The 57007-nt window shown below is 61.7% G+C and carries 51 protein-coding genes, 1 tRNA gene and 1 riboswitch; of the genes, 29 read left to right on the top strand and 23 right to left on the bottom strand.

Annotated features, from left to right (window positions below):
- Positions 1-113 precede the first annotated feature (113 nt).
- Positions 114-851, top strand: a complete 738-nt coding sequence (locus AC1RTB_RS04445) for a hypothetical protein (protein WP_492875099.1) — start codon at positions 114-116, stop codon at positions 849-851.
- 442 nt (positions 852-1293) lie between these two features.
- Entirely contained in the window at positions 1294-3372 is a 2079-nt protein-coding gene (locus AC1RTB_RS04450) for a putative bifunctional diguanylate cyclase/phosphodiesterase (RefSeq protein ID WP_492875101.1), read from the top strand.
- Positions 3373-3627: 255 nt separating this feature from the next.
- On the opposite strand, the gene AC1RTB_RS04455 is transcribed toward AC1RTB_RS04450, so the two are convergent.
- Both AC1RTB_RS04455 and AC1RTB_RS04460 read right to left on the bottom strand, forming a co-directional pair.
- Positions 3628-4371: a bestrophin-like domain gene (locus AC1RTB_RS04455; protein ID WP_492875103.1), complete on the bottom strand. Its 744-nt coding sequence runs from the start codon at positions 4369-4371 to the stop codon at positions 3628-3630.
- Positions 4372-4491: 120 nt separating this feature from the next.
- On the bottom strand, positions 4492-6855 hold the full coding sequence (locus AC1RTB_RS04460; RefSeq protein WP_492875105.1) for a trimethylamine N-oxide demethylase: 2364 nt from the start codon (positions 6853-6855) through the stop codon (positions 4492-4494).
- Between the two features lie 251 nt (positions 6856-7106).
- Here AC1RTB_RS04460 and AC1RTB_RS04465 point away from each other — a divergent pair, with 251 nt between their 5' ends.
- Positions 7107-8462 (top strand): trimethylamine monooxygenase, encoded by a 1356-nt coding sequence (locus tag AC1RTB_RS04465; protein ID WP_492875107.1) that lies wholly within the window; start codon positions 7107-7109, stop codon positions 8460-8462.
- A gap of 119 nt (positions 8463-8581) precedes the next feature.
- Here AC1RTB_RS04465 and AC1RTB_RS04470 read toward each other — a convergent pair whose 3' ends face one another.
- Positions 8582-9283: a LuxR C-terminal-related transcriptional regulator gene (locus AC1RTB_RS04470; protein WP_492876312.1), complete on the bottom strand. Its 702-nt coding sequence runs from the start codon at positions 9281-9283 to the stop codon at positions 8582-8584.
- Between the two features lie 440 nt (positions 9284-9723).
- On the opposite strand from AC1RTB_RS04470, the gene AC1RTB_RS04475 reads away from it, so the two are divergent.
- From AC1RTB_RS04475 to AC1RTB_RS04510, 8 genes are all read left to right on the top strand, one after another.
- Positions 9724-11433, top strand: coding sequence for a trimethylamine N-oxide permease (locus tag AC1RTB_RS04475; protein ID WP_492875110.1), 1710 nt, complete (start codon positions 9724-9726; stop codon positions 11431-11433).
- Positions 11434-11511: 78 nt separating this feature from the next.
- Positions 11512-13221, top strand: coding sequence for a trimethylamine N-oxide permease (locus tag AC1RTB_RS04480; RefSeq protein ID WP_492875112.1), 1710 nt, complete (start codon positions 11512-11514; stop codon positions 13219-13221).
- A 281-nt stretch (positions 13222-13502) separates the two neighbouring features.
- The gene (gene folD, locus AC1RTB_RS04485; RefSeq protein ID WP_492875114.1) at positions 13503-14396 is read left to right on the top strand and encodes a bifunctional methylenetetrahydrofolate dehydrogenase/methenyltetrahydrofolate cyclohydrolase FolD; all 894 of its coding nucleotides are present in this window, start codon (positions 13503-13505) and stop codon (positions 14394-14396) included.
- Positions 14397-14451: 55 nt separating this feature from the next.
- Positions 14452-16131, top strand: coding sequence for a formate--tetrahydrofolate ligase (locus AC1RTB_RS04490; RefSeq protein ID WP_492875116.1), 1680 nt, complete (start codon positions 14452-14454; stop codon positions 16129-16131).
- A gap of 292 nt (positions 16132-16423) precedes the next feature.
- Positions 16424-17557 carry an aminomethyl transferase family protein gene (locus tag AC1RTB_RS04495; RefSeq protein WP_492875118.1) on the top strand — a complete coding sequence of 378 codons (1134 nt, stop codon included), beginning with the start codon at positions 16424-16426 and terminating at the stop codon, positions 17555-17557.
- A 19-nt stretch (positions 17558-17576) separates the two neighbouring features.
- Positions 17577-18170 (top strand): dimethylamine monooxygenase subunit DmmA family protein, encoded by a 594-nt coding sequence (locus AC1RTB_RS04500; RefSeq protein ID WP_492875120.1) that lies wholly within the window; start codon positions 17577-17579, stop codon positions 18168-18170.
- Positions 18167-19132, top strand: coding sequence for a PDR/VanB family oxidoreductase (locus AC1RTB_RS04505; RefSeq protein WP_492875122.1), 966 nt, complete (start codon positions 18167-18169; stop codon positions 19130-19132). Before AC1RTB_RS04500 ends, AC1RTB_RS04505 begins: the two co-directional genes overlap by 4 nt.
- A 41-nt stretch (positions 19133-19173) precedes the next feature.
- Entirely contained in the window at positions 19174-20214 is a 1041-nt protein-coding gene (locus AC1RTB_RS04510; protein WP_492875124.1) for a heme-dependent oxidative N-demethylase family protein, read from the top strand.
- Between the two features lie 63 nt (positions 20215-20277).
- On the opposite strand, the gene AC1RTB_RS04515 is transcribed toward AC1RTB_RS04510, so the two are convergent.
- From AC1RTB_RS04515 to AC1RTB_RS04535, 5 genes are all read right to left on the bottom strand, one after another.
- Complete coding sequence (locus AC1RTB_RS04515) at positions 20278-21033, bottom strand: nucleotidyltransferase domain-containing protein (protein ID WP_492875126.1); 756 nt, start codon at positions 21031-21033, stop codon at positions 20278-20280.
- A gap of 71 nt (positions 21034-21104) precedes the next feature.
- Positions 21105-21800 carry a helix-turn-helix domain-containing protein gene (locus tag AC1RTB_RS04520; RefSeq protein ID WP_492875128.1) on the bottom strand — a complete coding sequence of 232 codons (696 nt, stop codon included), beginning with the start codon at positions 21798-21800 and terminating at the stop codon, positions 21105-21107.
- 151 nt (positions 21801-21951) lie between these two features.
- Positions 21952-22875 carry a sugar kinase gene (locus AC1RTB_RS04525; protein ID WP_492875130.1) on the bottom strand — a complete coding sequence of 308 codons (924 nt, stop codon included), beginning with the start codon at positions 22873-22875 and terminating at the stop codon, positions 21952-21954.
- A gap of 34 nt (positions 22876-22909) precedes the next feature.
- On the bottom strand, positions 22910-23734 hold the full coding sequence (locus AC1RTB_RS04530) for an IclR family transcriptional regulator (RefSeq protein WP_492875132.1): 825 nt from the start codon (positions 23732-23734) through the stop codon (positions 22910-22912).
- Positions 23735-23777: 43 nt separating this feature from the next.
- A complete protein-coding gene (locus AC1RTB_RS04535) occupies positions 23778-24161 on the bottom strand; it encodes a RidA family protein (RefSeq protein ID WP_492875133.1) in 384 nt (127 codons plus the stop codon).
- Between the two features lie 195 nt (positions 24162-24356).
- On the opposite strand from AC1RTB_RS04535, the gene AC1RTB_RS04540 reads away from it, so the two are divergent.
- Positions 24357-25415 carry a D-TA family PLP-dependent enzyme gene (locus AC1RTB_RS04540; RefSeq protein ID WP_492875135.1) on the top strand — a complete coding sequence of 353 codons (1059 nt, stop codon included), beginning with the start codon at positions 24357-24359 and terminating at the stop codon, positions 25413-25415.
- Positions 25416-25422: 7 nt separating this feature from the next.
- On the opposite strand, the gene AC1RTB_RS04545 is transcribed toward AC1RTB_RS04540, so the two are convergent.
- Positions 25423-25872, bottom strand: a complete 450-nt coding sequence (locus AC1RTB_RS04545; RefSeq protein WP_492875137.1) for a universal stress protein — start codon at positions 25870-25872, stop codon at positions 25423-25425.
- A 199-nt stretch (positions 25873-26071) separates the two neighbouring features.
- On the opposite strand from AC1RTB_RS04545, the gene AC1RTB_RS04550 reads away from it, so the two are divergent.
- From AC1RTB_RS04550 to tsaA, 5 genes are read left to right on the top strand one after another with little or no spacing between them, the layout of a single operon-like run.
- The gene (locus AC1RTB_RS04550; RefSeq protein WP_492875139.1) at positions 26072-27124 is read left to right on the top strand and encodes an iron ABC transporter substrate-binding protein; all 1053 of its coding nucleotides are present in this window, start codon (positions 26072-26074) and stop codon (positions 27122-27124) included.
- Between the two features lie 22 nt (positions 27125-27146).
- The gene (locus AC1RTB_RS04555) at positions 27147-28178 is read left to right on the top strand and encodes a FecCD family ABC transporter permease (protein ID WP_492876314.1); all 1032 of its coding nucleotides are present in this window, start codon (positions 27147-27149) and stop codon (positions 28176-28178) included.
- Positions 28175-28963 carry an ABC transporter ATP-binding protein gene (locus AC1RTB_RS04560; protein WP_492875141.1) on the top strand — a complete coding sequence of 263 codons (789 nt, stop codon included), beginning with the start codon at positions 28175-28177 and terminating at the stop codon, positions 28961-28963. Before AC1RTB_RS04555 ends, AC1RTB_RS04560 begins: the two co-directional genes overlap by 4 nt.
- Positions 28960-29166 (top strand): TOBE domain-containing protein, encoded by a 207-nt coding sequence (locus tag AC1RTB_RS04565; protein WP_492875143.1) that lies wholly within the window; start codon positions 28960-28962, stop codon positions 29164-29166. The genes AC1RTB_RS04560 and AC1RTB_RS04565 overlap by 4 nt, the downstream gene beginning before the upstream one ends.
- Before the next feature lie 2 nt (positions 29167-29168).
- Positions 29169-29660 (top strand): tRNA (N6-threonylcarbamoyladenosine(37)-N6)-methyltransferase TrmO, encoded by a 492-nt coding sequence (gene tsaA, locus AC1RTB_RS04570; RefSeq protein ID WP_492875145.1) that lies wholly within the window; start codon positions 29169-29171, stop codon positions 29658-29660.
- Here the strand turns inward: tsaA and AC1RTB_RS04575 are convergent, their stop codons facing one another.
- Positions 29661-30575 (bottom strand): ABC transporter substrate-binding protein, encoded by a 915-nt coding sequence (locus tag AC1RTB_RS04575; protein WP_492875147.1) that lies wholly within the window; start codon positions 30573-30575, stop codon positions 29661-29663.
- Positions 30576-30729: 154 nt separating this feature from the next.
- On the opposite strand from AC1RTB_RS04575, the gene AC1RTB_RS04580 reads away from it, so the two are divergent.
- The 3 genes from AC1RTB_RS04580 to AC1RTB_RS04590 are packed head-to-tail and all read left to right on the top strand — an operon-like array spanning position 30730 to position 32855.
- The gene (locus AC1RTB_RS04580) at positions 30730-31533 is read left to right on the top strand and encodes a substrate-binding periplasmic protein (protein ID WP_492875149.1); all 804 of its coding nucleotides are present in this window, start codon (positions 30730-30732) and stop codon (positions 31531-31533) included.
- A gap of 27 nt (positions 31534-31560) precedes the next feature.
- On the top strand, positions 31561-32205 hold the full coding sequence (locus AC1RTB_RS04585; RefSeq protein ID WP_492875151.1) for an ABC transporter permease subunit: 645 nt from the start codon (positions 31561-31563) through the stop codon (positions 32203-32205).
- Positions 32202-32855 carry an amino acid ABC transporter permease gene (locus AC1RTB_RS04590; RefSeq protein WP_492875153.1) on the top strand — a complete coding sequence of 218 codons (654 nt, stop codon included), beginning with the start codon at positions 32202-32204 and terminating at the stop codon, positions 32853-32855. Before AC1RTB_RS04585 ends, AC1RTB_RS04590 begins: the two co-directional genes overlap by 4 nt.
- A gap of 1 nt (position 32856) precedes the next feature.
- Here the strand turns inward: AC1RTB_RS04590 and AC1RTB_RS04595 are convergent, their stop codons facing one another.
- Both AC1RTB_RS04595 and galE read right to left on the bottom strand, forming a co-directional pair.
- Positions 32857-34107: a D-amino acid dehydrogenase gene (locus tag AC1RTB_RS04595; protein ID WP_492875155.1), complete on the bottom strand. Its 1251-nt coding sequence runs from the start codon at positions 34105-34107 to the stop codon at positions 32857-32859.
- Between the two features lie 131 nt (positions 34108-34238).
- Positions 34239-35234: a UDP-glucose 4-epimerase GalE gene (gene galE, locus AC1RTB_RS04600; RefSeq protein ID WP_492875157.1), complete on the bottom strand. Its 996-nt coding sequence runs from the start codon at positions 35232-35234 to the stop codon at positions 34239-34241.
- A gap of 249 nt (positions 35235-35483) precedes the next feature.
- Between galE and hemA the strand changes: the two genes are divergently transcribed.
- Entirely contained in the window at positions 35484-36761 is a 1278-nt protein-coding gene (gene hemA, locus AC1RTB_RS04605; RefSeq protein WP_492875159.1) for a 5-aminolevulinate synthase, read from the top strand.
- A 235-nt stretch (positions 36762-36996) separates the two neighbouring features.
- Here hemA and AC1RTB_RS04610 read toward each other — a convergent pair whose 3' ends face one another.
- Complete coding sequence (locus AC1RTB_RS04610; protein WP_492875161.1) at positions 36997-38163, bottom strand: pyridoxal phosphate-dependent aminotransferase; 1167 nt, start codon at positions 38161-38163, stop codon at positions 36997-36999.
- Between the two features lie 123 nt (positions 38164-38286).
- Positions 38287-38709: a large conductance mechanosensitive channel protein MscL gene (gene mscL / locus AC1RTB_RS04615; RefSeq protein ID WP_492875163.1), complete on the bottom strand. Its 423-nt coding sequence runs from the start codon at positions 38707-38709 to the stop codon at positions 38287-38289.
- A gap of 236 nt (positions 38710-38945) precedes the next feature.
- Between mscL and AC1RTB_RS04620 the strand changes: the two genes are divergently transcribed.
- Positions 38946-42440 carry a PAS domain-containing hybrid sensor histidine kinase/response regulator gene (locus AC1RTB_RS04620; protein ID WP_492875165.1) on the top strand — a complete coding sequence of 1165 codons (3495 nt, stop codon included), beginning with the start codon at positions 38946-38948 and terminating at the stop codon, positions 42438-42440.
- A gap of 8 nt (positions 42441-42448) precedes the next feature.
- Here the strand turns inward: AC1RTB_RS04620 and AC1RTB_RS04625 are convergent, their stop codons facing one another.
- Both AC1RTB_RS04625 and AC1RTB_RS04630 read right to left on the bottom strand, forming a co-directional pair.
- On the bottom strand, positions 42449-43105 hold the full coding sequence (locus tag AC1RTB_RS04625; RefSeq protein ID WP_492875167.1) for a response regulator transcription factor: 657 nt from the start codon (positions 43103-43105) through the stop codon (positions 42449-42451).
- A gap of 154 nt (positions 43106-43259) precedes the next feature.
- The gene (locus AC1RTB_RS04630; protein WP_492875169.1) at positions 43260-43697 is read right to left on the bottom strand and encodes a hypothetical protein; all 438 of its coding nucleotides are present in this window, start codon (positions 43695-43697) and stop codon (positions 43260-43262) included.
- Positions 43698-43810: 113 nt separating this feature from the next.
- Here AC1RTB_RS04630 and AC1RTB_RS04635 point away from each other — a divergent pair, with 113 nt between their 5' ends.
- Both AC1RTB_RS04635 and AC1RTB_RS04640 read left to right on the top strand, forming a co-directional pair.
- Positions 43811-44158 (top strand): DUF952 domain-containing protein, encoded by a 348-nt coding sequence (locus AC1RTB_RS04635; protein ID WP_492875171.1) that lies wholly within the window; start codon positions 43811-43813, stop codon positions 44156-44158.
- Positions 44155-45231, top strand: coding sequence for a quinone-dependent dihydroorotate dehydrogenase (locus AC1RTB_RS04640; protein ID WP_492875173.1), 1077 nt, complete (start codon positions 44155-44157; stop codon positions 45229-45231). Before AC1RTB_RS04635 ends, AC1RTB_RS04640 begins: the two co-directional genes overlap by 4 nt.
- Here the strand turns inward: AC1RTB_RS04640 and AC1RTB_RS04645 are convergent.
- From AC1RTB_RS04645 to AC1RTB_RS04655, 3 genes are all read right to left on the bottom strand, one after another.
- A complete protein-coding gene (locus tag AC1RTB_RS04645; RefSeq protein ID WP_492875175.1) occupies positions 45207-46565 on the bottom strand; it encodes an MATE family efflux transporter in 1359 nt (452 codons plus the stop codon). The two genes, AC1RTB_RS04640 and AC1RTB_RS04645, sit on opposite strands and share 25 nt — an antisense overlap.
- 128 nt (positions 46566-46693) lie before the next feature.
- Positions 46694-46957: a DUF6460 domain-containing protein gene (locus tag AC1RTB_RS04650; RefSeq protein ID WP_492875177.1), complete on the bottom strand. Its 264-nt coding sequence runs from the start codon at positions 46955-46957 to the stop codon at positions 46694-46696.
- A gap of 55 nt (positions 46958-47012) precedes the next feature.
- Positions 47013-47780, bottom strand: a complete 768-nt coding sequence (locus AC1RTB_RS04655; protein WP_492875179.1) for a glycosyltransferase family 25 protein — start codon at positions 47778-47780, stop codon at positions 47013-47015.
- 271 nt (positions 47781-48051) lie between these two features.
- Between AC1RTB_RS04655 and AC1RTB_RS04660 the strand changes: the two genes are divergently transcribed.
- From AC1RTB_RS04660 to AC1RTB_RS04670, 3 genes are all read left to right on the top strand, one after another.
- Positions 48052-48125, top strand: a tRNA-Gly gene (locus AC1RTB_RS04660).
- Positions 48126-48676: 551 nt separating this feature from the next.
- A complete protein-coding gene (locus AC1RTB_RS04665; protein ID WP_492875181.1) occupies positions 48677-49411 on the top strand; it encodes a GntR family transcriptional regulator in 735 nt (244 codons plus the stop codon).
- 766 nt (positions 49412-50177) lie between these two features.
- The gene (locus tag AC1RTB_RS04670; protein WP_492875183.1) at positions 50178-51275 is read left to right on the top strand and encodes a porin; all 1098 of its coding nucleotides are present in this window, start codon (positions 50178-50180) and stop codon (positions 51273-51275) included.
- Positions 51276-51592: 317 nt separating this feature from the next.
- On the opposite strand, the gene AC1RTB_RS04675 is transcribed toward AC1RTB_RS04670, so the two are convergent.
- The 3 genes from AC1RTB_RS04675 to AC1RTB_RS04685 form a co-directional block, all read right to left on the bottom strand.
- Positions 51593-51790 (bottom strand): hypothetical protein, encoded by a 198-nt coding sequence (locus tag AC1RTB_RS04675; RefSeq protein ID WP_492875185.1) that lies wholly within the window; start codon positions 51788-51790, stop codon positions 51593-51595.
- Positions 51791-51983: 193 nt separating this feature from the next.
- Entirely contained in the window at positions 51984-52760 is a 777-nt protein-coding gene (locus AC1RTB_RS04680; protein WP_492875187.1) for an ABC transporter substrate-binding protein, read from the bottom strand.
- A 103-nt stretch (positions 52761-52863) separates the two neighbouring features.
- Positions 52864-53952 (bottom strand): 2'-deoxycytidine 5'-triphosphate deaminase, encoded by a 1089-nt coding sequence (locus AC1RTB_RS04685; protein ID WP_492875189.1) that lies wholly within the window; start codon positions 53950-53952, stop codon positions 52864-52866.
- A gap of 72 nt (positions 53953-54024) precedes the next feature.
- A riboswitch (SAM riboswitch) is annotated at positions 54025-54103 on the top strand.
- A gap of 41 nt (positions 54104-54144) precedes the next feature.
- Here AC1RTB_RS04685 and AC1RTB_RS04690 point away from each other — a divergent pair.
- Entirely contained in the window at positions 54145-55338 is a 1194-nt protein-coding gene (locus AC1RTB_RS04690; RefSeq protein WP_492875191.1) for an O-succinylhomoserine sulfhydrylase, read from the top strand.
- A gap of 78 nt (positions 55339-55416) precedes the next feature.
- Here the strand turns inward: AC1RTB_RS04690 and AC1RTB_RS04695 are convergent, their stop codons facing one another.
- A complete protein-coding gene (locus AC1RTB_RS04695) occupies positions 55417-56169 on the bottom strand; it encodes a CPBP family intramembrane glutamic endopeptidase (RefSeq protein ID WP_492875193.1) in 753 nt (250 codons plus the stop codon).
- A gap of 98 nt (positions 56170-56267) precedes the next feature.
- Between AC1RTB_RS04695 and AC1RTB_RS04700 the strand changes: the two genes are divergently transcribed.
- On the top strand, positions 56268-56861 hold the full coding sequence (locus AC1RTB_RS04700) for a TetR/AcrR family transcriptional regulator (RefSeq protein ID WP_492875195.1): 594 nt from the start codon (positions 56268-56270) through the stop codon (positions 56859-56861).
- Positions 56862-57007: the final 146 nt, after the last annotated feature.

Raw genomic sequence — 57007 nt, forward strand, 5'->3', positions numbered from 1 at the left:
CTCCGAGACTCACTGAAGCTTTGACAACCTCAGCTTTCCCGGCCGGGACCGAATGGACAACCTCCTGAAAGCTCACAGCTAGTGCATTGAACGGCAGGGCGAGGGATAAATTGATGCGCTATCGTTTGTTTATTCGCCGCGCTTGGGCAGACACCGAATCAATCTTCGGAACACCACTCGCGTTAATTATCGCTACGGCACTGCCAGCGCTGATCGGGTTGATAGTCCATCGCCAACTCTATGGTTGGCCGTCAGCGAGAGATGAGCTTCTATCGATGATTTCCTTTGGAGCAATCGGAGGTTCGAGCGCCATAGCATTGGTTTTCTTATTCAACCTTCTATTGTCGCCCTTCAGGATCGAGAGAGACCGGGCGAATGCCCTAGAAGATAGCCTGATGGAGCTAAAGTCCGGCCTCGGCCCAAAGGAAGAAATACCTTGGTTCTTCCGGCAAATTCTTACTGATCAGCAGTGCCATGTTTTCCCATCTGGCACCGATCGTATTCATATATTATTTCCTTGGCCACTCCGTTGCATGCCAACCATCACATTCGGCGCAAATCCATCAATAACATTCGATGATCTTTCAGTGATTAATATCACCGACAAACACTTGATACTAAAGGCGTCCGCAGAGTATCTGATAAAACGAACGATCGATGACGCGTACAGGGAGGTAAAAGCAAACGGTATATTTATTGATTCTGACGACGGAGAGGGAATTAAAGTAGCAGCTCGCCGACTTGGTTTCAAAGAAGACAACGGGAGAATTACTTCAAGTTTTATTTTTCAAGCGCTTCGGAACCCTGAGAAGGGCTATCCTTACCTTGTAAAATCAGTCGCTAACGATTAACAGGGCTCTCAGGGCGCCCGAACCGGCCTTCCTGCTTGATATTCTTCCGTCGATTGCACAGGCCATTGAATGCTGCCAGTTCGATCGATTCCAGAACAGACGCATATCGCCTTTCAAGGCTCGGATGTGATCGACATGTTGGCAGGCCGGCCACATCCGCATGCACAGAGTGGATTACCTAGCGCAGCTGTTGGCCAACACGTCGTCAGTGGTCAAACTGCTCTGCCGGATTGCCCGTGCAGACAGCGGCGTTTCGGCAAGAATAGTGTACCCTCTTTACATGCCCCCTCCTGCTTACTTCCTGCCACAACGGTCCAGCGCGATATTTTTTTTAAATATCTACCAATCCACGCCGCGAACTCTTCACATTTACAACCAATTCATCATTCCATTGCATCTTGCTGCCCCGGGGGAACTTCTTTTGGGGAAGCGGGGGATCGACATGTCGGCGAGCGCTGAGGCCAGCTCGAAACACCAGATGCTTGCGCATGGGCTCATGCGCAATACCAAGGCATCTTATGCGGCAGCGCTGATGCTGATCGCGTCGCTTGCAACCGCCAGCTTCTTCCTCTTGAGTTCGGTCATATCGGCAAACGTACAGAAGACGGCGCTGATCGAACTCGGCGCCCGCCAGCAGATGCTGTCGCAGAGAATATTGTTGAGCGCGACGGAGGCCTATACGGCCGACGCGCAGTGGCTGCGCACCCAGGCCAGGCAGAACCTCAAAGCTGCGCTCGATGCTTTCCTCGCAAATGAGCAGCTTCTCCGCGACGGATCGACCGACACGAGGTCGCCGCTTTATCAGCTTGAGCTTTCCAAGGACGCGACCAAGCTCTTTGACGAAGCGCCCGGCCAGATCGAGGCGTCGACGCGGATACTGACGCACACCGTCAACTCGTTCCTCAACCTGCTGCCAACTTCGGTGTCCGCCGAGATGCCGGCCGATGCCACCGCGCACTTCGCCGCCCTCAGGCTCTATGTCGCCGAAAAAGCCCGGCGCGAATATGAGACGCTGACCCGGTTGTTTTCATCAGAAGCCGCCGAAAAAGGTGCGGCGGTGGAAAAGATCCACCTGACCGTCTTCGTGCTCACCTTGCTGCTGCTGCTGGCCGAGGCCGTGCTGATCTTCAGGCCGCTGGTGCGCAGGGTCGTGTCCTGCACCAGCGAGTTGCTCAGGGCGCGCGACCAGATGACCTTCGCTGCCAACCATGACGCGCTGACCGGCCTCTACAACAGGGCATTCCTCAACGACTACATGGACACCGCTCTTGCCGCGGCCCGGCGCAAGGGCGAGAAGATGGCGGTCATCCATCTCGACCTCGACCACTTCAAGTCCATCAACGACACGCTTGGCCATGCCGCAGGCGACGCGGTGCTGATCGAGACGGCGAAGCGCCTGTTGGCCAGTGTTCGCGATTCCGACGTCTGCGTGCGCCTTGGCGGCGACGAGTTCACCGTGATCCTGACCGATGTCGGCTCGGAAGCGGACGCCGTGGAGGTGGCGGCGCGCATCACCGCAGGCCTCAAGCAGCCGCTGGAATTCGGCGGGACCTCGCTGAAGCCCAGCGCAAGCGCTGGCGTGGCGCTGTTCCACGACGCCACCAGCACCATCGGCGACCTGATCGTCAACGCCGACCTTGCACTTTACCGCGCAAAGGCGGAGGGGCGTGGCGGCTACCAGCTGTTTGCGGCAACGCTGCGCGACAAATTCGAAGAAAAGGCAAATCTCGAGCGCGAACTGCGCGAGGCCATCGCCACCCAGGCATTCGCGGTTCATTTCCAGCCGCAGGTCTCACTCCAGAGCGGCAAGGTGATCGGAGTCGAGGCCCTGGTGCGCTGGGAGCTCGGCGGCAAGAACGTTGCGGCCGGCGAATTCCTCCCGGCGGCGGAAAAGGCGGGACTGATGCCGGCGATCGGCCGCGTCATCTTTGCCAAGGCGATCCACACAGGTGCCACATGGCATCGGGCCGGCCTGCATTTCGGCCGGCTGTCGCTTAACGTGTCGGCGCAGGAACTGCGGGAAGCGGATTTTGCCAACCATCTGCTCGACCTTCTCAAAAAAGAAGGGCTACCGACGCGCCTGGTCGCGCTGGAGATCGTCGAGTCGGTCATGCTCGACGACGGAAACAGCGGCATCGGGCTGACGTTGAAGCGCCTGCGCAAGGCCGGCATCCGCATGGAGCTGGACGATTTCGGCACCGGCTACGCGTCGCTGTCGCATATCAGCGCCAATGAGGTCGACCGGCTGAAGATCGACCGCCGTTTTGTCCGTGACATCGACAAGAACCCGGCCAATTCCAAGATCGTCAAGGCGATCATCGAGCTGGCGCGCGGCCTGGGCATTTCGATCGTCGCCGAGGGGGCCGAGACCGAAGTCGAGCTGTCGTGGCTGCACGAGCTCGGCTGCCCTGCCGTGCAGGGCTATGGCATCGCCTTTCCGATGCCGGGCAGCCAGGCCGAGGCGTGGCTTGCCACGCGCAATGGCGCGCCACAGCGGGGCTCCAAAAGCAATGTCGCCTGAGCGCAGCCGCGCATCGGCAGCCGGCGGCGACTATGCGACGAGGTCTTTTTTCCGCGGTTGATCCAGGTCAAGGCGCTGCATCCGTCTTGGGACCAGCATGGTTTTGCATTCCAGGATGGAGAAAAGACATGCCAACCGAGACCATTGTCACCGTAGTCGGCGTGCTCGCCGCGTTTGGTTTCTTCGCATTTGTGCTGGCCTATGCGAGCCTTACTTCCGAGCCCGCGCGCGCATCGAAGAAGAAGTAAGGGGTGCCTATATCCGGGCGTCGCCCAATGTGACCTGCGCCACCCCGACATACGGGTTGGCGTGCAGGGCAAGTATCCACAGGCTGACGCTCGCCGTCACGGCGAATATGAGGATCGACTTCCTGCCCGCATAGGGCCGGTCGGCATGGACAGCGCCGATGACGATCGCTGACAGCATCGTCAGGAACAGCACGAGATACCATTTGAGTTGATTGACCGAGCTCGCGCCGATGGCGAGGCGCGAATTGCGCGCATCCTGCAACTCGTCGAAATCCTGAACCATCTGGCCGATGATCGGGTCTGGAAGACCTGTCTTCGACAAGCCGATCAAGGCGAGCCGGATGTCCTGCAAGGCCTGCTCGACCGCCGGTTCAGGGGTTCGGTTGGCATCCGGCCATTCCGCCGAAACGACAGCCGCCTTGTAGGCCTGAAGGCCATTCATCAACTCGGTGGAAGCAAGGGCCTCCGGCTTCGCCATGCCGGCAAGCCGCATCATGGACGAGCGCTCCGCGCTGGCGACCTCGCTTGCGCGCGCATTGACCGACCAGACGTCCGCCGCGGTGAAGCCGAGCGACAGAGCCCAGGCCGTGGTGATCGTGCCGACGAAGGCAGAAACCGGCATGGACAAGGGATTTCGTTGCGCCTGGCGAGCAAAGACCGCCAGAAACGCCGTACCCAGGAAAAACGAAATGACGCCGACCACAATGAAGGGAAGCATCATCACGACGGGCGACCACGAAAATATTTCCACGATTGTACCTTGCGCCAGCGGTGTCTCTACTCGCCTTGAATAAGCCGATTTCGGCTATCCTCAAGCAAAAAGCCCCGCGCAAGGCGGGGCTCATGCAGATATGACGTCAGATCGCTGCCCTTACGACCTCGGCTTTTCCTTTTTCGGATCGTAGTGGGCGAAGGCAACGATTTTGGCCGGCAGGCGTTTTTGCTGGCCATCGAGCTTGCCGATCTCGACCTCGGTGCCGACATTAGCATGCGTCGCATCGATGCGGGCAAGGGCGATGTTCTTGCCCAGCACCGGCGAGCGCATCGACGAGGTGACGACGCCGATCTGGGCGCGGCCGATATGGACGCAGTCGCCATGGCCGACGGCGACGTTACCGTCGATGTCGAGCCCGACCAGCTTGTGGATCGGGTTGTCCTTGCGCCGGATCAGCGCTTCGCGGCCGATGAAATCGTCGGTCTTGGTCTTGAGCGGCACGGTGAAGCCGATGCCGGCCTCGAACGGGTCGGTCTGGTCGGAAAACTCGTAATTGGCAAAGATCAGCCCGGCCTCGATGCGCACCATGTCGAGTGCGGCAAAACCCATCGGCTTCAAGCCATGCGGCTGGCCGGCGGCCCAGACCGCGTCGAAGACCTTTTCGGCATCACGCGGATGGCACCAGACCTCGTAGCCGAGCTCGCCGGTGTAGCCCGTGCGCGAGACAACGATCGGCACGCCCTGCGCATCGCCGATGCGGCCGATGGTGAAGCGGAACCATTCCAGCTCCGACAGTGCCGGCTGGTGCGGCGGGGTCCAGATAATCTCCTTGAGGAGATCGCGGCTGTTGGGACCTTGCACCGCGATGTTGTGCATCTGGTCGGTCGACGAGCGCACCAGCACCTTGAGGCCGAGCTTTTCGGCAACCTCGCGCAACCAGACGCCGGAATAGTCGTCGCCGCAGATCCAGCGGAAATTGTCCTTGCCGAGGCGGAGAAGCGTGCCGTCGTCGATCATGCCGCCATGCTCGTAGCACATGGCGGTGTAGACGACCTGGCCGACACCGAGCTTCTTGACGTCGCGGGTCAGCGTGTACTGCAGCAGCGCTTCGGAATCCGGTCCCGTCACCTCGAACTTGCGCAGGGCCGACAGGTCCATCACCACCGCCTTTTGGCGGCAGGCCCAATATTCCTCGATCGGGCCCTCCTTGGCGAAGTCCTGGGGCAGCCAGAAGCCCTTGTATTCGATGAAGTTGCGGGTGTGCCTGGCAAAGCTTGAATGGAAGGCGGTCTCACGGGTCATTTTGGCTTCGGCCTCCGGGGTCGTGCGCCTGGCGATGGCGCGCGAGAATTTATGCTGGCCGGAATAGGTCCGGACGTGAATGTCGCTGAGGTTCCAGCCATTGGCCGGCGTGGTGTCGTCGGGACAGGCGGAGGAGACACAGACGATGTCGGTCAGCGCCCTGAGCAAGACATAGTCGCCGGGCCTGGACCAGGGTTCGTCGGAGAACATCACGCCATGGGCGTCGATGCCGGTGTTGAAGAAGAAATTGACCGCCATCCAGCCGGCGCGGGCGCTGACCCCATGGGGTGTCAGCGCGCCATTGAAGTTCTCCGAGCAGTTGATGTGGCCGGGATAACCGATGTCGTCGTAATATTTGGCATAGCAGGCGAGCGCGAAGGCGTCGTGGCGGCCGCAGGTGTCCTGGATCACCTCGACCAGCGGCTCGAAATCCTGGTCGTAATATTTCGCGTGCAGCCCGGGCATCGGATAGGCATGGCCCATCAGCGAACGCGTGGCTGTGACGTCGAGCGCGAGGTCGCGGCCCTTGTCGAGCTTGCGGGCCGAAAAGCACTGGAAATCGGTGCACTGGCGGCCATCGACATCGATGATCTGGATGTAGTCGCCGGCCTTGACGAAATAGGACTCCGCCGTCTTCGACTTGACCCGGAGATCGAGCACCGGATCGGCGAGCGGATCAGGCAGGTCGGAGCGGCCAGCGGGACGGATCGTGGCGCGCTTGACCATCACCACCAGAGGTGTCGCCGTGTCATGGCTGTCGATCGCCATCGGCGCTGCCGGGGCAGCAACCACCAGTGTGCCGTCGCGGGCGACGGTAAAACTCTCTTCCACCCCGGCCGGCGTCGCGCCATCGAAGACGCGCACGGCCTCCGCCTTGGCGAGATCGAGCTTGCGGCGTTCAAGGCCGACGCGGAAGGCCCGCAGGCTGTCGTCGCCATTGACCAGCAGCGCCTTCAGCCCCGCCGCATCGCTGTTGGTGCGCGTCCCCAAAATGCCGGGATCGGCACGGCCGGACTTGTCGAAGGCCACAAGCTCGCAAGCCTGGCCGCCCTCGGCATTGCGGATGGTGACCTTGTCGCCGGCCTCGACCTCAAACAAAATCGCGCCGCGACCCGGCACATGATAGCGCTCCATGCCCGGCACAAGCAGCCCGGGCTGCAGGATCAGGCTCGGCCGCGGCGGACCGGCCGCAATTTCGGGGTAGGCTGAAATCGTCATCACCACCTCGTCTAGAATTTGCCTGTGTGTAAAAATATTTCAGTGTGAAGAATACTCAATTTTGCCACCCCCGCAAGCCTTCCTTTTGGGCTGGCCGGCAAAATTTGAAGCGGCGCGAGCTTGGAAAGCATCTGCTTCGGGGTGCCCGGCAACGGTTCGACGACGAAGCTTGTTGACAGCGAGGGCGGACCATTATTATCATCACAGTGAAATTTTATTCGTCATGGAAAATAACTGGGAGGTTTTTCCGCATGAAAGCGCGTGTCGCCGTGATTGGAGCCGGGCCGTCAGGGCTCGCACAGCTGAGAGCATTTCAATCGGCAGCGGCGAAGGGCGCTGAAATCCCCGAAATTGTCTGCTTCGAAAAGCAGGCCAATTGGGGCGGCCTGTGGAACTACACCTGGCGCACCGGCCTCGACCAATATGGCGAGCCCGTCCACGGTTCGATGTACCGCTATCTGTGGTCGAACGGCCCCAAGGAGGGCCTGGAGTTCGCCGACTATTCCTTCGAGGAGCATTTCGGCAAGCAGATCGCCTCCTATCCGCCGCGCGCGGTGCTCTTCGACTATATCGAGGGCCGTGTGAACAAGGCCGGCGTCCGCAAGTGGATCCGCTTCGAAACGGCCGTGCGCATGGTGACCTGGAACGAACAGACCAAGAAGTTCACCGTCACCGTGCAGGACCTGCCCAAGGATCACTGCTATTCCGAGGAATTCGACAACGTCATCGTCGCCTCGGGCCATTTCTCGACCCCGAACGTGCCTGAGTTCCCCGGCTTCGACCGCTTCAACGGCCGCATTCTCCACGCCCACGACTTCCGCGACGCCCGCGAGTTCACCGGCAAGCACATCCTGCTCATCGGCACCAGCTATTCGGCGGAAGACATCGGCTCGCAGTGCTGGAAGTATGGCGCCAAGTCCGTCACCAACTGCTTCCGCACCAAGCCGATGGGCTTCAAATGGCCGGACAACTGGGAAGAGAAGCCGCTGCTGGAAAAGGTCGATGTCAACACCGCCACCTTCAAGGACGGCTCGACCAAACACATCGACGCGATCATCCTGTGCACCGGCTATAAGCACCACTTCCCGTTCCTGCCTGATGACCTGCGCCTCAGGACCGCCAACCGCCTAGCGACCGCCGACCTCTACAAAGGCGTCGCTTATGTCCACAATCCGGCGATGTTCTACCTCGGCATGCAGGACCAGTGGTTCACCTTCAACATGTTCGACGCGCAGGCCTGGTGGACGCGTGACGCGATCCTCGGCCGCATCAAGCTGCCTGCCACCAAGCAGGAGATGATCGCCGACGTCGAGAACCGTGTTGCCCGCGAAGATGCCGGCAAGGACGACCACGACGCGATCGAATACCAGGGCAACTACGTCAAGGAGCTGATCGAGGAAACCGACTATCCGAGCTTCGACGTGGACGGCGCCAACGAAGCCTTCTTCGAGTGGAAGACGCACAAGAAGAAGGGCATCATGGAGTTCCGCAACCACTCCTATCGGTCGGTCATAACAGGTACGATGGCGCCGGCGCATCATACGCCGTGGAAGGACGCGCTCGACGATTCCATGGAAGCCTATCTCAAGGTCACCGAACCGGCCTGACACCAGCGAGGAGCGCCCCAAGCGGGCGCGCCTCTTTCCTGACATGCAAACGGCCGCGCCACGTGAGTGGAGCGGCCGTTTTGTTTGGGCTCTATCAGAGCGACTGACCGCCCCTGCCCTCACTGCGAGTGCAGATGCGGGCCGCGGTGCTTTTCGCTGGCATAGAGCGCCACCGCCATTGCCCGGTTACGGACGTCAAGCTTGTCGTAGAGATTCTTGAGATGATACTTGACGGTGTTCTCGGAAATCCCGGTGCGCGCCGCGATCTGCAAATTCGTCCAGCCGTCGGCCAGCACCGAAAGCAGCTCGCGTTCGCGCGTCGTCAGCCGCGACAGCGGCGTCTCGTTGATCTTGGACACGTCCATGTAGGGGATGCAGATGCGGCCATGGGCGACAGCGACAAGCGTGTCGAACAGGATCACGGGATCGTCGAACTGGTAGCAGAAGCCCTGAACGCCGAGGCGCACGCATTGCTTGAGAATTGACAAGTCGTGGTCGTTGGAAAAGATCACCACGCGGGCATGCAGCCCGCGCCGCTGCATTTCGGCCAGCACCTCGCCAGAGTCCATATCGGACAGCCTCCAGCCCAGCACGGCAATGTCGAATGAGGGGGCGGCCACCGATGCCGCCTCAAGGAAGGCCTTGCCGGTCTGCACGCTTTCAGCCAGCTCAAAACGGCTGTCTCGCGTGAGCATGTCGCCCAAAGCAGCGACGACCAGCGGATTGCGCTCGGCAATCAGCACCCTGAATTTGTTTTCTTTCGCCACCGGCACCACCTCAATCCCGATGCCCTGGCGCTGACCCTTCCATTCGGCGTTCATGTTCCTCCCGCCTATGTTCTTGTAGGCACCTCTTGCCGACGTCTCCTGCGCTGATCGATCCTTCTCTAGGTTTCGATCGAGACCGAGCACTAGAGCGCAATTCATAGCATGAATGATTTTTTCATTCCAGTGGATGCGGCATTTTTGCTGCCGCACCGGTCGCCAAGCCGGCGAAAGACCTGAAATCCGCTCTCCCCACCCGTTCGGGTAGGCCGCACTCGCCCAGAGAGATGTGCTGAAACTGGCCGATCTTCCAACTGTGCCGCGCCGGGCGCTGTTTCCCCTTGCTGTGCGACAAAATGGCTTGACGCCGTATCGGATTCGGACAAACTTCACTTTGAGGAAAAAAAGAAGCCTAAGCGGAAACTGCAGCCGTACCATGAAACCGAGGAATTCGGGCATGGGCGACGTGCATTCACAATCAATGGGAAACTGAGCCTATGAGCGCTGTTACGGACGTCAGTCCGGCGGAAACCGCCGGCCAACTTCAAAGGACAATCGACTGGCGCGGCGCCTTCTGGGTGGCCAGCGGCGTGCCGCCACTTGTCCTTTTTTCCATCGGCGGCATCGCCGGCACCACCGGCAAGATAGCATTCCTGATCTGGACGCTGTCCATCATCATGGGTTTCATCCAGTCCTTCACCTATGCCGAGATCGCCGGCCTGTTCCCCAACAAGTCCGGCGGCGCGTCGGTCTATGGCGCGACCGCCTGGCTGCGTTACTCCAAGTTCATCGCGCCGCTGTCGGTATGGTGCAACTGGTTCGCCTGGACGCCAGTGCTGTCGCTCGGCTGCACCATCGCAGCTGCCTACATCCTCAACGCGCTGGCGCCGATCCCGGGCTTCACCGAAGCCTCGCCTGAAGTGCTGCAGTACCTGGCGGCCAATGTCGGCACCAGCGCAGCCGACGCCGTTGCCGCGGTGACTGCGGCCGCAACGCCCGGCATCCGCAGCTGGACGCTTTACAGCCACACGCTTGGACCGGTCGGTTTCTCGCTCAACGCAACATTCTGGATCGGCGCGATCCTCATGCTGATGACTTTCGCCATCCAGCATCGCGGCATCCTCGGCACCGCTAATGTGCAAAAAGTTGTCGGCATGCTGGTTATCGGCCCGCTGCTTGTCGTCGGCGTCGTGCCGATCCTGACGGGCCAGATCAACTGGGACAATTACTCGCCGCTGGTGCCGCTCGCCGCAGCCTATTCGCCTGAGCCGGGCTCGTGGAACGTCTCCGGCTGGACCCTCGCGCTTGGCGGCATGTTCATCGCGGCCTGGTCGACCTACGGCTTTGAAACAGCTGTCTGCTACACCCGCGAGTTCAAGAACCCGGCGACCGACACCTTCAAGGCCATCTTCTATTCCGGCCTGCTTTGCATGCTGCTCTACATCCTGGTGCCCTTCACCTTCCAGGGCGTGCTCGGCATCAATGGCATGCTGGCAACCCCGATCGTCGACGGCTCGGGCGTCGCCGATGCAATGGCCTCGATGGTCGGCGGTGGCGGGCTGGTGAAGACCCTGCTTGTCATGCTGATGATCCTGGCGCTGCTGCTGGCGATCATGACCGCCATGGCCGGCTCGTCGCGCACGCTTTACCAAGGCTCGGTCGACGGCTGGCTGCCCAAATATCTCAGCCACATCAACGAGCATGGCGCCCCGACCCGGGCGATGTGGACCGACCTGATCTTCAACCTCTGCCTGCTGGCCATCGCCTCCACCGACGCCACCAGCTTCTTCTTCATCCTGGCCGTGGCGAATTGCGGCTACATCATCTTCAACTTCCTCAACCTCAATGCCGGCTGGATCCATCGCATGGACAACGGCCACATCAAGCGGCCGTGGAGGGCCCCGACCTGGTTGCTGACCCTCGGCACGATCTTCGCCTTCGTCAACGCCGTCTTCATGGGCGCCGGCGCCAAGGTCTGGAACCCGATGGCGCTTTGGGCCGGCCTGTTCACGGTGGCGCTGATCATCCCGGTGTTCTGCTACCGCCACTACGTCCAGGACGGGGGCAAGTTCCCGGCGCACATGCTCGATGACCTCGGCATGCACGAAAGCGACCTGCGCAAGAAGAAGGCCGGCATCCTGCCCTATGTGACGCTCATCGGGGGCCTCGCCGTCGTGTTGATAGCCAACTGGTTCTTCGTGCTCTGACACCTGGAACCCAACAAAAACAACCGGTCCCGCGCTGAAAAGCGTGGGGCCTTTTTGACAAAGGTCGGGGAACGACAAATGAGCTCAACAACAATCACACACAGCGACGGCGGAGACGGCCAGCTTCAACGAACGATCGACTGGCGCGGCGCCTTCTGGGTTGCCAGTGGCGTGCCGGCGCTTGTTTTGTTCTCGATCGGCGGCATCGCCGGCACCACCGGCAACATCGCCTTTCTGATCTGGACCGCCTCGATCATTCTCGGCCTGATCCAGTCCTTCACCTATGCCGAGATCGCCGGCCTGTTCCCGTCCAAGTCGGGTGGCGCCTCGGTTTATGGCGCCACGGCATGGCTGCGCTATTCCAAGTTCATCGCGCCGCTGTCGGTGTGGTGCAATTGGCTCGCCTGGACGCCGGTGCTGTCGCTCGGCTGCTCGATCGCGGCGGCCTACATCCTCAACGCCCTGGCACCGATCCCCGGCTTCACCGAAGCCTCGCCCGAAGTGCTGCAATATATGGCGGCCAACGCCGGCAGCACTGCCGCTGACGCGATTGCAACCCTGACCACGGCAGCAACGCCTGCGATCCGCAGCTGGACGCTCTATCACGGCACGCTCGGCCCGGTCAGCTTCTCGCTCAACTCGGTGTTCTTCATCGGTGTCATCCTGATGCTGATCACCTTCGCCATCCAGCATCGCGGTATTCTCGGCACGGCCAATGTGCAGAAATACATCGGCTTGATCGTGATCGTGCCGATGCTGATCGTTGGCATCGTCCCGATCGTCACCGGCCAGATCAACTGGGACAATTATTCGCCGCTGGTGCCGCTCGCCGCCGCCTATTCGCCAGAGCCCGGCGCATGGAACGTCGCCGGCTGGACCTTGGCATTCGGCGGCATGTTCATCGCGGCATGGTCGGCCTACGCCTTCGAGACCGCCATCTGCTACACCTCGGAGTTCAAGAATCCCGGCCGCGACACCGTGCGGGCGATCTTCTATTCGGGCCTGCTGTGCCTGGCGCTCTACACGCTGGTGCCCTTCACCTTCCAGGGCGTGCTCGGTCTCAACGGCATGCTGGCGACCCCGATCGTCGACGGCTCCGGCGTCGCCGAGGCGATGGCCAGGATGGTCGGCGGCGCCGGCTTCGTCACCTCGATCATGGTCATGCTGATGATCCTGGCACTGATGCTGTCGATCATGACGGCGATGGCCGGTTCCTCGCGCACGCTCTATCAGGGCTCGGTCGACGGCTGGCTGCCGCGCTATCTAAGCCACGTCAACAGCCATGGCGCACCGACGCGCGCGATGTGGACCGATTTGATCTTCAACGTGTTCCTGCTCGCCGTCGCCTCTGCCGACGCCACCAGCTTCTTCTTCGTGCTGTCGGTGTCGAATTGCGGCTACATCATCTTCAACTTCCTCAACCTGAATTCGGGTTGGATCCACCGTATGGACAACGGCCATATCCACCGGCCGTGGAAGGCACCGACGATCCTGATTGCGGTCGGTGCCATGCTCTCCTATGTCAATGCCATGTTCATGGGTGCCGGCGCCAAGGTCTGGAACCCCTGGGCGCTGTGGGCCGGCTTCATCGCCGCAGCTCTCATCATCCCGGTGTTCTGCTACCGCCACTATGTCCAGGATGGTGGCAAGTTCCCTGTCCACATGCTCGACGATCTCGGCATCACCCAGGAAGATCTGAAGATCCGCAAGGCCGGCATCCTGCCCTACCTGACGCTGATCGCCGGCGTAGCGGTGGTGATCCTCGCCAACTGGTTCTTCGTCATCTGACGGACAATGATCGTCTCTATGGTCAAGGCCGGCGCAAGCCGGCCTTTTCCTTTTGGCCCCCCGAGAAGGGGCCACACCAGTTCACCGAGGAAAATGTGCTGGGCCAATATTTCTTTCCATGAAAGATTCTTGCATTACGGTTGACTTTCAGCCCCGTCCGCTGCTATAGATCCAGACGGGAAAATTCAGCGCAAAAGCTGTCCGGATGGTGTATCCGGGGCTGCGAACCAACGGTTTGCGCCGTGGGATCGGACGCGCTTGCCTGGGAGGAATGGCATAGCATGACGACCGTAATTGACGGCAAGGTAGCCGCAGCCGATGTGGTGGCGAAGGTCAGGGGGGCAGCCGACCAGCTGATCGCCGCAACTGGCGTCGTTCCAGGCATTGCCGTGGTCATTGTCGGCTACGATCCGGCAAGCCAGGTCTATGTCGCCTCCAAGGGCAAGAAGGCCAAGGAGTGCGGTTTCCATTCGATCGAGCACGCACTGCCCGGCGACACGTCCGAAGCCGATCTGGTCGCCCTGGTCGAAAAGCTCAACGCCGACTCCAAGATCCACGGCATCCTCGTTCAGCTGCCGCTGCCGGACCATATCGACGCCGGCAAGATCATCCAGACGATTTCGGCCGACAAGGATGTCGACGGCTTCCATTTCACCAATGTCGGCAAGCTCGGCACCGGCGAACTCGACACCGCCTTCGTGCCTTGCACCCCGGCCGGCTCGATGCTTTTGATCGAGCGCGCCCTGGGCCGCGACCTGTCGGGGCTCAACGCCGTTGTCGTCGGCCGCTCCAACATCGTCGGCAAGCCGATGGCCAATCTGCTGCTCAATGCCAACGCCACCGTCACCATCGCCCACAGCCGCACCAAGGACCTGCCGGCGCTGTGCCGCAGCGCCGACATTCTTGTGGCTGCCGTCGGCCGGCCGGAGATGATCAAGGGCGACTGGGTCAAGCCGGGTGCCACCGTCATCGACGTCGGCATCAACCGCCTCAGTGCAGACGCCAACGGCAAATCGAAGCTTGTCGGCGACGTCGACTATGCCAGTGCTGCCGAACATGCCGGCGCGATCACGCCCGTTCCGGGCGGCGTCGGGCCGATGACAATTGCGCTTTTGATGGCCAATACGGTCGTGTCGGCCTGCCGCGCGGCGGGCCAGGCAGCGCCTCGCTTTTAATCTGGGAGCCCGAAAGGCTCCGCGGAAATCGAACCAAACTCAAGGGAAGAGAGTCATGGCCGAATTCAAGACCGACATCGAGATCGCGCGTGGCGCGAAGAAGAAGCAGATCCAGGAGATCGGTGCCAAGATCGGCATTCCAACCGAGCATCTTTTGCCATACGGCCATGACAAGGCCAAGGTCTCGGCCGAGTTCATCGCCAATGCGCGCAAGAACAAGGACGGCAAGCTGATCCTGGTCACCGCGATCAACCCGACCCCCGCCGGCGAAGGCAAGACCACCACCACTGTCGGCCTCGGCGACGGCTTGAACCGCATCGGCAAAAAGGCCATCGTGTGCATCCGCGAGGCCTCGCTTGGACCCAATTTCGGCGTCAAGGGCGGTGCCGCCGGCGGCGGTTATGCCCAGGTCGTGCCGATGGAGGACATGAACCTCCACTTCACCGGCGACTTCCACGCCATCACCACCGCGCATAATCTGTTGTCGGCGCTGATCGACAACCACATCTACTGGGGCAACGAGCTGGGCATCGACACCCGCCGCGTCGTCTGGCGCCGGGTGATGGACATGAACGACCGCGCCCTGCGCGAGATCAACTGCTCGCTTGGCGGTGTCGCCAACGGTTTTCCACGCGAAGCCGGCTTCGATATCACCGTCGCTTCCGAAGTCATGGCGATCCTGTGCCTGGCGACTGACCTCAAGGACCTCGAAAAGCGCCTCGGCGACATCATCGTGGCCTATCGCCGCGACAAGTCAGCCGTTTATGCCCGCGACCTCAAGGCCGACGGCGCCATGGCGGTGCTGTTGAAAGACGCCATGCAGCCCAATCTGGTGCAGACGCTGGAAAACAACCCGGCCTTTGTCCATGGCGGCCCGTTCGCCAACATTGCGCATGGCTGCAACTCGGTGGTCGCCACCACCACCGCGCTGAAGCTCGCCGACTATGTCGTCACCGAAGCCGGCTTCGGTGCGGATCTCGGCGCCGAGAAGTTCTTCGACATCAAGTGCCGCAAGGCCGGCCTCAAGCCCGCCGCAGCGGTCATCGTCGCCACTGTGCGCGCGATGAAGATGAATGGCGGCGTCAAGAAGGAAGACCTCGGCCAGGAAAACGTCGAGGCGGTGAAGAAGGGCTGCGCCAACCTTGGCCGCCACATCGAGAATGTGAAGCAGTTCGGCGTGCCGGCGGTGGTGGCGATCAACCACTTCTATTCCGACACCGACGCCGAGATCGCCGCGATGAAGGCCTATGTCGCCTCGATGGGCGAAGAGGCGATCGTGTGCATGCATTGGGCCAAGGGTTCGGCCGGCATCGAGGAGCTCGCCAACAAGGTGGTCAAGCTTGCTGAATCGGATGCCTCGCAGTTCTCGCCGCTTTACCCCGACGAGATGAAGCTGTTCGACAAGATCGACACCATCGTCAAGCGCATCTATCGCGGCTCGGAGGCGATCGCCGACAAGTCGGTGCGCGACCAGCTGCATGCCTGGGAAGCGGCAGGCTACGGCCATCTGCCGGTGTGCATGGCCAAGACGCAATATTCGTTCTCGACCGACCCCAACCTGCGCGGCGCCCCCACCGGCCATGTCGTGTCGGTGCGCGAGGTCAGGCTGTCGGCCGGCGCCGGCTTCATCGTCGCCATCTGCGGTGAGATCATGACCATGCCCGGCTTGCCCAGGGCACCGTCGTCGGAAAAGATCTTCCTCAACGAGCAGGGCCAGATCGAAGGCCTGTTCTAGGCGAAAGCTCTCTCCCAAGGCGCTCCCAACCACCCCTCCTGTCCCCCAGGCCCGGAGCGCCCTTCAAGGCCTGGCACCTTGTGCCAGGCCTTTTTTCTGCCAAACGTCGAGCCATGCTTGAGCGCCACGGCTCACCCATCCGACGTGTCGATGAAAGGCAAAATGTTGCCTATCAGTAAAATTTCTTGCACTTGGATATTGCCCTAGCGGCAATTTTGGGTTCAAATGTTCCCAACAATGTCCGCCTCACGGCAAGGCCAAGGGCGGGGAACAATATGGAGGAGTACCAAAAATGACAGCTTCATGGCGTTTTTCGGCGTTGGGCGATCGCCACCGTGCCCTGGGTTCCAAATTGGAAGACTGGAGCGGCATGGGCACAGCCTGGAGCTATGACAAGGACGCGGACGAGGAATATATCGCGATCCGCACCAAGGCCGGACTGATGGATGTTTCGGGCCTCAAGAAGGTCCACATCACCGGCGCGCACGCCTCGCATCTGATCGACCTGTGCACCACCCGTAACCCCGAGAAGATCTATCCCGGCAAGTCGGTCTATGCCTGCATGCTCAACGATGCCGGCAAGTTCACCGACGACTGCGTCATCTACCGCATGGGCCCCAATTCGTGGATGGTCGTGCACGGCTCGGGTTCGGGTCATGAGGAACTGACGCGCGCCTCGATCGGCCGCGACGTCTCGGTGCGCTTCGACGACAATCTGCACGACCTGTCGCTGCAGGGCCCGCTCGCCGTCGACTACCTCGCCAAGCACGTGCCCGGCATTCGCGACCTCAACTACTTCCACCACATGCAGACCCAGCTGTTCGGCCTGCCGGTGATGATTTCGCGCACCGGCTACACCGGCGAGCGCGGCTACGAGATCTTCTGCCGCGGCCAGGACGCGGGCACGATCTGGGACACCATCGTTGCCGAAGGCAAGGAGATGGGCATCATCCCGACGCGCTTCACCACGCTCGACATGCTGCGCGTCGAGAGCTACCTTCTGTTCTACCCGTACGACAATTCGCAGAAATACCCGTTCGCGAACGAGGGCCCTGGCGATACGTTGTGGGAGCTCGGCCTCGACTTCACCGTCAGCCCAGGCAAGACCGGCTTCCGTGGTGCCGAAGAGCATTATCGCCTCAAGGGTAAGGAACGCTTCAAGATCTTCGGCGTGCTGCTCGACAGCGACAAGGCCGCTGACGAAGGTGCCGAGATCTGGCGCGATGGCAAGAAGGTCGGTGTCGTGACCTGTGCGATGTATTCGCCGCTGGTCAAGAAATCGATGGGCATCGCCCGTCTCGACGTCGATTGCGCCATCGTGGGAACGCCGCTCGAGATCCGCAACGCCAGCGGCACGGTCAAGGCGACCGCCCAGTCGCTGCCGTTCGACGATCCCAAGAAGCTCAAGCGGACGGCAAAGGGCTGAGACCTTGGACAGTGCACCGGTGAAGACGATCCTCAGTCGCCCGGTCTACGGAACATTGTCACCGCAGGCCGGTAAGAGCCACCTTCTCATAGCGGACGCCGAAGGGGCGTCCGCGATCCTGGACCTGGCGAAGACGGCGCCTGACGGCTTTTTCGCCAACGCCCACATCATGTTCATACCCGGCCGGACCGGAGACAGCTTTCAGGCTTCGCTGAAGGCGTTGGAACCGGCCCAGTATTATGAAGGGCCATCGATCGCAGCCGCTTTGCCGCGCCTGACATGGACGCTTGCCAACGCCCATATGGGCTTGCGCATTTATCTCGCCGGCACCGAAGGCCTTATCGGCCAGATGATGCAGGCGGCACTCGAGGCCGGCATCGACCCTGTCTCGATCCAGACCGAGCATCGCGGCTCGTGGGCACGCCGGGTGCAATGCGTGCATTGCAAGGGCATCACCGAAAACGTCACCACCCAGCCGGTGACCTGCTCGCATTGCGGCCTGCTGTTGCTGGTACGCGACCACTATTCCAAGCGCCATGCTGCCTTCCAGGGCGTCTGCATCAATGCCGAGGATCCGACCGAGATCCCTCAAAAAGAGGAGATTTTCCGGTGAGCGCGGGAACAACCAAGCTGAACGTCACCGTGACCGAAGTGGTCGCGGTCAATGAACTGGTCAAGCGCTTTCATTTCGAGCGCAGCGATGGCGGCGATTTGCCGACCTTCTCCGGCGGCGCCCATGTCGTCGTTGAAATGCGCGACGGCGACACCACCAGGCTCAATCCCTATTCGCTGATGAGTTCGCCGCTCGCCACGCGCGACTACACCATCTCGGTGCGCCGCGACGATGTCGGCCGCGGCGGCTCGCTGTTCATGCACAACCGCGTCAAGCGCGGCATGGACATGGTGATCAGCTACCCGGTGAACCTGTTTTCGCTCGACCTGCGCGCCAAAAAGCACCTGATGATCGCCGGCGGCATCGGCATCACGCCGTTCCTGGCCCAGACGGCGCAACTGGCATCGTATGGCGGCAATTTCGAGCTGCACTACACCTGCCGCTCCGAGGCGCTGGGAAGTTATGCCGACGTGCTGAGCGAGCGCTACGGCAACCGGGTCAACCTCTATCTCGACGAGCGCAACGAGCGCATCCCGCTCGACCGGCTGCTCGCCACGCAGCCACTCGGCACGCATATCTATGTCTGCGGTCCCGCCGGCATGATCCGCTGGGTGCGCGACACGGCGGCTGCCCATGGCTGGCCGGATGAGACTGTGCATTTCGAACATTTCGCAGCCCCGCAGCCGGGCACGCCCTTCGACGTCAAGCTGGCGGTGAGCGGGTTGGAAATCCGGGTCGGCGAACAGCAGAGCCTTTTGGAGGCCATCGAAGCTGCCGGCGTCGACCCGCCCTATCTCTGCCGCGGCGGTGTCTGCGGCCAGTGCGAGACCAACGTCATCTCCTACGACGGCACCTTCAAGCATAACGACCATTGGCTGAGCGATGAGGAGCACTGCTCGGGCAAGAAGATCATGCCATGCGTCTCGCGTTTCGAGGGTCGTTCGCTGGTCCTGGAACGGTAGAACACTCAGGGCGCTTGGCGCTCTGGAAGAGGGAGGAATTGATGGGAATTAACTTCAGGAAAGAAACGTTCCGCGACGATTTTACCTTCAGGAACAGTCCGGAAAACGTCAGGCGGTTTCCCTTCCCCTATCACGAAGACGCCTACATGTACTCGGTCAACATCGAGCCGCATGTGCCTGGGCCGAAGAACAGCGTGTTCGAACATCTGATCGATGTCGACGAGCACTATGTTTCGGAAATGCAGGACCGCGCCAAGGTCCTGGCAGAGGATCCGCTGCGCTGCCAGTCGCTGCCGCACATGACGCTCGCCGGCTGGGACCTGCTCGAACTCCTGATGACCGAGAAGGCCAAGAGCTACCCCGAGCACTTCACGCTGACGCGCGACGGCGACCGCTGGCACTGGATCAACCGGCCGCTCGGCATCGACCACACCTTCACCTTCGGCGACGTCTCCACCCTGCCTTACGGACCGATGGAATACATCACCCGCCAGAGCCAGGGCGACTTCGCCATCCTCGACCAGCGTGACGGCAATCTCTGGATGGATGCCGGCATGGTCACCACCCAGGCCGACTGGTCGCTCGATTTCGACATCGGCATGAACTTCTTCGAATGGCATGCCCCAGTGCCGCTGGCGCATGAAAAGGGCATCTTCACCCGTGCGCTGAAGTTCCTGATCAACATCCAGCAGGGCCAGCCGGCGCGGCGTCTGAACTGGACCATGACCATCAACCCGAGGCTCGATACCAGCCCTGAGAACTTCCACAAATGGGGCAGCGACCGCCTCACGGTAACGCCGGAGAATGTCGGCCAGAAGGTGCACCTGCGCGTCGAACTGCAGAGCTTCTTCCGGTTGCCGCGCTCCAACGCTCTGGTCTTCCCGATCCGCTGCTATTTGCTCAAGATGGATGAGCTGGTAACGGTGCCCAAATGGGCACGCCGCTTCCATCGCGTGCTGCGCGACCTGCCGGTCGAACTGGCCGAATACAAGGGCCTGACCCGCTATCGCCCGACTGTCGTCGAGTGGCTGTCGAAATATGACGACGGCGCGCCGACCTCGCCCGGCTTCAGCCCGGATTAGGTTTTCGGCCCGAAGGAGTTGAAATGCCAAAGCGCCGCGTGTCCCTGATGCGCGGCGCTTTGCTCATGCAGGCATGTCGCTATCCTTCGTCCGCCTTGCCGAAGCGGGCGCTTGCCTTCGGTCGCCGGCAAAGAAGGCGCCGCCATTCCGCGCCAGTTCGCTTTCGGCAAAGGCCAATAGGGCACTGCTTTGCCCATTTGCCGCTGAACGGAATGCATCGTCGAACTGGACCGCGAGCTCGCTGTCGTGCTTGCGCAGCAGACGTGGAACCCACTTGCCCTTTCCTGACCAAACACCTCGACCCAGCAATGTGAGATCGGCGAGCGGCTGATAAAGGCTGGCTGAGATCGCCAGGATTTCAGGCGCAGTGCGATCGCCGCGCAGGTCGTCCACGAGGTCGGTGATGATGTAGCGAAGCTCCTTGCTTCGCGCGTCGGCCAGCGGCGCTGGACCCTTTGCGATACGCTTGATCGCGCCTTGACGGAGGTCCTGTGCCAGCCCTTCGTCGTCTCCGATTGGCCGTCCCTCGGCCACCATATCCGCCAGAACGGGATGGCCATTTCGTGCATCCTCATCCATGAACCACGCCAATGTTTCGGGGTCATGAACAAAGGCTTCGACGGGGAAGCCCTGTTGAACGAATGACTCCCGCCATGCGGCGTCCAGGCGGTCGAAGACCACGACCAGATCAATATCCGATGATGTTGTACCCTGCCCGCGCATGATCGAGCCTGCCACGAACGCGCATGCCGCCCCGGAATACCGCTGCTTTATGACTTCCCTGGCGACCCCCAATGCGCTTTCTGCGTCAGGCTGCATAACCTCTCCTTGGTTTCGAATACCGACACCAGGAATAGACGCCATGCTCAGGGGCGATCAAGGCTGGAGGCTTATTCGCCGCTGCTGCCCTGCGGGTAGGAAATGATCGAGAGATAGCGGATCGGCAATGTCGTCAGTTCTTCCGGCCCATGCGGGGCGTCGGCGTCGAAGAACAGGCTGTCGCCCGGGGTCATCCGGTAGAGGTTGCTGCCATGGCGGTAAACGACCTCGCCCTCCAGCATGTAGAGGAACTCCATACCTTCGTGCTGGAACGTCGGGAAGACGTCCGAATCTCCCGACAGCGTGATCAAATAGGGCTCGACCACGACACCGGCAGTGTTGGAGCCGATATGTCCGAGGAGATTGTACTGGTGGCCGGCGCGGGTGCCGCGGCGCTCGACGTCGACGCCCTCATTCGCCTTGATGAAGACCGCGTTGCGCTCCTCTTCGAAGCGGCGGAAAAAAGCGGTCAGCGGCACGCCAAGCGCGCGCGACAGCGACTGCAGCGTGGTCAAGGACGGCGAGGTGATGCCGTTTTCGATCTTGGACAGCATGCCGAGCGAAATGTTGGTCATCGCCGCAAGGTCGGCGACGGTGATGCCGAGTTTCTTGCGGAAGGCACGGACCTCATGGCCGAGCGCCACTTCCAGCACCTTTTCGGGCGTGTCGCGCACCGCATGCGGGTCCTGAAGCAGCGGCACCGGGCGCGCCTTTGCCGCGACAGCGGCGGTTACCTTCTTGCCGTCGGCATCAGCGACGGCTGACAAGCGGTCTTCCTTCACCCTAGTGATCCCCTGTCACGGCATTTCGAGAATATTATTTCACTATAGGTAAAGTTATTTTACAAGAAATCAAGGGCCTCCGATCAAAGCGGAAGCAAATTGCACAAAGCGTCGGCAAGTCCGGGCGCAGCGCGGCTCAGTCGCGGGCCAATGCCCGCAGCTCGGCAGGCGGCAGCAAGGCGCCGTGATGGCCAATGACGGTCGCAGCGATACGCGCGGCAAATTCGGCGGCGCCGACATGATCGCCGGCTTCCATGTACCTTGCCAGGAAGGCGCCGTTGAAACTGTCGCCGGCGCCGGTGGTATCGACCACCTTTTTGGCCGCGACCGAAGCCACGAAAGTCTCACTGCCGCCGAAGCTAAGCGTGATGCCCTCGGCACCGTTTTTGACGACAAGCCTGTCAACGCCGAGACCGCGATAGCGCGCGATGGTCGCATCAATCGAAACATCGCCGAAATACGTCGCCTCGTCCTCAAAACTCGGCATGACGATGGCAGCCGCGGCGGCACCGGCAGTGATCGTGCGCCGCATGGTCTCAGCGTCATCCCAAAGTCTGGGGCGGATATTGGGGTCAAAGGCCACCAGCTTGCCAGCAGCCCTGGCGCGGTCGAGTTCGACAAGAAGGGTTTCGACCGCCTCGGGCGCAAGGATCGCCAGCGTGATGCCGGAAAAGAAGACCACGTCCGACGCATCGATGGCCGCGCGCAGGGCATCGCTGTCATCGGCCAGCAGCCGGGCTGCGGAGGCCGAACGCCAGTAGGAGAAGCTGCGCTCGCCATCCTTGAGATGGATCATGTAGAGGCCAGGGCTGCGTCGCGGCACGCGGCGGACGAAGCCTGTTCCGATTCCCGTGCCTTCGACGAAGGCCAGCATTTCATCGGAAATCGTGTCGGTGCCGACCGCGGTGAAATAGTCGACGGCAAAGGCCGCCGGCAGGAAGGCCCTGACATAATAGGCCGTGTTGAAGCTGTCGCCGGCAAAACCCTGCCGGAGCAGGCCACCTTCGGCCTGCCTGAGCTCGACCATGCATTCGCCGATTGAAAGTACTCGTCCCGCCATGCTGTACGGCCAATCCATAAATGATGTGTTGAGGTCAGGCGGTCATCGCCGGACGGCCGCGCATGGGGCCGCCATATCCGCCGGCGACGTGGCCAAGGCGGCTCGACAGGTCAGCGGCGGCATCGAGCAGCGTCTTGAGATAGCTGGCGTGGTTCTTCAGCCCGTCCTCGCGCGGCGCGACCAGGCACAGCGTCGCCACGCAGATGCGGTCGGCCTGATAGACCGGCACGGCAAAGCAGTGGGTGAAGCTCTCGACCGTGCTGTTGAAGGTGAAGTAGCCGACCCGTGCCGCCTCGCGAACCTCGGCGATGAACGCCGCAGGATCAAGCCAGTCGCCATTCGGCAAGCGAAAATCGTCCTTGGGGATGAAGTCGAGGATCTCTTCGTCGCTCATATGCGCGACAAGCAGGCGGCCGGACGCTGTCCACGGGATCGCCACCGGGTCGCCGACATTGGAGGAGATGCGGAATTGGCGCAGCCCCTCTTTCATCTGGGCGACGGTGTATTTGTTGCCTTCGAGCACGCACATCTGTGCCGTCTCGCGCGTCTCCTCGGCAATGTGGGTGAGCAGTTTGTCGCATTCGCGCATCAGGTCGAATTGCTCGGCATAGGCCATGCCCAGAAAGTAGAGCTTGCGGCCGAGGAACACACGGCCGTCGTCGCCGCGATACTCCAGAACGCCTTGCCGCATCAACAGGTTGACCAGCTCGTAGACCGAGGAGCGCGGCGCGCCGATGCCTTGGGCGATCTCGTTGGGGCGCAGCGGCTGACGCTTCAGGCGCAGATAATTCAATATCTCGAAGGCACGATCGAGACCGCGCGCGCGCCTGTTGATGATGTCGTCAGCTACGTCGTCCATGCGCCGCCTCCCCGGCGAATTGCCGAAGTGAAATCTTGTGTCGTTACGGCGCCTTGTAGGCGACGCAATCGATTTCGACCTTGCAATCGACCATCATGCTCGACTGTACGCAAGCGCGGGCCGGCGGATGATCGCCGAAATACTCGGCATAAACACCGTTGAACGACCAGAAGTCTCTGGGGTCGTCGAGCCAGACGCCGACGCGCACGATATGCTCCAGCCCATAGCCTGCCTCTGTCAGGATGGCGATCAGGTTTTCCATCGTCTTGCGGGTTTCGGCAATGATGCCGCCGCCGACGATCTCGCCATTTTCCATGGCAACCTGCCCCGACACATAGAGCCAACCATTGGCTTCGACCGCGCGAGCGAAAGGCAATGCCTGCTTGCCCGCGCCGGTCTGGCCGGTGCCGTAGCGCTTGATCGTCATGCTCATTCTCCAAATACCGCGTCATGCACGCGCCAGAACCTCATCGAACCCACCTAGGAAGAGTTCGTCTATGTCCATTATTGTGGACAAATGTCCTGAATAATGGATTGACGTAGCAAAAAGCACACGCCATTGTTTGTCAAGCGCTTCGGAGGCAAGGTCGGCCGACGTTTCGAGTTGGAGGCAGAGCAAGGCATGTTCGACAAAATCCAGACGCCCGCCGTGCTGGTGGACATCGACCTGGCCAAGCGCAACATCGAGCGCTTCCAGGCTTATGCCGACAGCCACGGACTCAAGGTCCGGCCACACATCAAGACGCACAAGCTTCCTGAAATCGCCGAGATGCAGCTTGCGGCCGGTGCTGTCGGCATCACCTGCCAAAAGATTTCTGAAGCGGCGGCAATGGTCGCGGGCAGCGACCGCATCACCGACGTGCTGATCACTTACAACATCCTTGGCGAAGACAAGCTCGCCGGGCTGCTGGAGCTATCGCGCAAGGTGCGGCTTGCCGTCGTCGCCGACAATGCGACTGTGATCGACGGGCTGTCGGCGAAGTTCTCGGCCTCGGGCGCCACGCTCAATGTCTTTGTCGAATGCAACACCGGCGCCGACCGCTGCGGTGTCGGCTCGCCCGAAGCGGCAGCCGAACTCGCCGCCCGGATCGCCGCGGCTCCCGGCCTGCATTTCGCCGGGCTGATGACCTATCCGCCGGTTGGCGGTGCGGCCAAGGTGCAAGCCTTCATGACTGAGGCAAAGGCGCTGATCGAAGCGAAAGGCATTGCTGTGCCTGTGGTCACATCAGGCGGCACACCCGATCTGATGTCGGCGCATCTGGCGCCCGTCGCGACAGAATACCGGCCCGGCACCTATGTCTACAACGACCGCTCGCTGGTGGCGCGTGGTGTGGCCAGTTGGGACGATTGCGCGCTGACAGTGCTTGCCACCGTGGTTTCGGTGCCAGCGCCCAACCGCGCCATCATCGACGCCGGCAGCAAGACGCTGACCTCCGACCTGCTCGGCCTCAAAGGCCATGGCCATGTGCTTGGCCGCCCCGACATATCCATCGACCAGCTATCGGAGGAGCACGGCAGGCTCAGGACCGACGGCGACATCAATCTGAGCGTCGGCCAGCGGCTGCGCATCGTGCCCAACCATGCCTGCGTGGTGACCAACATGGTCGACGGCGTCTATGCCTATGCCAAAGATCGCGCGCCCGAACTGTGGCCGGTTCCAGCGCGCGGCAAGATCGTCTGACCGAAAGCTAGCGAACCACCAGCACCGGCACCTGGCTGTTGGTCAAAACCTCGACGGTCTGGCTGCCGAGAATAAGCCGGCCAAGCCCGCGCCGGCCATGCGAGGCCATGACGATCAGGTCGCACTCGCGATCCTTGGCGATCTGGTTGATCGCCTCGGCCGCCCACATCTCCTCGACATGCACGACTTCGGCGTTGACGCCGAGCTTGTCGGCCTGAGCCTTGGCCGCGTTCAGCACTTTTGCGCCATATTGCTCGCCCGCCCTCTGGTAGGAAACAATGTCTTCGGCGGTGGCGACGGGGCCGTACATGCCGGCCGAAGCAAAGATCGGCGCCGGTTCGGTGACGCTCATGACTGTCACCTTGCTGCCAAGGCCCTTGGCCAGGTTCAAGCCATGGTCGAGGCCCTTCTGCGCCAGTTCCGAGCCGTCGGTGGCGATGAGAATATGTGCGTACATGATGCGGTCTCCATGCTCTGTGCAGATTCTGGCTTCAGCCTCGCCCGGCTGCCATGCCCGGTCAAGGCAAAGCCACCCCAAATCGGATGGGACAGCACGCCGAAAATCGCTTGACCGTTATATCCGCACAAACATAACAATGCGCCACGCTATATTCGCATGGATATAGCCGCCACTCATCACACCCGGACCAGCGCTCATGAACCGTCGCAATATCTTGCTCTCGCTCGCATCAGTGGCCGCGGCCATCAACGGCTTCACCGCTTTGGCGATTGCCGAAGAGCGCATCTTCACCGACGCGGCCGGCCGCAAGGTGGCGCTACCGGAGAAGATCACCCGCGTCATGGCCGCCGGACCGCCCGCTTCGGTGCTGCTCTATTCAGTGGCGCCCGAAAAGCTTGTCGGCTGGGTGCGCGAGTTCAAGGACGACGAAAAGGAATTCATCGCCGAACCCTACCGCGCATTGCCGGTGCATGGCCGCCTGACCGGCAAGGGCAACACCGCCAATCTCGAAGCCGTGCTTGCCATGAAGCCCGACATCATCCTCGACGTCGGCACTGTCGATGCGACCTATGCCTCGCTCGCCGACCGCGTGCAGGAACAGACCGGCATCCCCTACATCCTGATCAACGGCACCTTCGCCAATGCGCCGAAGTCGCTGCGCGATGTCGGCGAATTGCTCGGCGAAAAGGAACAGGCCGAAGCGCTGGCAAGCTACACCGAAGCGGCGATGAAGCGCCTCGACAAGGTCGTGTCCGACATCCCCGCCGACCAGCGCCCGCGCGTCTATTACGGCCGTGGCCCCGACGGGCTCGAAACCGGCCTCGCCGGTTCGATCAACATGGAAGTGCTCTCGGCCGTCGGCGCCACCAATGTCGCCGAAGCCGCAGGCAAGGGCGGGCTCGCCAATGTCTCGCTCGAACAGATCCTGTCGTGGAACCCCGACGTCATCCTGACGCTCAGCCCGAAATTCCAGAAGGCCGTGCTTTCAGACCCGTCATGGGCCGGCATCAAGGCGGTCAAGGACGCGCGCGTCTTCCGCGCGCCAGCCCTGCCCTTCGGCTGGTTCGACGCCCCTCCCGGCATCAACCGCGCCATCGGCGTCGCCTGGCTGACTTCGGCACTTTATCCCGGCAAGTCTGAAGTCGACCTCAAGGCCGAGACACGCAGCTTCTACAAATTGTTCTACCATATCGACCTGACCGACGAGCAGCTCGGAAAACTCCTTGCCGACGCCGGCCCGAAGTCCTGAGCTTGTGGCCCGAGACGGCGTGGTGCCGGAGCCTGAAAATCCCCGGCGCAGTCGCCTGCAGTCGCTTGGCGTTCTTGCCCTTCTTCTTGCGCTGATCGTGTTCGCCGCCATCGTCACCGGAAAATATCCGGTGGCGCCGGGCGACATCTGGGCCGTCGTCGTCTCGAAGATCGCCGGCAGCCAGAGCGGCGTTGCCACGACCATTGAAACGGTGGTCTGGAATGTACGGCTGCCGCGTGTCGGCGCCGGCCTGGTGATCGGCGCTGCCCTTGCCGCCGCCGGCACTGTCTATCAGGGCCTGTTCCGCAATCCGCTGGTGTCACCCGACATCCTTGGCGTCTCCGCCGGCGCCAGCCTCGGCGCGGTCACAGGCATATTCCTGTCGATGTCGGTGCTCGCAATCCAGGGGCTCGCCTTCTTGGGCGGGCTGGCAGCCGTCGCTGTTGTCTATGTCATCGGCTCGGCGGTGCGCGAACGCGACCCGATCCTGGTGCTGGTGCTGGCTGGTGTCGCAATCGGCGCCCTGCTCGGCGCCTGTGTGTCGCTGCTCAAGGTGCTCGCCGATCCCTACAACCAATTGCCGGCCATCACCTTCTGGCTGCTCGGCAGCCTCGCTTCCATCACCCGAGGCGACCTCGTCTCCATCATGCCGGCGGTGGCGCTCGCCCTTGTGCCGATGGTGCTGTTGCGCTGGCGCATGAACCTGATGACGCTCGACGACGAGGAGGCGCGTGCGCTTGGGGTCGAGACGCGCTGGATCCGTGTCGTTGTCGTTGCCGCAGCCACCCTGATGACCGCAGCAGCCGTATCGATTTCGGGCATCGTCGGCTGGATCGGCCTTCTGGTGCCGCATGTCGCCAGAATGTTCGTCGGCCCCGAATTTTCCCGGCTGTTGCCAACGTCAATGCTTATCGGCGCCGGCTATATGGTCGGCGTCGACGCACTCGCCCGCAGCATGGCCGAGATCGAGATCCCCTTGGGCATCCTCACAGCTGCGATAGGCGCACCGTTCTTCCTCTATCTGCTTCTGACGACCCGGCGAGGCTGGCAATGATGCTTCAGGCAACCGAACTCGCATTCGGCTATGGCCGCGTGAAAATCGGCCATGGCGTCACGCTTTCGGTCGATCGTGGCGAAGTGCTGTGCCTGCTTGGCCCCAATGGCTGCGGCAAGACCACCTTGTTCAAGACCCTGCTCGGCCTGCTGCCGCGCCAGGGCGGCAGCCTTGAACTTGATGGCAAGGACATATCGACCTTCTCGCGCGCCCAGTTCGCCCGCCACATTGCCTATGTGCCACAGGCCACCGGCGCTTACTTCCCGTTCTCGGTGTTCGACGTCGTGCTGATGGGGCGCGCCAGCCGCATCGACACCTTTGCCTCGCCCACCATGGCCGACCGTGCGAAAACACAGGAAGCGCTCGCAACCTTGGGCATCGGACACCTCGCGGCCCGCCCCTTCACCGACATCAGTGGCGGCGAAAAGCAGATGACGCTGATCGCCCGCGCGCTCGCCCAGGAGCCCGAGCTGATCGTCATGGATGAACCCACCGCCAGCCTCGACTTCGGCAACCAGGCGCGCGTGCTCGCCCGCATCAGTGACTTCGCCACATCAGGCATGGCGGTGGTCATTTCCACCCACGATCCCAGCCACGCCTTCGCCTGCGCCACCCGCGTTGCGCTGATGCGGTCGGGCGCACTCGTCACCGTTGGAAAACCCGCCGACGTGCTAACATCGGAAACATTGCAGGCTCTCTATGGCGTCGGGGTCGCAGTTGCCTATCTCGAACAGGCCGGACGCCATGTCTGCACCCCAACCCTGACCGAAAGGAACGCATCATGAAGCTCAGCGCCCGCAACCAGATCAAGGGAAAGATCGTCGAAGTGACCAAGGGAGCAACGACTTCGCATGTCCGCATCGACATCGGCGGCGCCGTCGTCACCGCCTCCATCACCAATGCGGCAGTCGACGAGCTCAAGCTTGCGGTCGGCAAGGAAGCCTATGCGGTGATCAAGGCCTCCGACGTCATGGTGGCGGTGGACTGAGCATGGTTCGGGAAAACGAGATCCGCGACGGCGAAACCGCCGTCGCGCAACCCACCGAATTCGACGCCGGGCTGGTGTTCATCGGCCGCATCCACACGCCCTGGAACTCGCGGCTGATGACGCCGCGCCAGGGCCGCGCCGACGGTCCGATCTGCCGCATCGAGATTTTCGAGCCGTGGCAGGCCGCGCTTGACGGTGTCGAAAAGTTCGAACGCCTCGAAGTGCTCTACTGGCTGCACATGTCCAGGCGCGATCTGGTGCGCCAGAGCCCGGCCAATGACGGGACATCGCGCGGCACTTTTGCGTTGCGCTCGCCTGTGAGGCCCAATCCGATCGGCACCTCGATCGTCGAACTTGTCGGTGTCGAAGGCAATATGCTGAGCGTTCGCGGCATGGACTGCCTCGACGGCACGCCCTTGCTCGACCTCAAGCCCGACCGCACGCTGTTCAAGCCGATCGCCCCGCCACAGCCGGGCGATTTCGAGACCGGCTGATCAATTCCTGCAGATTTCGGCGGGCAAGCCTTCGGAACTGCGTTTGGCCTCCGCGCCGACGGAGAAGGTGGCGCATTCCAGCGTGTCGGCCATCTTGGCGCCGTTGAGGTCGAACTCCATCGGCCCCGCGCCATTTGGGAAAACCTGGCGTTCAAGAATCCAGGTCAGCTGGCTGCGAACGATTTCAGGGTCCATGTCAGGCGAGCGCCTGATCACCGCGTCGACGCCAAGCTGCGGATCGGCAAGGCAATCGCGCCAAGCCTGGCGGGTGATCGCCTGCAGCTTGCCCGCCAAGGCAGTGTCCGTCTCCAGCACCGAGTTGAGCGCCACGAGCGCGCCTGAATAGGTGTCGAGCCCGTTGTCGGCGAAGTAGAGGAATTCGAGGGCGCTGGTGTCATGGCCGCGCATCTGCATGGCGAACTTCAACGTCGCGTCGAAGCAGGTCGCAGCGAGCACCGAGCGAGAGGCCACCATCCGGTCGCGCTCCTCCGGCTGGACGCCGAGATAGGTGTAGCTGTCAGGCGCATAGCCGTTGCGCTTGAGCAGCAACGGCAAGAGCCGAGCCGAGGTGTCGCCGTTCGGTCCGCACAAGGTGCTCCCGGGGACGTCCGCAAGGGTAAGACGCTTGCCGTCGGACACATATCCGAGGCAGCAGGGCGTGTGTTCATAGATCGGCACGAGGCACGAAATGTCGGTCTCGCCAGTGCGCAACGCCCGCTCGAACACCGAGGATACATCTCCGAATCCGATTTCTGCCTCACCGGCCGCCAAGGCGCGTGTCACCAGCGACGAACTGAAGCCCTCGACGAAGAGGCATGACAGGCCGTGATCGTTGAAATAGCCAACGTCGGCGGCGTGCAAGAATGGTGAATTCTGTCCTTGAAACAGATAGTTAAGCTTGAAACGCAGTTCCATTTCACAAAACCTCGAACTTTCGAAACGGCCGTTCTTGAGAAACAGATACTCCAGAAACTATTGTATCCAAAGCGGCTGCCGTCCTTGGTGGCTTTAGCAATTTGCGATATAACCCGAACATTCTGTTTTCAAGCTACCCATCCAAGGAGTGATCATGGGATTTGCGCGGACAGCACTGCTGGCCCTCATCGCGGTTTTCGGCGTGAGCGCGGCAAGTGCGCAGGACTACAAGGCAGGCCTCGTCAATGCCGATACGCTCACAGTCGGCACCTCGGGCTCGGCCCCGCCATTCAGCATGACCAACGCCACGGGCGAGCTTGAAGGCTTCGACATCGATGTAATCAACCTGATCGCAAAATCGCTCGGCGTCACTGCCAAGTTCGAGAAGCTCGACTTCGCCGGCCTGCTGCCGGGCCTGACCGCCGGACGCTTCGATGCCATCGCATCGGGCGTGAGCCGCACGCCGGAACGACTGGCGTCCAAGGACTTCTTCCTGCTGTCGCCCTACATCGTCAACGGAGTCGCCGTGACGCGCCGCGAGGCCGATACGGGTATCGCAGGCTGGAAGGATGTCTGCGGCAAGGTCATGGGCGCTGTGCGCGGCGGCTCGTTCCAGAAGGTCGCCAAGGAGAAGCTGCCAGCCGGCTGCGTCACCGAAAGCCGTGAATACCCCGGTTCGACCGAGCTGTTCCTCGACCTCGAGAACCGCCGCATCGACTTCGCCGCGCACGACTTCCTCGGACCGAAATATCTCGCCAAGTCGGGCAAGCTCTCAGGCGTCGTCACGCTCGACGACCTGCTCTCCACCGTGACCCAGAGCGTCGCCGTCAACAACAAGAACAAGCCGCTGGCCGACGCCATCGACGCCCTGTTCGAGACATGGCGCAAGGACGGCACGCTGCAGGGCCTCGCCGACAAGTGGTTCGGCGCGTCGATCGACTGGTCGAAGGCGCAGTAACAAGCGTAGCCGGAGGGGCGGCCGGAGATGGAAATTGCAATTGCCTGGCTGCCGCGGCTGTTGACCGCGACGGTTCTCACCATTGCGCTGTCGGCGGTGATCTTCACCTTGTCAGCGCTGTTTGGCCTTCTGCTTTCGCTCGTCCATTACGGCCGCGAGAAATCGCTGCCGCGCAAAGGCATCGAGGCGTTCAGCGCCTTCTTCCGCTCGGTGCCGGAACTGGTTGTCCTGTTCCTGTTCTTCTTCGGCGGGCCGCAGATCGGTTTCGATTTCGGCCCGATCGGCTCGACAATCATCGCGTTTACGCTGGTCGGAATCGCCTTCGACTACCAGGTATTCAAGGGCGCGCTGGCAACGATCCCCTTCGGCCAGTATGAGGCCGGCAAGGCGCTTGGCCTGCCGACATCTGCGGTGTTCCTGCGTATCCTCATCCCGCAGATTCTGCCGCTGGCGCGCAAGGGCTGGATCACCTACGCCATCGGCACGGTCAAACGCATGTCGATCGCCTCGGCGGTTTCGGTCAGCGAAATCCTCTATGTCACCAAGCAGGGCATCGCTGCCACCAACGCGCCCTTCACCTTCCTGACGCTGGCCGTCGGGCTCTACATCCTGATCGTGACACCGCTGCTTATGTTCAACGAGCGCAAGCCCAAGCAGGCAGTCGCGCGATGAGCATCCTGCTCGACCCCACCTACCAGCGCATGCTGCTCAACGGGCTTGGCATGACGCTGCTGATTTCGGTGATCGTCATTGCCGTGTCGAACCTTCTGGCGCTGCCGCTCGCCATCTACATGCAGCGGCCCAATGGCGCCTTCCGGCGGCTGATCATCGGCTACAGCTTCTTTGCCCGCGCAGCGCCGGTGCTGGCACTGCTGTTTGGGCTCTATTACGGCCTGCCCCGGCTCGGCATCTATCTCGAGCCGGTTCCCTCGGCGCTGATCGGCCTGATCTTCGCTTCGACCGCCTATAATCTCGAATTCCTGCGCTCAGGCTTCGAAAGCGTGCCCCAAGGCCAGCTCGATGCAGCAAAGGCACTCGGGCTGAAGCCCTTCGCCATCTATTGGAAGGTGATGATCCCGCAGGCCTACCGGCTGGCAGCGCCTTCGCTGTTTTCCAACGCCATCCAGATGGTCAAGGGCAGTTCGCTTGCCAGCCTCGTCGCCATCGATGAGCTGACCGCCGCTTCGACCACGATCATAGCCGACACCTACAAGGCGATCGAAGTGCTGCTGGTCGTGTCGGTTTTTTATCTGCTGATCGCAGCCGTCATCATCGGCATGCAATATCTCTATGAATCCCGCCAGCGCCTGGGCCGGCACTGAATCAGCCCCTGTAGACCAGGCCCTGCGGATCAATCTCGGGCTTGCGCCCGGCGATCAGGTCGGCAAGGAACTTGCCGGAGCCGCAGGCCATGGTCCAGCCGACATGGCCATGGCCCGTGTCGAGGTAAAGGTTCTTGAAGCGGGCCCGGCCCATGACCGGCACCGAGCCAGGCATCATCGGCCTCAGGCCTGCCCAGAGCTCGGCCTTGGCGGGATCGAAGGCGCCGGGGAACAGCTCCTTGCCGGCCTTGAACAGTCGGGCGAAATCCTGCGGCTTGTGGCTGCGGTCGAAGCCGGCGAATTCAGCGGTCGAGGCCAGCCGCAACCGGTCGCCGAGGCGCGAATAGGCGATCAGATTGTCCTCATCGGCGCCGCCCATCGTTGGCCCCCTTTCGGGATCGTCCAGCGGCACGGTCGCCGTATAGCCCTTGACCGGATAGACGGGCAGGTCGATGCCGTGGCGCCGGCCGAGCAGACCGCTTTCCGGTCCCATGGCGATGACAACGGCTTCCGCTGCGACAATGCCAGATGAGGTCTTCACGCCGCTGACGCGGTCGCCGTCGACGACAAGGTCTTCGACAGTGGTGTCGAACATGAACTTCACACCGAGACGCTCGGTGGCGTAGGCGGCCAGGCTTTCGACGAACATGCGGGAATCGCCGGTCTGGTCGATCGGCGAATAGACACCGCCAGCAATGCCGTCTTTGGCCGCCGCAAGGCCAGGCTCCAGTTCGACCATGCGGTTGCGGTCGACGATCTCTATCGGCAGTCCGTGTTCGGCCAGAAAGCGGTAGTTCTCGCTGCCTTCGTCGAGGCTCTTTTGTGAACGGAAGAAATAGAGGATGCCTTTGCGGCGCTCGTCATAGGCAAGGCCGGTTTCGGCCGAAATCTCGTTGATGCACTGGCGCGCGTATAGCGCGAGCCTGAGCTTGACCTCGCTGTTGGCGCGCAGCCGTGCTGTCGTGCACTGAAACAGGAAACGCAGGCTCCAGGCATAGAAATAGGGATCGAGCCGCAGCCTGACCTTGATGCCGAGGTCGGGTGTGTAGAGCGAGCGGATGAAGGTCTTGAGCGCTGCCGGCGAAGCCCAGGCGGTAGCGTCGCCCGGCGAGACCAGGCCGGCATTGGAATAGCTGGTGCCGCGTGCCGCCGCCGGATGGCGCTCGAGAACAGTGACCTCATGGCCGTCGCGGGCCAGATAATAGGCTGCCGCCGTTCCGACCACGCCTGCGCCGAGAACCAGGATCTTCATTTCGTACCCAAGTTGATATCGGGCTCTGACCGGGAACCCACGACCGCCGGGAATTTTGCCTCCACGCCGCACCACTAGCCTTTGCGGCGCGGCATTTCGAGAGATGCCGGCAGGAATCGGCTGAGCCAGCCTCAGCCAGCGACGGAATTCTTGCGGCTGAGCAGTTTTTCCCAATTAAGCGCGTCGCCCACGATGGCGTCGAGATCGTCGTGCTTGGGCGCCCAGCCGAGTTCGCCGCGCGCGAGGTCCGCATTGGCAACGACGGAGGCCGCGTCGCCGGCCCGGCGGGGGCCCATCTCGACAGTGAAATCGCCACCATGCACGCGCCGCACGCTGTCGATGACTTGGAGCACCGAATAGCCGTGGCCATAGCCGCAATTGGCGACGAGATTGCCGCCGCCGGCGCGCAGGCGAGCGAGCGCCAGCCGGTGTGCTGCGGCAAGGTCCGAGACGTGGATATAATCGCGCACGCAGGTACCGTCAGGCGTAGCATAATCGTCGCCGTAAACCTGCATCGAGGCGCGCTTGCCGAGCGCGGTCTCCGAAGCGACCTTGATCAGATGGGTGGCGCCTTTGGTTGACTGGCCGGTGCGTCCCTTAGGATCAGCACCTGCGACGTTGAAATAGCGCAGCGCGGTGTAGCGTAGCGGGTGGGCGACGGCCGCATCGCGCAGCATCCATTCGCTCATCAGCTTGGACAGGCCGTAAGGCGATTCCGGCGCCAGGCGCGCGTCCTCCACCACCGGCTCCATGCCGGCGGCGCCATAGACGGCTGCGGTCGACGAAAAGATGAAATGCTTCACGCCACCGCGCACCGCCGTCTCGATCAGGCTGCGGGTCTTGCAGGTGTTGTTTTCGTAATAGCCGAGCGGATCGGCGACCGATTCCGGCACGACGATCGAGCCAGCGAAATGGATGATGGCGTCGACGCCATGCTCGCGGATCAGCTTGCCCACGAGTTCCTGGTCGGCGACATCGCCCCTGACAAGGGTCGCCTCGGGCGCCACCGCCCAGTCGAAACCGGTCGAAAGGCGGTCGAGCACGACGACTTGCTCCCCGGCATCGAGCAGCTCCCAGACCATATGGCTGCCGATATAGCCCGCCCCGCCCGTCACCAATACCGCCATCTAAAAACTCCGTATCAGACTTCGCTTGGCCCTGTGTAGCGCGACAATACTGGCGAATGCGAGACAGGACTTTCGCTGCCCGATCACGTTGACCATTCGGTCGCAGCGGAGTTTGATCCACATCAAGGGACGTTTTGGTGTTCCATGGTCGTTTGGCATGTCGAGGGCGTGGCATTTTGACCAAAAACGGTCGATGGACGCCGAACCGGCCGTTGATTATGCTCGCGGTTGAAAAATTGGGACGTCCACATGAATTACCAGCGGTTTTTCGAAGAAGCGATCGACCAAATCCACGCCGAGCGCCGTTATCGCGTGTTCGCCGATCTGGAGCGCATCGTCGGCAAGTTCCCGCGCGCGATCTGGCGTTCCAATGGCCGGGCACAAGAAATCACCGTGTGGTGCTCGAACGACTATCTCGGCATGGGCCAGCACCCCGATGTGGTGGCGGCGATGCAGAAAGCCGCCGGCAATATGGGCACCGGCGCTGGCGGCACGCGCAACATCTCCGGCAACAACCATCCGCTGGTCGATCTCGAGCATGAGCTCGCCGATCTCCACGGCAAGGAAGCGGGTCTCGTCTTCACGTCGGGCTTCGTCTCCAACGAAGCCGCGATCTCGACAATCGCCAAGCTTCTGCCGAACTGCCTGGTTCTGTCCGACGAACTCAACCATGCCTCGATGATCGAGGGCGTGCGCCGCTCCGGTGCTGAAAAGAAGATCTTCCGTCACAACGACGTCGCCCATCTCGAAAGCCTGCTGCAGGCTGCGGGCCGCGAGCGCGCCAAGCTGATCGTGTTCGAGAGCGTCTATTCGATGGACGGCGACATCGCACCGATCGCCGAGATTGCCGACCTTGCCGAGAAGTACAATGCCATGACCTATATCGACGAGGTCCACGCGGTCGGCATGTACGGCCCGCGAGGCGGCGGCATCACCGAGCGCGAGGGCCTTGCCCATCGCATCGACATCATCGAGGGCACGCTCGCCAAGGCATTCGGCACGCTCGGCGGCTACATCACCGGCACCCGTTCAGTGGTCGACGCCGTGCGCTCCTACGCACCGGGCTTCATCTTCACCACCGCCCTGCCCCCGGCGATTGCCGCCGCAACCACCGCATCGATCCGCCATCTCAAGAACTCGCAAGTCGAGCGTGACGCCCAGCAGCGTCAGGCGACGCAGGCCAAGCAGATGCTCGCCGACGCCGGCTTGCCGGTCATGGAGTCGCCAACGCATATCGTGCCGATTCTGGTCGGCGATCCCGAGCTGTGCAAGATGGCCAGCGACCGCCTTCTCGGCGTCCACGGCATCTACATCCAGCCGATCAACTACCCGACAGTGCCGCGCGGCACCGAGCGCCTGCGCATCACGCCAACGCCGTTCCATACGGACGCGTTGATCGCAGAGCTCAAGGAAGCGCTGGTCGAGACCTGGAACGCACTCGGCATTCCGTATCGCACCGAGGGCCACACCGAGATTGCCAAGAGCGAGCGCATCGTTTCCTTGCTGGTGCCGCAATCGGGCGGCTGAGCGGCAAGCCCTGTGGTGCGTCCTTCGAGGCTCGCCCACAGGCACTAGCATCAAGATTTTAGCTGTCGCGCGGGCTCGCACCTCAAGGATGAGGACCGTTGGCGCCAACCGTCCTCATCCTTGAGGTGCGAGCCCGCTAAGGCATTGTAAAGATAGAGTAAAAGTCGGCGGGCGAGCCTCGAAGGACGAACTTCGTGGCGATCCTTCGCCGCCGCTTCGTCAGCGACCTATCCGCCTACCGCGCGTTGATCCATTTCGCCAGCCGATGCGAGGCTTCCTCGATCTGGTCGAGGCGGCGGTGGAAGCACAAGCGCAGAAAGCCCTCGCCACCGGCACAAAAAGCCGTGCCGGGTGCGACGCCAACGGCCGCCTTGTCGACGATGTCGAAGGCCGCCGCCTCGGCATCCTTCATGCCGTCGACTGAAAAGAACAGGTAGAAGGCGCCCGGCGGTACGCTGAAGCGAACCTTGCCGGTGTCGCCCAGAACCTTGCAGACGATGTCGCGTGCTTGCTGGGCACGCTCGACCTGCGAGACGATGAAGTCGTCGCCATCGTCGAGTGCCGCGATCGCGCCGCGCTGCATGAACTGCGCCACACCAGATGTCGAATACTGAACCAGGTTTTCGAAGGTCCGGCTGAGCGAAGGATGCACGCGCAGCCAGCCGACACGCCAGCCGGTCATCGCCCAGTTCTTGGAGAAGGTGTTGACGAACAGGATCTTGTCTTCCGGATCCATGATGTCCATGAACGACGCCGCGCGGTGCCCGCCGAAATGAAACAGCGCATAGATCTCGTCGGCGATGATCCAGAGGTTGTTCTTGCGCGCCAGGTCGAGGATGGCCCGCAGGGTCTCGCGGTCGGCGGTCCAGCCGGTCGGGTTGGACGGCGTGTTGACGAAGATCGCCTTGGTGCGCGGGGTAATGGCTGCCGCGATCTTTTCGACATCGCAGCTCCAGCCATTGTCGGTCATGTCGAGCAGCACCGGCACCGGCTTGACGCCGGCCACTCCCGCAGCACCTGCAAAGTTCGGCCAGGCGGGCGCGAGATATAGCGCCTCGTCGCCGGCGCCCACCGCCACCTGCAGCGCCATGGTGATCGCCTGCATGCCCCCGATGGTGACGATGAATTCGTCCTCGGAAAAGTCCATGCCGAAATGGCGCTTGTGGTAGCGGGCGAGCGCCTGGCGCAAGTCCGGGATGCCGGCCTGCCAGGTGTAGAAGGTTTCGCCATTGGCGAGCCCACGCGCGGCGGCCGAGCTGATGAAGTCAGGTGTCGGCATGTCGCCTTCGCCGGACCACAGCGGAATGAGCCCGGCGCGGTCGCGCCCGTAATTTGCCACCGCCTCGATGCCGCTGACGGGCGCGAGACGGGCCTCAGTGCGAACCATGTCGATAAGGCTCATGATCATCCCAGGTTGAGTGTTTGTCTTGGAAACAAGTCGTAGCCCGACCGCTGAAACGAAAGAACCCCCGGCGGTCCAGCCAGCCGGGGGTTTTTCAGCATGCCAGAGCGAGATAACGGCAGATTATTTCTTGGCGAGAAGGTCGCGAATTTCGGTCAGGAGCGCGACATCGGCGGGCGGAGGCGCTGCCGGGCCGGCTGCCTTTTCCTTTTCCAACCGTTTGCGCATGGAGTTCACACCCTTGACCATCAGGAAGATGATCCAGGCCAATATCATGAAGTTGATGACCACGGTGAAGAAGTTGCCGTAGGCGAAGACCGCGCCCTGCTTCTTGGCTTCCACAAGGTTCGTCGCTGTGACCGAAGATGACAGCGGCAGGAAGTAGTTGGAGAAATCGAAGCCGCCGAAGACAGCGCCGACGATCGGCATGATGATATCCGCCACCAGCGACGAAACGATCAGGCCGAAGGCGCCGCCGATGATCACGCCGACGGCAAGATCCATCACATTGCCCTTGGCAATGAATTCCTGGAATTCCTTAATCATAGAACCCTCCTTGTCGTGGTCTGCGAGACGGCGAATCGAGACACACTGCCTGCCGCCAATTGCTGCCACAATAGCAAAAACTGCCAGTTGCAAAACCCGCCAATATCGACGCCGACAATGGCCACGTCCTGCGGCGACCCCGCTGCATGTAGGAGACAAGGATAATAGACTTGCCCGCCAAGCTGTGATTGCCTCACCTTGGAGGCAAGGGGCCTTCAAGGGAGCGAGAATTAGCAGTGCAAGGCCTGGCCGTCGTCTTCATCGCCATTGCCTATGTCACGCTGTTGTTCGCCATCGCGAGCATCGGCGACCGCAGGGCCGCGACCTCAGGGCCCGGCCGGCCGCGTCCGTTCATCTATGCGCTCAGCCTTGCCATTTACTGCACGTCCTGGACCTTCTTCGGCTCGGTCGGGCTCGCCTCCGAGCGCGGGCTCGAATTCCTCGCCATCTATGTCGGCCCGGTGCTGGTCTTCATGTTCGGCTTCCCGCTGCTCAGCCGTGTCATCAAGCTGGCCAAGGCCGAAAAGATCACCTCGATCGCCGACTTTTTGGGCGCGCGCTACGGCAAGAGTTTCGCCGTCGGCTCCATCGCAACGCTGATCGCCACCGTCGGTGCCATCCCCTATATCGCGCTCCAGCTCAAGGCGATCTCGGGTTCGGTCAGCCTGATGGTTGAGCATTACACCGGTTTCCCGCCCTCCTTCGACCCATTCGTCAGCGACATCTCGCTGGTCGTGGCATTGCTTCTGGCGCTGTTTGCCACACTGTTCGGCACTCGCCATGCCGACGCCACCGAGCATCAGAACGGGCTGGTGCTGGCCGTCGCCGTCGAGTCGATCGTCAAGCTGGTCGCTTTCCTCGCGGTCGGCCTGTTCGTCACCTTCTCCCTGTTCGACGGTCCCGGCGACATGCTCAGGAGCTTCGCTGCCACCGAGCAGGTCGGCGACGCCATGGGCTACAGCACCTCGCTTGGCACCTGGCTGGTGGTGACCATCATCAGCGGCTTCGCCATCATCATGCTGCCGCGCCAGTTCTACGTCATGATCGTCGAAAACCGCAGCGAAAGCGAATTGCGCACCGCGACATGGGTATTCCCGGCCTATCTGGTGGCGATCAACCTGTTCGTCTTGCCGATCGCCTTCGCCGGTCTGTCCACCGTCGGCACCGCAACGACCAGCGACCTCTATGTGCTGTCGCTGCCGCTGCTCAAGGGTCACGACCTGCTCGCCATGGTCGCCTTCATCGGTGGTCTGTCGGCGGCCACGGCGATGGTGATCGTGGCGAGCGTGGCGCTATCGATCATGATCTCCAACGACCTCGTCATCCCGATCTTCGTGCGGCGCATGATCAAGATCAAATCCGGCGACACCGAAGACTGGTCGGCGATCATCCTCAACATCCGCCGCGCCTCGATCTTCATCATCCTGTTCGTCGCCTTCCTCTATTATCGCGAGAGCACCAACAACACGCGCCTTGCCTCCATCGGCCTGATGTCGTTTGCGGCCATCGCGCAGTTCGCGCCGGCCTTCATCGGCGGGCTGATCTGGCGCCGCGCCAATGCCAGGGGTGCAGCCCTTGGCATGGCGGCCGGCATCGCCGTGTGGTGCTACACGCTGATGCTGCCGACGCTTGCCGCGCCTGACACCTCGATCATCACCGACGGGCTTTTCGGCATCGAGGCGCTCAGGCCCCAGGCGTTGTTCGGTACGATCGCCGAGCCGCTCAATCATGGCGTATTGTGGAGCCTGGCGATCAACGCGCTGTTTTTTGTCTTCGGCTCGCTGTCACGCGCCTCGGTGCCGCTCGAGCGCATCCAGGCGTCGATCTTCGTGCCGCGCGATTCAAGCCCGATGCCTTCGCTGCGCCGCTTCCGCACCACCACCACCGTCAACGATCTCAAGGACACCATCTCTCGCTATCTCGGCGTCGAACGCACCGAACGCTCGTTCCAGACCTTCCAGAGCGAGAGCGGCAGCAAGCTCAACGGCAACGACCCCGCTGGCATGGATGTGATCCGTTTTTCCGAGCAGCTGATGGCAAGCGCTGTCGGCTCGTCTTCGGCGCGGCTGATCTTGTCTTTGCTGTTCAAACGCGGCGACAACGCCTCAAAAGACACGTTCCGCCTGCTCGACGACGCCACCGAAGCCTTGCAGCACAACCGCGACCTGCTTCAGATCGCGCTCGACCAGATGGAGCAGGGCATCACCGTCTTCGACCAGGATTTCCGCCTGATCTGCTGGAACCGCCAATACCGTTCGCTGTTCGACCTGCCCGACGAGATGGGACAGGTCGGCGTTTCGATCGACCGCATCCTCGGTTACCTCGTGACGCGCGGGGACATCTCGCAGACCTCGCGGCTGACCACGCTCAACCGCTTGACCAATTTCGGCGGCGCCTGGCAGATCGAGTTGCAAACCAGCGGCAGGATCATCGAGATGAGCTCCAACCCGATGCCCGATGGCGGCATCGTTGCGACCTACACCGACATCTCCGCGCGCGTCGCCGCCGATCTCGCCCTCAAGCGGGCCAACGAGTCTCTGGAGCAGCGCGTCAAGAGCCGCACCGCCGAACTGACCCGCGTCAACGAGGAACTGGCCCAGGCACAGATGCTCGCCGAAGAGGCCAATCTCGGCAAGACGCGCTTCCTCGCCGCCGCCGGCCACGACATCCTGCAGCCGCTCAACGCCGCTCGCCTCTATTGCTCCTCGCTGATCGAAAAGGCCGGCAAGGGCAATGCCGGCCTCGCCGCCCGCAACATCGAATCCTCGCTGGAATCGGTCGAGACCATCCTGGGCGCCGTGCTCGACATTTCCCGGCTCGACGCCGGTGCGATGAAGCCGGCCGAAACCGTTTTCCGCCTCGACGGACTGCTGCGCCAGATCGGCACCGACTTCCTGCCCATGGCGCGTGCCAAGGACCTCGAACTGGTGATCGTGCCGTCGACTTCGATCGTCAACACCGACCGCAACCTGTTGCGCCGGCTGATCCAGAATCTGGTTTCCAACGCCATCAAATACACCCGCGACGGCCGCATCGTCGTCGGTGTCAGGCGCCGTGGCGAACTCGTCGAAATCCAGGTGATCGACACCGGAATCGGTATCGCCGCCGACAAGCTCGGCACCGTGTTCCAGGAGTTCACCCGCCTTGATGACGGTGCGCGCGAGGCGCAAGGACTGGGGCTCGGCCTGTCGATCGTCGACCGCATCGCGCGCGTGCTCAAGCTCGAAATCCAGATCGAATCGCACAAGGGCCAGGGCACGCGCTTTTCGGTGATCCTGCCCGTCACAACCGCCGAGGAACTGCCCGCCACGACAAGCGCGCGGCCCCGCATCCAGGCCGCGGCCGCGCTCAGCGGGCTGACTGTCGTGTGCATCGACAACGACCCTCGCATCCTCGAAGGCATGCGGCTTCTGCTTGAAGGCTGGGGCTGCGTGGTCAGAACCTATTCCGGCTCGGAGGCCTTCGAGGCCGACCAGGCGAGCGGGCCGGCGCCTGAGATCATCCTCGCCGACTATCATCTCGACGGCGAAAACGGCCTCGACGTCATCCGCACCCTGCGCGGCGCATATGGCGAAGCGATACCGGCGGTGTTGATCACCGCCGACCGCTCCAACGAGGTGCGCGCCGCCGCCGACCAGATCGACGTCGCCGTGCTCAACAAGCCGCTGAAGCCGGCCGTGCTGCGATCGATGATGAACAGGATGCGGCGCATGGCACACGCCGCGGAATAGGCTGCGCGCTACGCCGCCGGGCGCGGATCGTTGCCGATCTTGGACAAAAGGATGACCGCCTGGGTGCGGCTGTCGACGCCGAGCTTTTGCAGGATCGCCGAGACATGCGCCTTGATGGTCGCTTCCGACACGCCAAGCTCATAGGCGATCTGCTTGTTGAGCAGCCCTTCCGCCAGCATGCCGAGCACACGCGTCTGCTGCGGCGTCAGCGATTGCAAACGCTTGATCAGGTCGGAGATTTCCGGGTCGCGCTCGACACCGAGGTCGATGTCGCCAGGTGCTGATATTTCGCCCGACAGCACGGCTTCGATGGCGTTGCGTATGGCGTCCATACTCGCCGATTTCGAGATGAAGCCCGAAGCACCGAGCTCGAGCGCCCGGCGAATGGTTACGGGATCGTCATGGGCCGAAACGATGACCACGGGCACCGTCGCATGGATGCCGCGCAGCGAGATCAGCCCCGAAAGCCCTGAGGCGCCAGGCATCGAAAGGTCGAGCAGGACGATGTCGATATCCTCATTGGCGGCAACGATCGCCTTGACGCTCTCGAAGTCACCGGCTTCCAGCACGCTCGACACGTCGGCAAGGCCGGCGATGGCTTGTTTGAGTGCTCCGCGAAAAAGCGGATGGTCGTCCGCGATGACGAACTTGTGGCCTGCTGGCAAATATCCCTCCCGGGGTCCCGACCGTTCTGTGCGCCTTGGACCGTCGGGCGCGATTATGCGACCCGGTGCCGGCTTTTCAAGCAGTTAAAGTCAAAAGGATCACCAAAGCAGCGTTTCATGCTGAATTTTCGGGCGCAAGCACTCAGGACGATGCTCAAGTCTTGTTCGGCGCCGGCTCGGGCTGCGGCGCCTTGTCTTCCTTTTCCATGTCCTTGACGATGCCCATGAAGCTGCGGAAAAAGCGGTCCATGTAGCCCATGGACTTCTGGAATTCTTCTTCGGTCGGCAGCTTCGATTCCATCCGGGCGGTCAGCGAATTCTCAAGCTTTACCACGCGCTCTTCAATCGTCTTGATATTGCCTTGCAGGCGGCCGATCTCATCTTGGAGTGCCGAGCGTTCGTCGGCGGCAAGCTTGCACACCAGCTGATTGTCGCGCTCCTCGCAGATCGACATCTCGCCGGTCTGGGTGTCCATGCGGACATATCCCTTGTCGGTCTTTTCCATCTGGAAGCGCTGCCCCTCGGCGGCAGATGCCGAACCGGCGCTGAACCCGGCGAGCAGCGGAACAAACATCAAAAAGGCACGGCGCATGACTGTCTCCATTTGCGGACGGTGCGAATTGTCGCGCCCCAATAGGCCCAAATTGCGGTGGGGCAAGCCAAGCTGCCCTTTCCCGCACCATGCTTTCAGCCTATAGCGCGCATATGACGAAGACCATCTACAAGATCTGCCCCGAACCAATGTGGCGTGAAGCCGAGCGGGCCGGGATTTTCCAAGGCGCGCCCATCGATCTCGCCGATGGCTTCATCCATTTCTCGACCGCCGAACAGGTTGTGGAGACGGCGGCAAAACATTTCGCTGGCCAGGACAATCTGCTGCTTGTCGCCATCGACGCCGACAGGCTCGGGCCGGCGCTGAAGTACGAAGTGTCGCGCGGTGGTGCTTTGTTTCCGCATCTTTACGCGCCGCTCGAAACGAGTGCCGCCAAATGGGTTCGTGCCTTGCCGCTCAAGGCCGATGGCGCCCACGACTTCCCGGAGCTTGAGGCATGAGCGCGTTCGAGCGACTTGGCCGGCACCTGCTGTTCAGCTTCGATGCCGAGACCGCGCACGGCATGTCGATCAAGGCCCTGCGCTGCGGCCTGCCGGTGGGTGGCCGTGCCCCGCGCGATGCCCGTTTGCGGTTGAAGATCGCCGGTCTCGATGTCCCCAATCCGCTGGGCATGGCGGCCGGCTACGACAAGAACGGCGACGTACCGGACGCGCTGCTCGGCCTTGGTTTCGGTTTTGCCGAAATCGGCACGGTGACGCCGCTGCCGCAGGCCGGCAATCCCAAGCCGCGCATCTTCCGCCTCGTCGAAGACGACGCCGTCATCAACCGGCTCGGCTTCAACAATGAAGGCCATGATGCCTGCGAAAAGCGTCTCATCGCCCGCGCGGGACGGCCCGGCATCGTCGGCGTCAACATCGGCGCCAACAAGGACAGCACCAACCGCATCGGCGACTATATCAGCGGCGTGAAACGCTTCGCCCGCCATGCGTCTTATCTCACCGTCAACATCTCCTCGCCCAATACGCCGAGCCTGCGCAACATGCAGGCGCGCGAACAGCTCGCTGAACTGCTGGCAAGTGTGATCGTCGCCCGTGCCGAGGCCGGGCATCCGGTTCCCATTTTCCTCAAGATCGCGCCCGATCTGCACGAAGCCGAACTCGAAGACATTGCCGCCGAAGTCACCGAAAAGGGCATCGACGGCGTCATCGTCTCCAACACCACGATCGCCCGGCCGACGCTGCGCAGCCCGACCCACGCCGGCGAGACGGGAGGCCTGTCGGGCAAGCCGTTATTTGCACGTTCGACGGCTGTGCTTGCCCGCATGCGCAAGCTGCTCGGGCCGCAGCGCGCGATCATCGGTGTCGGCGGGGTGGATTCGACCGAGACCGCGCTCGAAAAAATCCGCGCCGGTGCCGATCTCGTGCAGCTCTACACCGGCATGGTCTATGCCGGCCCGTCGCTGCCGGCACGCATCGTGCGCGGGATGTCCGATTTCGCCGCGCGCAAAGGCCTCGCCAACATTTCCGAGCTGCGCGACAGCAAGCTCGATCAGTGGGCGGCGGCACCGCTCTGAAAGGTCGCGCGCGCTCGCGGCCGCAGGATCGCCAGCAGGCATAGCCCGCGCACGATCAACAATAGGTGCAATGCCGCCCAAAGGCCGTGATTGCCAAAGGCTGGCGTCAAGGTCAGCAAGGCGACGACGAACGCGCCCAGCGACAGCATCATCATGTTGCGCATGTCGCGCGACCAGGCAGCGCCGATGAACACGCCGTCCATCTGGAAGGCCAGCACGCCGCTGACCGCCGTGAACGCTGCCCAGGGCAGGAAGGCGATCGCCGCCGCGCGCACCTCTTCGGCGGTCGAGATCAAGGCGATCAGGTCGGCGCCGAACACCAAAAGCACGGTCGTCATGGTGCCGGCCAGCGCAAAGCCCCAGATCGAGCAGAGATAGACCGCCTTGCGGAAGGCCGGCTCGTAGCGCGCGCCAACGGCGCGGCCAGCAAGCTGTTCGGCAGCGGTGGCAAAACCGTCGAGGAAAAAGCCCGCGACCAGGAAGAAGTTCATCAGCACAGCATTGGCCGCAAGCGTCACCGTGCCGAACTGCGCGCCCTGGCGCGTGAACAAAGCAAAGGCTGCAAGCAGCGAAAACGAGCGGATCATGATGTCGCGGTTGAGCACGAACATGCGGCGGAAGGCTTGTGCGTCGAAGACTCGCGCCTGTGCCAGCCGAGGTCCGCGAGCAAAGCGCCTGACCAGCACCACCAGCCCGACAACCATGCCGGCGGCTTCGCCTGCGACCGCCGCCCAGGCAACGCCCTCGACGCCCCAGCCGAAATGCAGGCCAAGCAGGATCGACAGCACGATGTTGACGCCGTTGAGCGCCAGCTGAAGCATAAGGCCAAAGCCGCCCTCGCCGCGCCCCAGGACGTAGCCGAGGATGGCATAGTTCATCAGCGCGAAGGGAGCGCCCAGCATGCGGATGCGGACATAGGCGTCGAGTGTTTCGTTGACGCGCTGCTCCGCCGACATGAACCACTGGCCAGCCATGGACGTCAGCGGTGCCGTGAGCGCAAGCACGATGCCGACGATGATGGCGACGACGGCGGCGCGCCAGAACACCGCCTGCTCTTCAAGATCATCGCTGCGGCCGAAGGCCTGGGCAACGAGCGCGGTCGTGCCGGCGCGCAGGAAGTTGAAGCTGGTGAACACCACGTCGAAAGCGACAGCACCCGCCGCCAGTCCGCCCAGTAGTGCCGCGTCGCCGAATTGTCCGACGACGGCCGTGCCAACGAGACCGATCAGCGGCGTCGTGAGGTAGGCCAGCGTCATCGGCACCGCGATTGCCAGCACCGAACGATTGGTGACGGAAAAAGGCGCCGCGCGACCCTCGGATGATGCGATGTCCAACTAAGTCCCCTCCACTGCGGCCGAATCTCGTCCGCTGGGGCACATGCCTCGGTTTCCCCAACGCCCGCAACCCGCAGGCAGCACTTGCCCCAACGAAAGCTTGCTTTGGTCGGGAAATGCTCGACCCGCTATTTGCGGTAGCTGAACAGCCTGAGGATGATGAAGGCCGGGATGACGATCGCCGCACCCAGCAGGAAATAGCCCAGGAAGCGGTCGATGGCGCGGAAGCCCATGTTCCAGATATCGAGGAAGAAATTGCGGATGCCGTAGAGCACGTCGAAGGGCGACCAGCCGAAGGCGCTCATGACGATGCCGACGAGGAATGAGATGACCAGGAGCTTGATGAACACCCGAAGCGGGGTGTCCCCGAGAAAACGCACCAATCCGGACAAGTTCAGTCTCCTGCGATTCGACCGTTGATCGAATATCCTTATTGCAGATCCTGCTTCAAGATGCGGGGCTCTTTTCGCGCTGCAGCGACGCGGGCGTCAGAGCATAGGCGACGCGGCGGACATACTCGCTGGCACGATACACAAGCGTGCCGATGCGCCGATAAAATGGGAACTTCATTGCTTTGTAGCCAGCCTTCTGGACCAGGATCGTGCTGGCTGAGCGACTGAACTGCACGGCCGGCTTGTCAGTGGTGAAGACAGCTACGCCGTTCGCCCAGCCTCGCTCGATCTCGACATCGATGGGAACGACCATCGGGCGCAGTGTTTCCAGCAGTTGCTTCGCCGCCTCGCGCCTGACCGCATAGGCGGCCGAGCTCGCCAACGAGCCATGCAGGCAGCGGCCGAGCGCAAAATCCTTGTTCAAGGTCAGGTACTTGATGAAGCCACGTGTCCGATGATTGACCAGCTTGACTATGCCCCAGCCGCTAATTTGGGTAATTTCGTTGAGGACTACGGCAAAATCGCCGGTAAACTGCACGTCATCCTCCACGATGACCGCAAACTCGTCCGCACCGTTGGCAATGAGTTCCAGCGCTTTCAGGTGGCTAAGGTAGCAGCCTATTTCTCCGGCCAGGACCTTCTTGCCGCAAAAACGTTCAAAGCTCCGCAAGTCGATCACGCCTGCCTGCTCGGGTGTCAACGAATTGCCGTCGACAGAAGCAACTCGGATTAACTCTATGCCGAATTCGGTGGCGCTCTTGTGGATGGCTAGGAGCCGATCTTGAGAACGATCAAGATTGAGGACATATACTGGTACAGTCATAGTTTATAGTTCGCCACGTCCCATTTCCGGAAATTTCGGAAATCTTCTTACTCTTTAGCACGGTCTGATTTTGTATTTACATTATGTCAAACATGCCAGCATCGCAACCTTATTGCCCGGCAGGCCACCCAATGTGGTCGGCCTATGGCGAGATAGCACGGCTTTGTCTGCGGGTGCCTTTGGTTCCCAGCATCTCGGCCAGCATCGTTTGGTGAGATCGAAGCGTTTCCCGATTGCCGAGCCGGATCGCGAATGCTAACCAAGTGCCCGCGCGGGTATGATGTAATGGTAGCCTGTCAGCTTCCCAAGCTGAACGCGCGGGTTCGATTCCCGCTACCCGCTCCAGCTTGTGCCACAAGGCCTTGCGGCTGATTTTCTTCTCCCGAGATTGTCGCAGTTTTACAGGTAGTTTTACACTGCCTGTTCCTCATGGGTTCGATCCAACTCCGCCCGCCTTGGGCCAATTCATTGTCGAAGCCGTTGACGATTCCACGCCATACATGATTGATTTTCTTGCACTAAGTAAGAAGAGCGTTCTAATTTAGGCGACATGCCTTGTGGTGCAAGGTTGCCGCAAGTTCCGCGCTTTACCACGTGGCAATGAGTTATGGAGCGAAACTCTAGACGGCGCGGGAGCAGAGCATCAAGGGCGGGAGGGGATTCCCTATGATGCGGAGGAGGCAGGTCCACAAGGACAGATAGAAAGGCCGCAGCGCTTGACAGCGTGCTAGGCAAACATTCCAACAGGCTCCAGGAGACGTATTCAGATAGGGATCACTGATGCCTACGAATACAATCCAATTGACGAGCAGCGCTTCAAAGCTCCTCACGACGTATAGAAAGGCGTGATCCTCGCACGCAGCTGGTCCATTCGTAGTTGTTTCAAAGGAGCGTCCATGCCTGCACACTATCTGTCCCCGGCCATGAGCGATCAGGATGCGTTGTCGCTGATCGTCGCGCCGTTGGTTGGCGTGGAAGCTAACATTTACAATGACATATGGAATGCGGTGATTTGCCAATCGCTGCACCCCGGCGTCAAGCTTGAAGAAATAGCCTTGAGCGAGATCTACGGCGTCAGCCGCACCGTCATCCGCAAGGTGCTGGTGATCATGGAGCAGGAAGGTGTCGTTTCGCTGCCGCTGAACCGCGGCGCCTATATTGCCCTGCCATCCCCGCGCGACGCACTCGAGCTCTGCGAAGCGGTATCGGCGATGTGCGCCTATATTGTCGGCAAACTCGCCGACCAGCCACACAATATCACCGCGGAGCAACGCGCGAAGTTGGCGCTGCATGCGCAGGCAGAAAAAGAGGCTGGCGAACTGCACACGATCCGGCGCTTGCATATGGAGCATGCCACGCTTTTGGCCCTGATCTACGGCAACCTCGTTCTGGCGTCGCAACTCGAGCGCACAACCTCACGGCTCGCGCTCGCCTTGTCGGCCTATCAAGGCGTGACGGGCAACATCTCCGCCGTGGAATACACCACGGCGCTCAATCAGATGATCTTCGAGGGCAAAAAGGATGAAGCCCTCCAGACGGTGACCGCCGCGATCGACAGGGCGCGCAGGTCAATGCGCTTTGGCGCCAGCGACGGCAGCATCAATCTCAAGGCTATCCTCGGCAGGGGCTGACCATCTTGGACCGCTCCAGCTTTGGCGAGCGGATGGGCAAGCCAATACGCTGTTAGCCACATAACTCATACGGCGCGCTTCCAAGCGCAGGGCCGCTGCAACGGCTGGGACGGCCTATCCCAAGACGCCGAACGGCTCGGGGCGGTGCCACTGCATTCAAAATCTTGAATCGGGCTTTGCCATACGGCCTGGCGAAAGCGCAGCCGCAACGAGCTTGCGCGCGGCGCGATGACATCCATGGCACCGCTCGTCCCGAAGCCCGCCCCTGCCCCCCATGGATCACGATAACGCCCCTGTCCGGACCGAGAGTTGCTGCGACCGCCTTTGCTTGAAAAACACCGACGACTCGATGTGCGTCTAATTTCATGCAACTCTCAACGCATATTATCGTATAAAAGAATACACGCTGAGAGCAACATGACTGGAGGTCAGACCGAAGAACGGTCGAGACGACCAAACCATCTTTGGCTCGCCGTGTCTTCTCACAAAAAAGTTATTCGTAAACAGCCGTTTAGCGCGCATTTTTTTAGCTTCCGCTTAATCAGGCCGGGCGAACTGCCAATTTGTGACATTTATACCACGCAGCTCGGACAACAGGTGCCCTGCGCCCATTCCATATGCCATTGGCGGTTGATCGCCTGCCTGCCATACGCCAAAGACGACGCAGAAAGAGATTCATCTAGATGTATTTTTTTCTGACATCAGATTTCTGGTGGTGAAAATCTGCACAGTTTCCAATGACTGCGCATCAAATGAGGAATTGAAAATGAACATTAAGAGCCTACTTCTCGGCTCCGCTGCGGCTCTGCTCGCAGTCTCCAGCGCTCGTGCGGCCGACGCTGTCGTCGTTGCTGAGCCGGAACCCATGGAATACGTCCGCATCTGCGACGTTTACGGCGCGGGCTTCTATTACATCCCCGGCACCGAGACCTGCCTCAAGATCGGCGGCCTCGTTCGTTACCAGATGAACTTCACCGATCTTGACGACGGCTTCCGCAAGAATGCCAAGGCACGCCTGAAGTTCGACGCGCGTTCGGAAACCGAATACGGCACGTTCCGCCGTTACATCGAGTTCGAGGCAAGCATCCGCAATGATGGCGGCTGGTCCGAGACTGCCAGCGGTGACAAGTGGAACGGCCTCAACAGCGAGGGCGGCACGGCTCTTCGTCACGCCTACTTCGAGCTCGGCGGCCTGCTCGTCGGTCACACCGATACCCTGTTCGACGGCGAACTCGACGGCGAGTTCGATTCGGGCGGCGGTGAGCGCATCAACCAGATCCGCTACACCTTCGACGCCGGCAACGGCATCGCAGTGTCGCTCGGCCTGGAAGAAGAGTCGGACAACTTCGACTACGTCCCGCTGGTCGTCGGCAAGGTTGCCATCACGCAGGGCTGGGGTTCGCTCGACCTGTTCGCCGGTTATGACAACGCCTACGAAGAGTTCGCTCTCAAGGCGGTCGCCAACATCAAGGCAACCGACGCCCTCACCCTGCAGCTGCTCGCAGCTTACGAGTCGGGCCCGACCTACTTCAGCATCAATCCGGGCGATGCGATCGAAGGTATCAACGGCGTCTACAACGGCTATGCATGGTCGGTCGCTGGCTACCTGAAGTACCAGGTCAACCAGAAGCTGGCAGTCGGCTTCGGCGGTCAGTACTTCGGTGATGCGCACGACAACAACCTCAGCAGGCTCTCGGTCGGCGGTGCCAACGACTGGGCCATCGGCGCGGTTGTCGACTACAGCATCGTCGAGAATCTCGATGCCAAGCTCGCCCTCAACTACAACGACGGCGACACCTTCAAGAACTTCAACAACGGCGACGGCGTAGTCAGCGGCTTCCTCCGTCTCGACGCTTCGTTCTAACCAAATCTCGGTTGGATGAAGAGGCCCGCAGTCGCCAGACTGCGGGCCTCTTTGCGTTTTGCGCGCCGATACGGATGCTGGCGTCCAGTATTCTCTAGGGCTTGATGCAGAACCGAAGGTCCGCGTAGCGAAAAGTGGGAACCGCTTTTCCGAAAAGATCATGCTCCATCAAGAAGATGGAGCGCCATTCCGGTTCAATCGGAATGGAACAGGCTCACATCGACCTGCGACAGCTATGCGGGGTTTCCGCAGTTGGAGCGGTTGCTGCCGAGTCGGCTGCGGGATCGCTCACCACCCGCTCCAGCCTTGCGCGCCTGCTACCTCCGCAGTTCCCGATTGTGGGGACCGCTGAAATCGCGAAGGTGCCTCTGCCCGGTGGTGTAGCCGAACCTCAGGCCGCCCGTGTCATTGTAGTAATTGGGCTGAAAGGCGCTGACGTAGTCGTAGTTGTCCGACATGCAGCCGGACAAAGGCATCATCAGGCCGATCGCCAGCGGGATGAAAACATAACGCATGGCCGTTACCTCCGATCAGGCAAATGATGCACCCGATCGGTCCAGTCAGCCAGCGGGTTCCAGTAACATTTTCAGTATTGGCCGGCCAAACAAGTATCTGATGCCAGCCGATCCCTTGCCGGCCCCAAGCGCATCAGGATTTCAAGCCCGCAGGCCGGACATCATCGACGCCCGGCCTGTCGCATTCAACCAATCAGTCCTTGGCGCCATAGATGTCGAAGTCGAAGTACTTCGCGTTGATCTTGGCGTAGGTACCGTCCTTGACGATGGCGTCGATCGCAGCGTTCAGCTTCTCGCGCAGCGGATCACCCTGGCGCACGGCGATGCCGGTCAGTGACTCGGTGCCCTTGAGGTCGCCGATCAGCTTGCAGCAATCCTGTCCGGTGGTCTTCATCCAGTCGACAAGCACAAACTTGTCCGACACCACCGCGTCGAGGCGGCCATTGGTCAGGTCGGACATAGCCTCATCCTGGGTCGGGTAGAGCTTCACGTCGGCGCCGGCCTTGGCGTAATGGTCCTCGGCATAGATGCTCTGGGTGGTCGACGCCTGTGCGCCGACTGCCTTGCCCTTGAGCGCGTCGGGCTCAGGCGAGGTCAGCGTGGAATCCTTCAGCGCCACCAGCGCCAGCGGCGTGGTGTAGTATCTGTTGGTGAAATCGACCTGCTTCTTGCGCTCGTCGGTGATGGTCATCGAAGCAACGATGGCGTCGAACTTGCCGCCCTTAAGTGCTGGAATGATGCCGTCCCAATCCTGCGTGACGAACTCGCATTCGACCTTCATCTGTGCGCAAAGCGCAGTGGCGATATCGACGTCGAAGCCGACCAGCTTGCCGTCCGCTGTCAGGCTGTTGAAGGGCGGATAAGCGCCTTCGGTACCGATCTTGAGCTTCTCCTGGGCCGATGCGGCGCCAAGGGTCAACAAGAGCGCTGCGAGCGAAGCTGCGCAAGCGAACTTCCGTGAAATCTGCATGATCCTCTCCATTAACCGGGCACTCTTTCCGAGCGTCCCTGCCTCCAGCCAATCACAGCGGCCAGCAATGGACAAGCAGACTAAGGGATAGGCCCAGCTGACCTTAGGTCATACGGAAATGCTTGGAGAGCTTCAGGCCCTGGGCCTGATAATTGGAGCCGAGATCGGTGCCATAGAGCGCGCGCGGGCGCGCCAGCATGTGCTCATAGACCAGGCGGCCAACCACCTGGCCGTGCTCCAGGATGAACGGCACTTCGTGGCTGCGCACTTCGAGTACCGCCCGGCTGCCGGTGCCACCAGCACTGGAATGGCCAAAGCCGGGATCGAAGAAACCGGCATAATGGACGCGGAATTCGCCGACGAGCGGGTCGAACGGCGTCATCTCGGCGGCGTAGAGCGGGGGCACATGCACCGCCTCGCGCGAGACGAGAATGTAGAATTCGTCGGGGTCGAGCACCAGTTCCTCGGCGCCGTGATTGTAGATCGGCTCCCAGAAATCGACGACGTCCTGGGCGGCGCGCTTGTCGACGTCGACAAGCCCGGTGTGATGCTTGCCGCGATAGCCGACGATGCTGCCCACCGTGCCGGCCAGATCGATGGACAGCGCAATGCCACCGCCCGAAATGTTGGGCGGATCCATCGCGACCAGCCGGTCGGACAAATGCAGTGCGTGAAGTTCGGCCTCCGACAGCAGCGCATTGCCCTTGCGAAAGCGGATCTGCGACAAGCGCGAGCCCTTGCGCGCGACGATCGGGAAGGTGCGCGGACTGACTTCGAGATAGAGCGGCCCGGTATAGCCGGCGGGGATCTTGTCGAACTCCTGGCCGCGGTCGGTCATCACGCGGGTGAAGATGTCGAGGCGGCCGGTCGAGCTCTTGGGATTGGCGGAGGCCGAAATGTCGGCCGGCAGAGCGAGGCTTTCGAGCAGCGGCACGATGTAGACGCAGCCTGTCTCCAGCACCGCGCCATTGGTCAGGTCGATCTCGTGCAGCTTGAGCCGGTCGAGCTTTTCCGACACCAAAGAATTGGGGCCCGGCAGGAAGCTGGCGCGGGTGCGGAACGCGGTTGCGCCCAGCCTGAGATCGAGGCTCGCCGGCTGGATCTGGTCGGCATCGAGCGGCGGCGCCAGAAGCGCGCCCGAGGCGAACAATGCCGCGATATCCTGATCCGGAAGAATGCCCGATTGCCGCAATTGCTCGCTCCTTTGGTATGAATGGTTTAGTCGACCCCACAATTGACGCAAGCAGGCTACGGGTCTAAAGGACTTTTATCCCGTGGTGATTTGGCCGGTCGGCTTGCAGCCACGTTAAACAAGTCGCTAAAAGGGCCGTCGATGGACCGGTTGCGACTTTCGCGACCGGTTTTTTTGTATTTGGATTTGGCTATGACCTCCGAAAAGCAGCGCAACTGGAAACCCCAGACCACACTCGTCCATGGCGGAACCCTCAGGTCCGGCTTCGGCGAAACCTCGGAATCGATCTTCCTGACCCAGGGCTATGTCTATGACAGCGCCGAAAGCGCGGAAGCCCGCTTCAAGGGCGAAAGCCCCGGTTTCATCTATTCGCGCTATGCCAATCCCACCGTCGACATGTTCGAAAAGCGCATGTGCGCGCTCGAAGGGGCTGAAGACGCCCGTGCCACCGCCTCAGGCATGGCGGCGGTCACGGCCGCGATCCTGTGCAGCCTCAAGGCCGGCGACCATATCGTTGCCGCGCGCGCGCTGTTCGGGTCGTGCCGCTGGGTTGTCGAGACGCTGGCGCCGAAATACGGCATCGAGGCAACGCTGGTCGACGGCACATCGATCGAGAATTGGGAAAAGGCGGTCCAGCCCAACACCAAGCTGTTTTTCCTGGAAAGCCCGACCAACCCGACGCTCGAAGTGGTCGACATCGCCGCTGTCGCCGCCCTTGCCAATTCGATCGGCGCGCGCCTGGTCGTCGACAACGTATTTGCCACGCCGATGCAGCAGAAGCCGCTCGAACTCGGCGCCCACATCGTCGTCTATTCGGCCACCAAGCACATTGACGGCCAGGGCCGCTGCCTCGGCGGCGTGATCTTGTCCGACAAGAAGTGGATCGACGAGAACCTGCACGACTACTTCCGCCACACCGGCCCAAGCCTGTCGCCGTTCAACGCCTGGACGCTGCTCAAGGGCCTGGAGACGTTGCCGGTGCGCGTGCGCCAGCAGACAGAGACCGCCGGCAAGATCGCCGACTTCCTGGCAAGCCGTCCGGAAGTGTCGCGGCTGATCTATCCGGGCCGGGCAGACCATCCGCAGGCCGACATTGTCAAGAAGCAGATGTCTGGTGGCTCGACGCTGATCTGCTTCGACCTCAAGGGCGGCAAGAAATCGGCCTTCGCCTTCGAAAACGCGCTCGACGTCATCCTGATCTCGAACAATCTCGGCGACTCCAAGAGCCTGATCACCCATCCGGCAACGACGACGCACAAGAGCCTTACCGACGAGGCCCGCGCCGAACTCGGCATCGACGACGGTACGTTGCGCCTGTCGGTCGGTCTCGAGGATGCCGACGACCTGCTCAACGACATCGAAGATGCGCTGAAGGCAACTCGCTGAAAGAATGGCGCTCCGGCCAGCCGGAGCGCCATTCCAGTCTGGACCGGCATGGGCGGTATCAACCGCCCATGCCGTGTTTCACATCCCCAGAACCGCGATCGCGGTCATCACAAGCGCCATACTGTTCAGTATTCCGTGGCCGATGATGCCGCACCAGGTGTTCCGCCGCCTGCTGACAAGCCAGGACAAGGCGAGCGCACAAATGGTCACCATGGGCAGCAAGGTGAACCAGAACCAGTGAAACGCGCCCCACTGAAGTCCGTGCACCAGCCATGCCTTGCGACCGAGCGACACTTCCTGGCGCGGCAGCAGATAGCCACGGAAAAGCAGTTCTTCTCCTGAAATATTCAGGACGAAGATTGCGATATGGACAAGCAGGAAATCCCACCTTCCTGCTGCTGGCTCGCCGAACACCGATCCAGAGACAGTCAGCGCGTCGACGAACCATTGCGGCATCCTGAATGGTACGCTCGATGCGATCATGGCTTGCAGCGGTTCCGTCGCCAGAACCAGCGAAAGCATGAACACCCCAAGGCCCGTGCCCAATGCGCAATCCTGCCAGCTCGGGCAGGTCAGCCTGAGCCGATCTTTCAACGGCACGTTCCCTCCCTCGCGCGCCAGCATCCCGAAGCAAAGCATCAGCATGACAAGAAACGAGCCGCCCAGGCAAAACAGGGCGGCATATGGCGCCTCCCAACCCCAGGCAATCAGCAACGGCATGCCTAAATAGACGGCGGCACCCGACATGATTGATGTCGCGGCAAATACAAGCGAGGACGTGGCGATGCCCGCGGGCGGCACGGATCGGGAATGGATGGCAAGTGCGGTCACAGATTAAGCTCTCCAAAGCGAGTGATCGCTCGCTTTAGTTTTCCTTGACCCCGACGTCAAGATAAGAGAGCGATTGCTCGCGTAATCGAGGGAAATTCGTGCCGCGCATATCGAAGGAAAAAGTCGCCGAACGGCGACGCCAGATTCTGGAAGCGGCGGAGCGATGCTTCGTCCGGCTGGGTTTTTCCCAAACGGCGATGAAGGACATCTGCGCGGAAGCCGGCCTCAGCATGGGAGGCGTTTATCGCCACTTCGAAAGCAAGGAGGCGATTGTCGAGGGCATGGTCGAAACGCTGCTGCCCAACGACTGGTTCTCTCGCTCGGCGACCAAGCCCGATGGCGATTTTCAGGAGGCCCTCATTGCGGACTTCATCGCCGGGATCGAAGTGCGATCACCGGGCCGCGATGCGGCCTGGCTCGAGGTCGTCAGCAGCGCCAGCCGCAACCGGCGCCTTCAGGCAATCCTGACAGCCCGGGCCAAGCGATTGGTGCAAGCTTTGTGCGAAGTGTTGGCGGGCGCCCGCGACTCCGGAGCAGTCGATGTCAACATAGATATCCCCGCAACCGCGCAGCATTTGCTTGTAGCGGTGGACGGGATCGCACTCATGCGGCTCGCCGACCCCGATCTGTCCGCCGAACAATGCAGGCAGTTGGTGCGCGACATGGTCAGTAAGCTCTTGAAGGCGGCCTAGACGCATACCACCAGATCATGGCAATGACCTGGTCAAGAGCTGCGGCGTAGCAATGCGTCGGTGCAGTGAAATACACTGCACATTCATCACAATCGGCGTGAATTCGCCAAACGACAGTTGACCCGCCGCCTCGCGCGGCGGACTCT

This window comes from Aminobacter sp. GW821-FHT11F06 (assembly GCF_058808215.1).

What these genes read in the sequence shown, in the direction of transcription:
- AC1RTB_RS04590 (WP_492875153.1), top strand. Translation starts at nt 32,202, where the DNA reads ATGAGCATCCTGCTCGACCCCACCTACCAGCGCATGCTGCTCAACGGG.
- AC1RTB_RS04525 (WP_492875130.1), bottom strand. Translation starts at nt 22,875, where the DNA reads ATGGCGGGACGAGTACTTTCAATCGGCGAATGCATGGTCGAGCTCAGG.
- AC1RTB_RS04465 (WP_492875107.1), top strand. Translation starts at nt 7,107, where the DNA reads ATGAAAGCGCGTGTCGCCGTGATTGGAGCCGGGCCGTCAGGGCTCGCA.
- AC1RTB_RS04575 (WP_492875147.1), bottom strand. Translation starts at nt 30,575, where the DNA reads ATGGAACTGCGTTTCAAGCTTAACTATCTGTTTCAAGGACAGAATTCA.
- AC1RTB_RS04580 (WP_492875149.1), top strand. Translation starts at nt 30,730, where the DNA reads ATGGGATTTGCGCGGACAGCACTGCTGGCCCTCATCGCGGTTTTCGGC.
- AC1RTB_RS04540 (WP_492875135.1), top strand. Translation starts at nt 24,357, where the DNA reads ATGTTCGACAAAATCCAGACGCCCGCCGTGCTGGTGGACATCGACCTG.
- AC1RTB_RS04560 (WP_492875141.1), top strand. Translation starts at nt 28,175, where the DNA reads ATGATGCTTCAGGCAACCGAACTCGCATTCGGCTATGGCCGCGTGAAA.
- AC1RTB_RS04655 (WP_492875179.1), bottom strand. Translation starts at nt 47,780, where the DNA reads ATGACTGTACCAGTATATGTCCTCAATCTTGATCGTTCTCAAGATCGG.
- AC1RTB_RS04545 (WP_492875137.1), bottom strand. Translation starts at nt 25,872, where the DNA reads ATGTACGCACATATTCTCATCGCCACCGACGGCTCGGAACTGGCGCAG.
- AC1RTB_RS04475 (WP_492875110.1), top strand. Translation starts at nt 9,724, where the DNA reads ATGAGCGCTGTTACGGACGTCAGTCCGGCGGAAACCGCCGGCCAACTT.
- AC1RTB_RS04480 (WP_492875112.1), top strand. Translation starts at nt 11,512, where the DNA reads ATGAGCTCAACAACAATCACACACAGCGACGGCGGAGACGGCCAGCTT.
- AC1RTB_RS04515 (WP_492875126.1), bottom strand. Translation starts at nt 21,033, where the DNA reads ATGCAGCCTGACGCAGAAAGCGCATTGGGGGTCGCCAGGGAAGTCATA.
- AC1RTB_RS04490 (WP_492875116.1), top strand. Translation starts at nt 14,452, where the DNA reads ATGGCCGAATTCAAGACCGACATCGAGATCGCGCGTGGCGCGAAGAAG.
- AC1RTB_RS04640 (WP_492875173.1), top strand. Translation starts at nt 44,155, where the DNA reads ATGAGCGCGTTCGAGCGACTTGGCCGGCACCTGCTGTTCAGCTTCGAT.
- AC1RTB_RS04635 (WP_492875171.1), top strand. Translation starts at nt 43,811, where the DNA reads ATGACGAAGACCATCTACAAGATCTGCCCCGAACCAATGTGGCGTGAA.
- AC1RTB_RS04680 (WP_492875187.1), bottom strand. Translation starts at nt 52,760, where the DNA reads ATGCAGATTTCACGGAAGTTCGCTTGCGCAGCTTCGCTCGCAGCGCTC.
- AC1RTB_RS04470 (WP_492876312.1), bottom strand. Translation starts at nt 9,283, where the DNA reads ATGAACGCCGAATGGAAGGGTCAGCGCCAGGGCATCGGGATTGAGGTG.
- AC1RTB_RS04585 (WP_492875151.1), top strand. Translation starts at nt 31,561, where the DNA reads ATGGAAATTGCAATTGCCTGGCTGCCGCGGCTGTTGACCGCGACGGTT.
- folD (WP_492875114.1), top strand. Translation starts at nt 13,503, where the DNA reads ATGACGACCGTAATTGACGGCAAGGTAGCCGCAGCCGATGTGGTGGCG.
- AC1RTB_RS04595 (WP_492875155.1), bottom strand. Translation starts at nt 34,107, where the DNA reads ATGAAGATCCTGGTTCTCGGCGCAGGCGTGGTCGGAACGGCGGCAGCC.
- AC1RTB_RS04530 (WP_492875132.1), bottom strand. Translation starts at nt 23,734, where the DNA reads ATGGACGACGTAGCTGACGACATCATCAACAGGCGCGCGCGCGGTCTC.
- hemA (WP_492875159.1), top strand. Translation starts at nt 35,484, where the DNA reads ATGAATTACCAGCGGTTTTTCGAAGAAGCGATCGACCAAATCCACGCC.
- AC1RTB_RS04510 (WP_492875124.1), top strand. Translation starts at nt 19,174, where the DNA reads ATGGGAATTAACTTCAGGAAAGAAACGTTCCGCGACGATTTTACCTTC.
- AC1RTB_RS04460 (WP_492875105.1), bottom strand. Translation starts at nt 6,855, where the DNA reads ATGACGATTTCAGCCTACCCCGAAATTGCGGCCGGTCCGCCGCGGCCG.
- AC1RTB_RS04565 (WP_492875143.1), top strand. Translation starts at nt 28,960, where the DNA reads ATGAAGCTCAGCGCCCGCAACCAGATCAAGGGAAAGATCGTCGAAGTG.
- AC1RTB_RS04445 (WP_492875099.1), top strand. Translation starts at nt 114, where the DNA reads ATGCGCTATCGTTTGTTTATTCGCCGCGCTTGGGCAGACACCGAATCA.
- AC1RTB_RS04495 (WP_492875118.1), top strand. Translation starts at nt 16,424, where the DNA reads ATGACAGCTTCATGGCGTTTTTCGGCGTTGGGCGATCGCCACCGTGCC.
- AC1RTB_RS04630 (WP_492875169.1), bottom strand. Translation starts at nt 43,697, where the DNA reads ATGCGCCGTGCCTTTTTGATGTTTGTTCCGCTGCTCGCCGGGTTCAGC.
- AC1RTB_RS04610 (WP_492875161.1), bottom strand. Translation starts at nt 38,163, where the DNA reads ATGAGCCTTATCGACATGGTTCGCACTGAGGCCCGTCTCGCGCCCGTC.
- galE (WP_492875157.1), bottom strand. Translation starts at nt 35,234, where the DNA reads ATGGCGGTATTGGTGACGGGCGGGGCGGGCTATATCGGCAGCCATATG.
- AC1RTB_RS04690 (WP_492875191.1), top strand. Translation starts at nt 54,145, where the DNA reads ATGACCTCCGAAAAGCAGCGCAACTGGAAACCCCAGACCACACTCGTC.
- mscL (WP_492875163.1), bottom strand. Translation starts at nt 38,709, where the DNA reads ATGATTAAGGAATTCCAGGAATTCATTGCCAAGGGCAATGTGATGGAT.
- tsaA (WP_492875145.1), top strand. Translation starts at nt 29,169, where the DNA reads ATGGTTCGGGAAAACGAGATCCGCGACGGCGAAACCGCCGTCGCGCAA.
- AC1RTB_RS04665 (WP_492875181.1), top strand. Translation starts at nt 48,677, where the DNA reads ATGCCTGCACACTATCTGTCCCCGGCCATGAGCGATCAGGATGCGTTG.
- AC1RTB_RS04550 (WP_492875139.1), top strand. Translation starts at nt 26,072, where the DNA reads ATGAACCGTCGCAATATCTTGCTCTCGCTCGCATCAGTGGCCGCGGCC.
- AC1RTB_RS04675 (WP_492875185.1), bottom strand. Translation starts at nt 51,790, where the DNA reads ATGCGTTATGTTTTCATCCCGCTGGCGATCGGCCTGATGATGCCTTTG.
- AC1RTB_RS04535 (WP_492875133.1), bottom strand. Translation starts at nt 24,161, where the DNA reads ATGACGATCAAGCGCTACGGCACCGGCCAGACCGGCGCGGGCAAGCAG.
- AC1RTB_RS04670 (WP_492875183.1), top strand. Translation starts at nt 50,178, where the DNA reads ATGAACATTAAGAGCCTACTTCTCGGCTCCGCTGCGGCTCTGCTCGCA.
- AC1RTB_RS04450 (WP_492875101.1), top strand. Translation starts at nt 1,294, where the DNA reads ATGTCGGCGAGCGCTGAGGCCAGCTCGAAACACCAGATGCTTGCGCAT.